66 protein-coding genes and 1 pseudogene (1 of these 67 cut by a window edge) are annotated in these 55828 nt (G+C 56.4%); 44 read left to right on the forward strand and 23 right to left on the reverse strand.

Annotated elements, in window-relative coordinates:
• The coding region (locus HX899_RS00980) for a hypothetical protein (RefSeq protein WP_181291453.1) at positions 1–891 on the reverse strand (891 nt) is incomplete at its 3' end.
• Positions 888–2297, reverse strand: a complete 1410-nt coding sequence (locus HX899_RS00985) for a hypothetical protein (RefSeq protein ID WP_181291454.1) — start codon at positions 2295–2297, stop codon at positions 888–890. The genes HX899_RS00980 and HX899_RS00985, both read right to left, overlap by 4 nt.
• Before the next feature lie 327 nt (positions 2298–2624).
• Here HX899_RS00985 and HX899_RS00990 point away from each other — a divergent pair, with 327 nt between their 5' ends.
• The 3 genes from HX899_RS00990 to HX899_RS01000 are packed head-to-tail and all read left to right on the forward strand — an operon-like array spanning position 2625 to position 3540.
• A complete protein-coding gene (locus tag HX899_RS00990) occupies positions 2625–2825 on the forward strand; it encodes a hypothetical protein (protein ID WP_181291455.1) in 201 nt (66 codons plus the stop codon).
• 2 nt (positions 2826–2827) lie between these two features.
• Positions 2828–3262, forward strand: a complete 435-nt coding sequence (locus HX899_RS00995; protein ID WP_181291456.1) for a hypothetical protein — start codon at positions 2828–2830, stop codon at positions 3260–3262.
• Entirely contained in the window at positions 3259–3540 is a 282-nt protein-coding gene (locus HX899_RS01000) for a hypothetical protein (RefSeq protein ID WP_181291457.1), read from the forward strand. The genes HX899_RS00995 and HX899_RS01000 overlap by 4 nt, the downstream gene beginning before the upstream one ends.
• Positions 3541–4134: 594 nt before the next feature.
• Here the strand turns inward: HX899_RS01000 and ligD are convergent.
• Positions 4135–5213, reverse strand: a pseudogene (gene ligD, locus HX899_RS01005) (non-homologous end-joining DNA ligase).
• Positions 5214–5363: 150 nt separating this feature from the next.
• Between ligD and HX899_RS01010 the strand changes: the two are divergent.
• Together HX899_RS01010 and HX899_RS01015 are read left to right on the forward strand one after the other, a co-directional pair.
• Entirely contained in the window at positions 5364–5675 is a 312-nt protein-coding gene (locus tag HX899_RS01010) for a hypothetical protein (protein ID WP_181291458.1), read from the forward strand.
• Complete coding sequence (locus HX899_RS01015) at positions 5672–6076, forward strand: type II toxin-antitoxin system death-on-curing family toxin (protein WP_181291459.1); 405 nt, start codon at positions 5672–5674, stop codon at positions 6074–6076. Before HX899_RS01010 ends, HX899_RS01015 begins: the two co-directional genes overlap by 4 nt.
• A 101-nt stretch (positions 6077–6177) precedes the next feature.
• Here HX899_RS01015 and HX899_RS01020 read toward each other — a convergent pair whose 3' ends face one another.
• From HX899_RS01020 to HX899_RS01030, 3 genes are read right to left on the reverse strand one after another with little or no spacing between them, the layout of a single operon-like run.
• Positions 6178–6414, reverse strand: a complete 237-nt coding sequence (locus HX899_RS01020; RefSeq protein WP_181291460.1) for a hypothetical protein — start codon at positions 6412–6414, stop codon at positions 6178–6180.
• Positions 6407–6607, reverse strand: coding sequence for a hypothetical protein (locus HX899_RS01025; protein ID WP_181291461.1), 201 nt, complete (start codon positions 6605–6607; stop codon positions 6407–6409). The genes HX899_RS01020 and HX899_RS01025 overlap by 8 nt, the downstream gene beginning before the upstream one ends.
• Positions 6608–6633: 26 nt before the next feature.
• Entirely contained in the window at positions 6634–6849 is a 216-nt protein-coding gene (locus HX899_RS01030; protein ID WP_210273683.1) for a hypothetical protein, read from the reverse strand.
• Positions 6850–7134: 285 nt separating this feature from the next.
• On the opposite strand from HX899_RS01030, the gene HX899_RS01035 reads away from it, so the two are divergent.
• The 22 genes from HX899_RS01035 to HX899_RS01140 all read left to right on the forward strand — a co-directional run bounded on the left by HX899_RS01035 (position 7135) and on the right by HX899_RS01140 (position 20254).
• Positions 7135–7440, forward strand: a complete 306-nt coding sequence (locus tag HX899_RS01035; RefSeq protein ID WP_181291463.1) for a hypothetical protein — start codon at positions 7135–7137, stop codon at positions 7438–7440.
• Between the two features lie 14 nt (positions 7441–7454).
• A complete protein-coding gene (locus HX899_RS01040) occupies positions 7455–7757 on the forward strand; it encodes a hypothetical protein (protein ID WP_130801416.1) in 303 nt (100 codons plus the stop codon).
• A gap of 11 nt (positions 7758–7768) precedes the next feature.
• Positions 7769–8152, forward strand: a complete 384-nt coding sequence (locus HX899_RS01045; protein WP_181291464.1) for a hypothetical protein — start codon at positions 7769–7771, stop codon at positions 8150–8152.
• The gene (locus HX899_RS01050; RefSeq protein ID WP_181291465.1) at positions 8152–8484 is read left to right on the forward strand and encodes a hypothetical protein; all 333 of its coding nucleotides are present in this window, start codon (positions 8152–8154) and stop codon (positions 8482–8484) included. The genes HX899_RS01045 and HX899_RS01050 overlap by 1 nt, the downstream gene beginning before the upstream one ends.
• A 681-nt stretch (positions 8485–9165) precedes the next feature.
• Positions 9166–9579, forward strand: coding sequence for a hypothetical protein (locus HX899_RS01055; protein ID WP_181291466.1), 414 nt, complete (start codon positions 9166–9168; stop codon positions 9577–9579).
• Positions 9580–9657: 78 nt separating this feature from the next.
• A complete protein-coding gene (locus tag HX899_RS01060) occupies positions 9658–9879 on the forward strand; it encodes a hypothetical protein (RefSeq protein WP_181291467.1) in 222 nt (73 codons plus the stop codon).
• Between the two features lie 47 nt (positions 9880–9926).
• Positions 9927–10433, forward strand: coding sequence for a hypothetical protein (locus HX899_RS01065; protein WP_181291468.1), 507 nt, complete (start codon positions 9927–9929; stop codon positions 10431–10433).
• A gap of 257 nt (positions 10434–10690) precedes the next feature.
• Complete coding sequence (locus HX899_RS01070; RefSeq protein WP_181291469.1) at positions 10691–11488, forward strand: hypothetical protein; 798 nt, start codon at positions 10691–10693, stop codon at positions 11486–11488.
• A 74-nt stretch (positions 11489–11562) separates the two neighbouring features.
• Positions 11563–11958: a hypothetical protein gene (locus HX899_RS01075; protein ID WP_181291470.1), complete on the forward strand. Its 396-nt coding sequence runs from the start codon at positions 11563–11565 to the stop codon at positions 11956–11958.
• A 342-nt stretch (positions 11959–12300) separates the two neighbouring features.
• Positions 12301–12915 (forward strand): hypothetical protein, encoded by a 615-nt coding sequence (locus HX899_RS01080; RefSeq protein WP_181291471.1) that lies wholly within the window; start codon positions 12301–12303, stop codon positions 12913–12915.
• 56 nt (positions 12916–12971) lie between these two features.
• A complete protein-coding gene (locus tag HX899_RS01085; RefSeq protein WP_181291472.1) occupies positions 12972–13427 on the forward strand; it encodes a hypothetical protein in 456 nt (151 codons plus the stop codon).
• 163 nt (positions 13428–13590) lie between these two features.
• Positions 13591–13983: a helix-turn-helix domain-containing protein gene (locus tag HX899_RS01090; RefSeq protein ID WP_181291473.1), complete on the forward strand. Its 393-nt coding sequence runs from the start codon at positions 13591–13593 to the stop codon at positions 13981–13983.
• Between the two features lie 125 nt (positions 13984–14108).
• Positions 14109–14843, forward strand: coding sequence for a hypothetical protein (locus tag HX899_RS01095; RefSeq protein ID WP_181291474.1), 735 nt, complete (start codon positions 14109–14111; stop codon positions 14841–14843).
• Between the two features lie 37 nt (positions 14844–14880).
• Positions 14881–15102, forward strand: coding sequence for a hypothetical protein (locus tag HX899_RS01100; RefSeq protein WP_181291475.1), 222 nt, complete (start codon positions 14881–14883; stop codon positions 15100–15102).
• Positions 15103–15330: 228 nt separating this feature from the next.
• Positions 15331–15720, forward strand: a complete 390-nt coding sequence (locus HX899_RS01105) for a hypothetical protein (RefSeq protein WP_181291476.1) — start codon at positions 15331–15333, stop codon at positions 15718–15720.
• A 10-nt stretch (positions 15721–15730) separates the two neighbouring features.
• Entirely contained in the window at positions 15731–16180 is a 450-nt protein-coding gene (locus HX899_RS01110) for a hypothetical protein (RefSeq protein ID WP_181291477.1), read from the forward strand.
• Between the two features lie 57 nt (positions 16181–16237).
• A complete protein-coding gene (locus tag HX899_RS01115; RefSeq protein WP_181291478.1) occupies positions 16238–16831 on the forward strand; it encodes a hypothetical protein in 594 nt (197 codons plus the stop codon).
• A 234-nt stretch (positions 16832–17065) separates the two neighbouring features.
• A complete protein-coding gene (locus HX899_RS01120; protein WP_181291479.1) occupies positions 17066–17593 on the forward strand; it encodes a hypothetical protein in 528 nt (175 codons plus the stop codon).
• A 73-nt stretch (positions 17594–17666) separates the two neighbouring features.
• Complete coding sequence (locus tag HX899_RS01125) at positions 17667–18137, forward strand: hypothetical protein (protein WP_181291480.1); 471 nt, start codon at positions 17667–17669, stop codon at positions 18135–18137.
• On the forward strand, positions 18137–18568 hold the full coding sequence (locus HX899_RS01130) for a hypothetical protein (RefSeq protein ID WP_181291481.1): 432 nt from the start codon (positions 18137–18139) through the stop codon (positions 18566–18568). The genes HX899_RS01125 and HX899_RS01130 overlap by 1 nt, the downstream gene beginning before the upstream one ends.
• A gap of 28 nt (positions 18569–18596) precedes the next feature.
• Positions 18597–19445 carry a hypothetical protein gene (locus HX899_RS01135; protein ID WP_181291482.1) on the forward strand — a complete coding sequence of 283 codons (849 nt, stop codon included), beginning with the start codon at positions 18597–18599 and terminating at the stop codon, positions 19443–19445.
• 239 nt (positions 19446–19684) lie between these two features.
• Positions 19685–20254 carry a recombinase family protein gene (locus HX899_RS01140; protein WP_130801438.1) on the forward strand — a complete coding sequence of 190 codons (570 nt, stop codon included), beginning with the start codon at positions 19685–19687 and terminating at the stop codon, positions 20252–20254.
• A 22-nt stretch (positions 20255–20276) separates the two neighbouring features.
• On the opposite strand, the gene HX899_RS01145 is transcribed toward HX899_RS01140, so the two are convergent.
• Entirely contained in the window at positions 20277–20756 is a 480-nt protein-coding gene (locus HX899_RS01145; RefSeq protein ID WP_130801439.1) for a hypothetical protein, read from the reverse strand.
• Positions 20757–21073: 317 nt separating this feature from the next.
• Here HX899_RS01145 and repA point away from each other — a divergent pair, with 317 nt between their 5' ends.
• The 3 genes from repA (at position 21074) to repC (ending at position 24759) form a co-directional block, all read left to right on the forward strand.
• Entirely contained in the window at positions 21074–22261 is a 1188-nt protein-coding gene (gene repA, locus HX899_RS01150; RefSeq protein WP_181291483.1) for a plasmid partitioning protein RepA, read from the forward strand.
• A 63-nt stretch (positions 22262–22324) separates the two neighbouring features.
• Entirely contained in the window at positions 22325–23311 is a 987-nt protein-coding gene (gene repB / locus HX899_RS01155; protein ID WP_130801441.1) for a plasmid partitioning protein RepB, read from the forward strand.
• A gap of 155 nt (positions 23312–23466) precedes the next feature.
• Complete coding sequence (gene repC, locus HX899_RS01160) at positions 23467–24759, forward strand: plasmid replication protein RepC (protein ID WP_181291484.1); 1293 nt, start codon at positions 23467–23469, stop codon at positions 24757–24759.
• A 102-nt stretch (positions 24760–24861) separates the two neighbouring features.
• Here the strand turns inward: repC and HX899_RS01165 are convergent, their stop codons facing one another.
• Complete coding sequence (locus HX899_RS01165; RefSeq protein ID WP_181291485.1) at positions 24862–26802, reverse strand: hypothetical protein; 1941 nt, start codon at positions 26800–26802, stop codon at positions 24862–24864.
• Between the two features lie 75 nt (positions 26803–26877).
• Between HX899_RS01165 and HX899_RS01170 the strand changes: the two genes are divergently transcribed.
• Complete coding sequence (locus HX899_RS01170) at positions 26878–27270, forward strand: hypothetical protein (RefSeq protein WP_181291486.1); 393 nt, start codon at positions 26878–26880, stop codon at positions 27268–27270.
• A 151-nt stretch (positions 27271–27421) separates the two neighbouring features.
• Positions 27422–28435, forward strand: a complete 1014-nt coding sequence (locus tag HX899_RS01175) for a hypothetical protein (protein WP_181291487.1) — start codon at positions 27422–27424, stop codon at positions 28433–28435.
• Here the strand turns inward: HX899_RS01175 and HX899_RS01180 are convergent.
• Positions 28413–28691 (reverse strand): nucleotidyltransferase domain-containing protein, encoded by a 279-nt coding sequence (locus tag HX899_RS01180; RefSeq protein WP_181291488.1) that lies wholly within the window; start codon positions 28689–28691, stop codon positions 28413–28415. The two genes, HX899_RS01175 and HX899_RS01180, sit on opposite strands and share 23 nt — an antisense overlap.
• Before the next feature lie 230 nt (positions 28692–28921).
• Between HX899_RS01180 and HX899_RS01185 the strand changes: the two genes are divergently transcribed.
• On the forward strand, positions 28922–29542 hold the full coding sequence (locus HX899_RS01185; protein ID WP_181291489.1) for a hypothetical protein: 621 nt from the start codon (positions 28922–28924) through the stop codon (positions 29540–29542).
• 76 nt (positions 29543–29618) lie between these two features.
• Positions 29619–29840, forward strand: coding sequence for a DNA-binding transcriptional regulator (locus HX899_RS01190; protein WP_181291490.1), 222 nt, complete (start codon positions 29619–29621; stop codon positions 29838–29840).
• A gap of 139 nt (positions 29841–29979) precedes the next feature.
• Here HX899_RS01190 and HX899_RS01195 read toward each other — a convergent pair whose 3' ends face one another.
• A complete protein-coding gene (locus HX899_RS01195) occupies positions 29980–31017 on the reverse strand; it encodes a hypothetical protein (protein ID WP_181291491.1) in 1038 nt (345 codons plus the stop codon).
• 658 nt (positions 31018–31675) lie between these two features.
• Here HX899_RS01195 and aspS point away from each other — a divergent pair.
• The 3 genes from aspS to HX899_RS01215 all read left to right on the forward strand — a co-directional run bounded on the left by aspS (position 31676) and on the right by HX899_RS01215 (position 34415).
• Positions 31676–33073, forward strand: a complete 1398-nt coding sequence (aspS, locus tag HX899_RS01205; protein WP_246697046.1) for an aspartate--tRNA(Asn) ligase — start codon at positions 31676–31678, stop codon at positions 33071–33073.
• Between the two features lie 379 nt (positions 33074–33452).
• Positions 33453–33821 (forward strand): hypothetical protein, encoded by a 369-nt coding sequence (locus HX899_RS01210; RefSeq protein ID WP_181291493.1) that lies wholly within the window; start codon positions 33453–33455, stop codon positions 33819–33821.
• Positions 33822–33914: 93 nt separating this feature from the next.
• The gene (locus HX899_RS01215; RefSeq protein WP_181291494.1) at positions 33915–34415 is read left to right on the forward strand and encodes a hypothetical protein; all 501 of its coding nucleotides are present in this window, start codon (positions 33915–33917) and stop codon (positions 34413–34415) included.
• Between the two features lie 158 nt (positions 34416–34573).
• Here HX899_RS01215 and HX899_RS01220 read toward each other — a convergent pair whose 3' ends face one another.
• The gene (locus HX899_RS01220) at positions 34574–35506 is read right to left on the reverse strand and encodes a hypothetical protein (RefSeq protein WP_181291495.1); all 933 of its coding nucleotides are present in this window, start codon (positions 35504–35506) and stop codon (positions 34574–34576) included.
• A 185-nt stretch (positions 35507–35691) separates the two neighbouring features.
• On the opposite strand from HX899_RS01220, the gene HX899_RS01225 reads away from it, so the two are divergent.
• Positions 35692–36123 (forward strand): hypothetical protein, encoded by a 432-nt coding sequence (locus tag HX899_RS01225; protein WP_130801460.1) that lies wholly within the window; start codon positions 35692–35694, stop codon positions 36121–36123.
• Between the two features lie 55 nt (positions 36124–36178).
• On the opposite strand, the gene HX899_RS01230 is transcribed toward HX899_RS01225, so the two are convergent.
• From HX899_RS01230 to HX899_RS01240, 3 genes are all read right to left on the reverse strand, one after another.
• Positions 36179–36850, reverse strand: coding sequence for a hypothetical protein (locus HX899_RS01230; RefSeq protein WP_181291496.1), 672 nt, complete (start codon positions 36848–36850; stop codon positions 36179–36181).
• 103 nt (positions 36851–36953) lie between these two features.
• On the reverse strand, positions 36954–37328 hold the full coding sequence (locus HX899_RS01235; RefSeq protein WP_181291497.1) for a hypothetical protein: 375 nt from the start codon (positions 37326–37328) through the stop codon (positions 36954–36956).
• A gap of 242 nt (positions 37329–37570) precedes the next feature.
• Positions 37571–37735, reverse strand: coding sequence for a hypothetical protein (locus tag HX899_RS01240; RefSeq protein WP_181291498.1), 165 nt, complete (start codon positions 37733–37735; stop codon positions 37571–37573).
• Positions 37736–38059: 324 nt separating this feature from the next.
• Here HX899_RS01240 and HX899_RS01245 point away from each other — a divergent pair, with 324 nt between their 5' ends.
• Complete coding sequence (locus HX899_RS01245; protein ID WP_181291499.1) at positions 38060–38722, forward strand: hypothetical protein; 663 nt, start codon at positions 38060–38062, stop codon at positions 38720–38722.
• 152 nt (positions 38723–38874) lie between these two features.
• Positions 38875–40125: a hypothetical protein gene (locus HX899_RS01250; RefSeq protein ID WP_181291500.1), complete on the forward strand. Its 1251-nt coding sequence runs from the start codon at positions 38875–38877 to the stop codon at positions 40123–40125.
• Here HX899_RS01250 and HX899_RS01255 read toward each other — a convergent pair.
• Complete coding sequence (locus HX899_RS01255) at positions 40122–40421, reverse strand: hypothetical protein (protein ID WP_130722927.1); 300 nt, start codon at positions 40419–40421, stop codon at positions 40122–40124. The two genes, HX899_RS01250 and HX899_RS01255, sit on opposite strands and share 4 nt — an antisense overlap.
• Before the next feature lie 125 nt (positions 40422–40546).
• Here HX899_RS01255 and HX899_RS01260 point away from each other — a divergent pair, with 125 nt between their 5' ends.
• Positions 40547–41011, forward strand: coding sequence for a hypothetical protein (locus HX899_RS01260; protein ID WP_181291501.1), 465 nt, complete (start codon positions 40547–40549; stop codon positions 41009–41011).
• A 113-nt stretch (positions 41012–41124) separates the two neighbouring features.
• Here HX899_RS01260 and HX899_RS01265 read toward each other — a convergent pair whose 3' ends face one another.
• From HX899_RS01265 to HX899_RS01275, 3 genes are read right to left on the reverse strand one after another with little or no spacing between them, the layout of a single operon-like run.
• The gene (locus HX899_RS01265; RefSeq protein WP_181291502.1) at positions 41125–41910 is read right to left on the reverse strand and encodes a hypothetical protein; all 786 of its coding nucleotides are present in this window, start codon (positions 41908–41910) and stop codon (positions 41125–41127) included.
• Between the two features lie 28 nt (positions 41911–41938).
• Complete coding sequence (locus HX899_RS01270) at positions 41939–42787, reverse strand: hypothetical protein (protein WP_181291503.1); 849 nt, start codon at positions 42785–42787, stop codon at positions 41939–41941.
• Positions 42788–42813: 26 nt separating this feature from the next.
• Complete coding sequence (locus HX899_RS01275; protein WP_181291504.1) at positions 42814–43263, reverse strand: hypothetical protein; 450 nt, start codon at positions 43261–43263, stop codon at positions 42814–42816.
• A 472-nt stretch (positions 43264–43735) separates the two neighbouring features.
• On the opposite strand from HX899_RS01275, the gene HX899_RS01280 reads away from it, so the two are divergent.
• The 3 genes from HX899_RS01280 (at position 43736) to HX899_RS01290 (ending at position 49801) form a co-directional block, all read left to right on the forward strand.
• Positions 43736–44155: a hypothetical protein gene (locus tag HX899_RS01280; protein ID WP_181291505.1), complete on the forward strand. Its 420-nt coding sequence runs from the start codon at positions 43736–43738 to the stop codon at positions 44153–44155.
• Positions 44155–48444 carry a MobF family relaxase gene (gene mobF / locus HX899_RS01285; protein ID WP_181291506.1) on the forward strand — a complete coding sequence of 1430 codons (4290 nt, stop codon included), beginning with the start codon at positions 44155–44157 and terminating at the stop codon, positions 48442–48444. Before HX899_RS01280 ends, mobF begins: the two co-directional genes overlap by 1 nt.
• A gap of 814 nt (positions 48445–49258) precedes the next feature.
• Entirely contained in the window at positions 49259–49801 is a 543-nt protein-coding gene (locus HX899_RS01290) for a hypothetical protein (RefSeq protein ID WP_130824657.1), read from the forward strand.
• A 472-nt stretch (positions 49802–50273) separates the two neighbouring features.
• Here the strand turns inward: HX899_RS01290 and HX899_RS01295 are convergent, their stop codons facing one another.
• The 5 genes from HX899_RS01295 to HX899_RS01310 all read right to left on the reverse strand — a co-directional run.
• Positions 50274–51950 (reverse strand): hypothetical protein, encoded by a 1677-nt coding sequence (locus tag HX899_RS01295; RefSeq protein ID WP_246697047.1) that lies wholly within the window; start codon positions 51948–51950, stop codon positions 50274–50276.
• Between the two features lie 68 nt (positions 51951–52018).
• Positions 52019–52645 carry a hypothetical protein gene (locus HX899_RS34905; protein ID WP_246697048.1) on the reverse strand — a complete coding sequence of 209 codons (627 nt, stop codon included), beginning with the start codon at positions 52643–52645 and terminating at the stop codon, positions 52019–52021.
• A gap of 248 nt (positions 52646–52893) precedes the next feature.
• Positions 52894–53658 (reverse strand): competence protein CoiA, encoded by a 765-nt coding sequence (locus HX899_RS01300; RefSeq protein ID WP_181291507.1) that lies wholly within the window; start codon positions 53656–53658, stop codon positions 52894–52896.
• Positions 53659–53891: 233 nt separating this feature from the next.
• Entirely contained in the window at positions 53892–54398 is a 507-nt protein-coding gene (locus HX899_RS01305) for a hypothetical protein (protein WP_181291508.1), read from the reverse strand.
• Positions 54399–54507: 109 nt separating this feature from the next.
• Positions 54508–55828, reverse strand: partial view of a DEAD/DEAH box helicase family protein gene (locus tag HX899_RS01310; protein WP_181291509.1) — the 3' portion only. The gene runs 1238 nt beyond the window's last position; only the last 1321 of its 2559 coding nucleotides appear in the window; its start codon lies off the right edge, out of view; the stop codon is at positions 54508–54510.

Consider the following 55828-nt stretch of genomic DNA (forward strand, 5'->3'; position numbering starts at 1 on the left):
CAATGATTGTCCGGTTGTCCGCCCCTGAACCACTTCGTCTTCCCTGTCTGCATAGAACGGGAACAACAGTCGATGGAACCGTCGGCCGCAAGCCACGCCTCCCATTCCGACGCCGTCCTCGCTTCCGCACACCTCGTGGTAGGAAAGAGAGGACAACGGAAGGATTTGCGACGCTGTCGTGTCGACCGAAAGGAGGATTTTCGCCACCGAGTCGAGTATGTCGAGGCTCTCGACTTGCGCTCCGACATTGGCCACCGTGTTTTCGAGGAAGCTGCCGAGGCTCGCATCCTTGCACGCTTCGGGGCGTTCAAGATAGATGATGATCGAGCGCTCGTCCGGCCATGGGCGAGCATCTTGGACTTCCGACGCCAGCAGGAGAGCGTGAGCCGCTGCGCCCAGCTCTCCTATCGCCTCCTCGACCGTGACAAGGCGTGCGACCTGCCCTTTTAAGGTGGACAAATGGTTGAAGGTCTTCGCACTCCAATCCCCGCTGGGCGACAAAAGTCTGCGAACAGCCTCGTAATCGTCGCCGCTGCTTGGATGCTGAGGAGTTGGAGGCGCTTCCGCCCTTTCTGAAGGCACCGCGCGTCCGATCGAAGCCGTCGCTGTATTCAACATCTCGAGGAGATCGGGGTCAGGCAGGCCAATGGTTATGTGTATGACCCGGCCGTTGGAGAAGGCCAGAACCCTGTTGGTCGCCTCAAGACACCTGAGTGTCGCCCTTTCCGCAGGGGACATGATAATAGTGTCCATCGCCGCTCGCTGGATAACCTGAACTCGAACTTCCGGGAGCGTGGCTGGTCGGTCGCGCACTGCGTCGATCGCCAGAGCGCTTGTCGCTGCGTCGGCTATGGTGAAAAATACGGCTACAAACAGGGGCAACTTATTCATGCCCCGGCCCTCCGCATCAACTCGTCCATGCGGCTGGAGTCGTCCTTGTTTGCCCGATCATGAACCAGCGCGCGGGAAGTCCATGACTGCTTCAGCCAATCATGCAGTTCGAGGTTGAGTTGGTCGCGGTCTGCCGCAAATCGCGCGCTGTCCATGTCGACAAGCGCGCTCAACTCATCGCGCTGGTTGGTTTTTGCCGCCAGCTGGCTTTGGAGCACGCGGAGCCGATCCGGGATTCCCCAAAACTCGCGCCCTGCATCCGCGATGGCGCGCTGCCGATTGCCTATGGTCTCGGTGGCCGCACCGATTCTGTTCCTGATATCGCTCACAAAACCGGGGTGCTGGGTGCAGGTCCGATATGTGGCACCAAGAGGGCATTTCTCCGCTGAAAGCCTCGCGATCTCGCGTTCCTGTTCGCGGATTGTGCCGTTCCACGATGACATGTCGCTCTCGAGGCGCGCCTTGCGCTCCTGCAGGCTTACGATTTGACCATCCAATTCGTTGATGTCCAGATCAAGCGCGTCTAGGTCGACCCTCATTCTCCTAATCCGATCATCCTCTGCGTCGAGTTCCGTTTGACGCTGATCGAGCTCTTCCTTGAGAAGTCGCAGGCGGTCCGCTTCCGCCTGAATCTTGAACGCTTCTTCGGCAAGCGCGTTCCGCAGTCCGGCAGCCGCGGAGCGGAGTTCTCCGCGTCGCTGGCCCATCGAGCGATTGAGATCGTCCAGCCGGAGGCCGACCGTTGCCGAAGCGGAGCTTATTACCGGAGCATAGTACAACTCGATGCTGATCTGGGGGAACGCCCATGCCTTCGCCCATTCATAGTTGGGCACCATAGTGGATACCTCGCCAAACAACCGCGCAACATCTGAGAGCAGCCTCAGGAGCTGGGAAAGCTGGGCGAGTTGCGTGGTCAGCAGAGAGAGAGCCTCCTTTCTCTCGATCAGTTCGACACAAGCATCGGTGAACGCCTGCACCTGAGCTGAATTCTGATTTCTTGCCCCATCCCAGTCTGCAGAGAGGGGCTGCATCACGGGAAGAGGGCTCTCATAGGGCGGTATCTCGATGGCATTCGAAGCCGCTCGGATGGCTTCGGCTCTAGCGATCAGATCGTCGTCATCGGCTCCTCCCGGAACTGGGCTCGCGGCGACCCCGGTATTCACAATATAGGGAAGTTCCAGTGCCCAAAAGCCCCAGTCGATCATATCCGACGTCTTGTCGAACAGATCGTGGATGCGCTCAAGTAGTTGCAGGAACTTTATTGTTCTGTTCGGAGGTGCTTCCGCGGCCGCGGCACCCGACAGCATGCCGCCCAAAGCAAACTCAGCAAACGCTGTAAACCCCCTCGGATACCCGGCAAGTAGACTGTGCGCCGAGACGGAGGTCAGAAAGGAACGACGGTTCAAATGCGGCCCTCCCCGAGAAAGCTTACTTGGCGGCAAGAGAATGCCACTACTTTCCATCCGCTAAGCGGCGATCGCAATTCAAGATGAGACTATATCAGTTTCATCGTGTCATGGTAGAGTAGATGTGCGCCCAGCCTCCCACAGCGCATTGAAGATCGTAGCCACCCCGCAGCCCTTGCCCTTGCGCCGTCGGCCACCCTCGCGGATCAGGATCGCAAGGACGATGCCTTTGACGGCTCTTGGACTACGAGTTGTCCGGGGCCGTACCAGTGCAGCCTCGAAATCTTCGACAGGCCGCGGATCGGGAAGCGGTTCGCTGCGTTCATCGTGGCAACGAACGACCCCGACGCCGACCCGGTTTGCTCGTATGTGTTTCCCGTCACCACCAAGGACGGCCAGCTCATCACGGCGACCCGCGATTTCGTCTTGAAGATTGCTCTTGTCGATAGCGGCCTCTACGTCGATGGTATCCCCGACAGGCTTTGTGGGGTGAGGCTTGACGGCCATTATCGGGAGCTTGGAGACTGACGATGAAACCCATCTATCTGGATTGGTCGGATGCTGAAGGCGTTTCCTTCAATCTGCGCACGAGCGGCTTGTGGCCGTTCGAAGTGCAGGAGATCAGTGCGGCTTTCGTGTCGGCGGGATATGTCGTCCATGGGGTTTCCCACTTCGTGAGCACGACGCAGCCGAATCCGGGCGGGCCGCATACAATCACCGACGCGCTCGAGGCAATCGGGTACAAGGTCGAGCATCAGGGGGAGGCGGCCGAGGCCGTCGCCCGCGAGCGCCGTCGGCAGGTATTTGAAGCCGTCGATAAGATCGAGCCATTCGCAGCGATCCAACCCACGGAGGAAGTTGCCGCAATCCGCGCCAAGTGGATCGCGGGTGAGATCAGCGACGAGGAAGCCATTGCGTCAGTCCAAGCCATGCTGGACGAATTCGATGGGAGGAAGTCCCATTGAACGTCGTAGAAATGTCATGGAGACAACTCGGAAGCAGCTACGGCCTCACGATTTCATGGCCCGTCGAGATCGAACCGTCAAAGCAGGCCGAAATCGAGCAGGCTGTCCATGCCCATGGCTTCGTCTCCGAGGGCGACGATCGATGGATGGCTCCGCTCGATCCCAATGCGCCCCTCGCCATGTGGGAAGCCGTCGGGCAACTCTATGCAGTCAGCACCACCACAGCCAGAGTGCCGCCGTCGCTTCTCATGATCGCGGCCGACCTGCAATTTGTCTGACGAAAAAAATATCGATTGCCGCCGGCAGGGCCGATGAGCACACTTTGGAGGTGGGTAGGGTTTTCGGTTTCTCCCAGACCCACATTTTCCGTCTCGCGCCCCCATCTGCGCGAAGGCGACGAAAGCCCGCTCTGTCTTGATCTCCGGAGCGGGCTTTATTGTGCGCTCTCTCAACGTTTGAATGCTCGGTAAGCGAACTTGGCGATCCCGCTTAAAACCCACCAAAGGAGTCGGAAGGCCAAACCAACCGTCCAAACAATGAGGGACAACAGAAGATCGCTTTGGTCGTTGGCCCTCTGTTTCCTTGGACCTCGCGACCGGCTATCGTTGACTTCGGACCATCCCTGACCGGAGTTAAACGTCTGGCGAGTGCTGCCATCAGAACGGGAGGTAATGGTGGTATTCCCCTGCTTCACGGTCGTGGACTGGATTGATCCATCGCGCCGCAAATTTTGATAGACGCCGTCCCCAACCCTTTGACGTTTGCGGTGGTAGACCTTCACCATCTGCGTTGCCCCTGCCGTTGATGGCGCGAATATCGCTAAGATTCTTGTGCGCTGCAAGGGGTTACGACTACCAGGATATCCCAAATTCTTATGATCGTTCGGGCAACTTCGTTAGCTCGAAGCTGTCCAAATCAAAGATGATCGCATCGTCTTGCTGTTCCCGCAGCCTCTTATAGCTGGACTGCCTTAGCTTGCCGTCACCAGTCCATCCACGATAGGCGATCTCGGCAATGAGTGTCGGCTGCTGCCATACCACCTGGCGCTTGCCAGAGTAGGGGACGGGTGGCGATTTCCTCTTCCACGGAATCTTCTCCATCATCTTGCGCAGCGCGCTCGCCTCGCGCTCATTGAAGCCCGTACCGACACTGCCGACATACACGAGCTGCCCGGCCTTGCGAGCAGCGAGCAGGAGCGACCCAAAGCCGCCGAATGCACCGGCCGATGGCTCGTAGCCGACGATGACAAAGGCATCCGACGCCACGCATTTGATTTTCAGCCAGTCCCCGAGGCGGCCGGATCGGTAAGTCGAATTCCGGTCTTTGGCGATTATACCTTCCAGACCGTGAGCGCAGGCGGCTTCGAAGAACTCGTCCGGATCGCCGTCAAAATCTTCCGAAAATCGAATGATCGGATCGCCCACGGGGATCAGAGCCTCGAGCAGATGGCGACGTGTGGACAGCTCGGTATTCCGGAGGTCATGGCCGTCCAGGTAGAGCAGGTCAAAGGCGACAAAGGCGGCTTCGCCGGCAACCCGTTTTCCCCGTGGTCCCCCAAGCGATTTCTGGAGCAAGTTGAAGTCGGATCGCCCTTGATCGTCGAAGCACACGACTTCCCCGTCGAGGATTGCGGACCCGACATTCAGGCGACGGACGCCCTCTCGACGGTCGGGAAACGCCGGGTCCAGTCGTGCCCGTTCCTCGTCAGGATACCAATGCCGGATTGATCAATGTGGATCGCGCCGCGCCATCCATCCCACTTGATCTCGTAGCTCCACTTGGGACCCTTTGGCGGTTTGGCCGTCAGAAGAGCGAGACAGGGTTCCACGCGGGAGGGCATAGGATCGAGCAGTAGACGCGGCTGCGCCGGATCGCGCGGCTTTCTCGGCCGGGATCGCGCAGGCGTTGCGATGTCAGACAGGAGGGGCTTGGGAGTCGTGGGTCGGGCCATGGCACTGCGCTACTCGATACAAGCTTCGCCGAATATAAGCCGGGAGTGGACGGATTCCGAATCCGGTATTAGTAGCGAGCGTCGATCAAGCCGCCCTGTTGGCAATCAGTGCGATCCTAGCCTATATTCAGGGTATCCATGGAGTAGACGATGGCGAAGAAGAAGCCCGACGAAAAGACTGGTCGCTTTGAAATCCCCGGCGGGAGAGATTCCCATACCGGACGGTTCGTCACGCTTCAAGTCGAGCGCGTTCCGAAGGGCATCGTCAAGGAGACCATTGACACCAAGAGAGAAGGCGTCGCCTTCAGCTACGCAGGAGCGCTCGCTGAAACGCCTACCGGGCTGACCAAAATTCGGGAGCCTAAGATATCTCAGCCTGTTCAGAGCGAGTTCGATATCGACAAGTTTGCCGACGAGCTCCTCGAAACGGACAGCGTAATCTTGGACATCCTCGCTAAGTGACGATTGAGCCTGTCTGGGTGACCGCCGACGAGGTGATCCGGCTTAACGAGCGAATGGTCGCAGCTACGGGCGAAAATCACCTTCTTCGGGACCAGGCGGCTCTCGAAGGTGCCCTCAACCGCCCACAAGCCTACTTTCATTATGACGATGTCTTCGAGGTCCACATCCTCGCGGCATATCTCGTGCTCGCCATAGGGAAGGCCCATGCTTTCGAGCAGGGCAACAAGAGAACAGCGTGGGCCGCTGCTCGCGCATTCCTCCGCAAGAACGGCTACCGCTACGTAGAGGCGGATGTCTCCCAACAGGTCATCGGTCACGCGATCTACGACTTGATTGCCGATGAGAAGACGATCGACGACTTCATCGTCCTGCTCGACAAGTGCATCGAGACCTTAGGCTAAGTGATCCGCTATGTGCGGATCGTCGTCGGCCATGACGTCCGCCAAATGAGAAACCCGCCGTCGTTGGGCGGGCTTTCGTATCGTGGGGTTCTTCGTTTCCCTTACATCCGGGCCAGATAGTCGTCGCACCAACTGTCCTGCCAGCCCAGCGGGGTCGACCAACGTTCCCACGTCGTCATGCCCCTGTAGGTCTTGCAGGACGTCTTGAAGGTGCGATCCTGCACTTCCACGACGGCCCGCTGCTGCAAGTCGTGCATGAAGTAGCCGCCCGCGAGGACAGGAGTTGCGAAGACAGCGAAGAAGCCGAGAACGACGGCACTGGATGCATTGTCAGACATTGCTTTCTCCTTCAGCGTAGGCATCGAGAAGGGCCAAGGCCTCTTCCGCAGGCAAGTCGTGGGTGACGGTGGCATTGGCAAGGCGATCTGCGAACGCAGCAGCCGCCAACGCTTCCATGCGGGCGTCCTGCGCCTCGAAACGAGGGCGGAAGCGCTCTTGGATCGCCTTGATGTTGTCAGGCAGTTCGGACATTCGACGGCTCCTTGAATTTGGCCGCCTTAGATGCGGTCCAGGTAGTCTTTGCACCAGCTGATGCTGCTGACGCGATCATCGGTCCAACGCTCCCAGGTCGACGCCTGCTTGTAGACAGGGCATTCCTCCCGGAAGTTTCGCTCGGCGTATGCGTTGCGCATCGACTTGTTGTAGTTCAGCTGCCACAGGACACCGCCTGCAACCGACGCGGAGATCGGATTGCAAATCAGGAAGGCTACCATCACTAGCGCTCTCATCGTTCTTCCTTCCTTTCGCTCCGCAATCCATCGGGATTAGGGAGGGCAAATGCCTATAAAATGGCGTTCACCATGCCGGGCTCGATTCAACCGAGCAAGCAATTTCCTCAAAGACAGATTCAATTTTATCGAGTATTTGCGATTTCGGTTAACGGAAAGCTTATTTGTGTTTTTTACCAGCCACTTAGCAGGTCTGGCTACGTAAAAACACGTTGACAAAGTAACCCCTTGGGTCCTATTTTATAGGGAGTTGAGAAGCGGGGTTTTAGTATGCAGTCGACCGTTCTTGAGATCATCATGTATCGCACTCGGGAAGGCTCTTTCGAGTTCCGTGCGATCATTGACGGGAAGCAGCTTGAGAACGTCACGGAAAACCCGGATGCTAACGCCATTGTGATGACTGCAAAGCAGTTCGGTGGCTTCAACTACAACAAAGATCGCAGGGCATTTGAAACGCAGTCTGAAACGACTGGCGCAGAGCCTTTGCAATTGCTTCGTGCATTCGAACGACAGGGATATGCCATCATCATGAAAGGCAGCCTTGAACACATCGACGACATCCAGAGCGCAGCTTGAGAGAGGCCAATCACATGGACAACGTAATCAACCTGGCAGACCAGCCAGAGGCACAAGAGGTTCTGCCAATGGACGACCGCACGAAATACGCGGCATTGATGAAAGACTGCCGCGATGCTCGATACAAGCTCGCCATGGCGTTCTCCGCCTTCGCCCTTTTCCTTGATGAATACCAAGGTGGAGTGCTCGAAGAAGACGTCCCCCTATATCGCGCTGCCAGTGGCTTCTGTGATGCGATCGAAATCATCAGTGCAAGCGTCAAAGCGTTCGACGCAGCCGAAGACCGCATCTTCGCGTCCACCGCTTCCGAAGCCTGACAGGAGACGACATGAGCAACGTCATCAACTTCGCAGATCGTAAGGCAGCCCGGACGGAGAGCGCACCGAGCCATAAGAACATCAACGTGGCGACGGAGATCGAGTGCGTGCTGAACAGTCTCCGTAGCTCGATGCAAGACGTTCTCCTCCTTGCTAACGAGCTCCATGGCTTCACGGTCATGCAGGGCGGCAATATGCATCCCGAGACCTTCCGCCTTCTGATGCGTGCCAACGAGCGCCTGATGAAGGCGAGCGGACATCTTCAAGGCACTGCCAGTGAGCTTGATAACGCGAGCTTCAACGAGAACGGCGAGATGTTCGACAGCTTCGTCGTGGAGCTGCCCATCGATACTTCCGAGTGGTATTCCGACATCCCTACGCCGGAGCCTGCATGATGACCGAGAACATCATCGACATGGAAAACTGGAAGCGTGGAGAGAAGGAGCTTGCCCGACTAGATCGAGGCGAGCTTTCTGCGTTGCTTACCCAACAGGCCGATCGGCTGACGCAGCTCCTAGACAAGGCCAAGGAGGCGCATGGACGCTTGGAGGCTATCAGAGCCGCATTGGATGCCAGACACGCTCTGACGGCCGAGCAGGGGCATGTTTTCGGCCTATTTGCTGCTCCCCTACATACTCACCTTGTCGGCGCTCATGACTACGCCTGGAATCTTATGATGTTCGGGCGTGAACTCTCCAAAAAACAGGTCGACGGTTCGAGTGACTAGCCTTGGTTCGGACGCAGGTTCCCATTCTGAGAACTTTGTGTCCCTATTACCATCCACCTGCACTAGGTCCGCTCGTCGGGGCCTTTCTAATTAGGTTAGACCAATAAGGGGTCTCTCATTGGCGAGGCCTAGTCCGGAGCAGGGCCCTACAGATCGCCCTTCGGGCTTATCTTTCGTGTCCTGTCTCCGGTTGCGGTAGCATTGGGTCGCTCCGTCAGCATCAAGGGATCGCTTCGCTCCGTCCTCGCCATGCTCGCCATGCTCGGCGCTTCGCACCTGTGCGTGGCTCTGGGCGGCCCTTGACCCTGCCTCCACTCGGCGCGGCCCATGCTCGGGATTTTGGTGTCCTGGAGTTTCCTTCGTTCGGCTGAAGCCTCACAATTTCGGAGCCAGACCCGAAAGCTCGGCTCGTTCCGTATTGTCAACACTCAATCGGAGGGGCCGAGGTCGATCCGGCGTTGCCCACGTCTGGATTTCCTCGATCGACGACCGCCTGGGCGACCGAAAGAAAAGTTTGTTTACAGACTTAGATTTGGCGCGGGAAATTCCTTTAAGTCTTTGATTACACAAGTTTGTTGACCATTTTTTTATTGCCGCCGACAAGTCCCCGTGAGAAGATAAAACAGTTAAGGAGATCAACGACTTAACTGCCCAGAAAACAAAATAACCGGGGAAGAAATCATGACCAAGAAGCTAACCATCTCCATCTGCAAGCAGATCGCCAAGCTGTCCTTCAAGATCGAAGAACTCAAGGACGACGGCGTTGCCAATGAGATCAGCGCACTGGAGGACAAGATCGGTGACATCGAGTCCGACCTGGAGTCCGCGATCGACGAACTCAACGACAGCCGAGACGAAGCGCTCGACGAGGACGGGCTGACCGAGGCCGCCAAGGAGAAGATCATGAAGGCGTTCGATACCAAGATCGAGAAAGCCAAGGAGGCAGCCGATCGGAAGATCGAGAAAATCCGGGACGAGATCGACAAGGCCGAAGAGCTCCAGTCCTACCTTGACGACACCATGGCCGCCCTGATGTCCACAGCCGAGGAACTAGCGGGCAACATGGAATACGAGTTCGACGCCTACGCCGCGTGAGCCGACCAACACCGGGGAGGACAACAAGCCCTCCCCAACTACTGCCGACAATCAAAAAATCCGGAGAGGAACCACCCGATGAAAACCCACGAAGAGAAGATAAACGAGATAGTCGCCGCCCTTGAGGGCTTCCCCGTGAACACGATCAAAGGGCTCATTCGCAGCGCCCGCGCCGATAAAGGCACCCGAGCTGCCTACGAGTTGGCAGCAGCATGGCGAGTGCTGGACACATTGGTGACCGAGGACGAAGCCGAAGCGTTCTTGGGAAAACTGGAGGCCGAGAGCCGGCGAGCCGCCTAATTGTCAACACTCAATCTGAAAACCACAACACCAGAGAGGAATTCCCCATGACAACCGAAGCCCGCATCATCATTCGCTCGACAGCCGATGGCACCATTTCCCAAAGCTACGAGTTCTCCGCCATCAATCTCTGCGAGGCATCGATCCGCGCGGCCCTGCTCAACTTCTCGGAAGTCCTGGTATGGATCGACGGCAAACCGGTCCGGACGATCTCCTTTACCGAGCGGGCCGCCCTCGCGCTCAAAGACCGCGCTACCGCCTATGAAATCCGCGACGAGATCAACGCCTTCGTTTCCAAACTTGTTGACGGCAAGGAATATCTGGAATCCCGTTGGCAGACGATGACCGCTACACAGCGCGAGGGCGCAAAGGCCGAATGGATTATTCCAGGCATTCGCGGCGGAAGCATCTTTGCAATCCTTAGCCGCCTTAGCGGAACATGGCGGCTCGTTTCGATAGTACAGCTTGCCAACATTTTTGAAGGCAACGAACTTCCTTCCCTTGGAATGCGCCCATGGGGCCTGCCCTCCACGAAGGAGGCTAGGGTAGCTTGAGGGTACTAGAAGGGAAATCAGTTGACAGACCCCGCCACCGAGCGGGGTTTTTCTTTGTCGGCCGACCGCCAGGACGACCCCAAACAAAAGTTTGTTTACATCTCTCGAACTGGTGCGGGATATTCCTTTAAGTATCTGATTTGTCAATATATTTTAACATTTTTTTGTAGACGCCGATCAGGCCATATGGGACACTAAGAACAGTTAAGGAGATCAACGACTTAACTGCGAAACAAGAAAACATTGGGGATGAAACCATGGAAACTCAGATCAAGAACATCGACCTCGCAGCCCTCGCAGCCACGGCATTTGCCAAGCTAACGGGCATCCACAAGGACCTTGCCGAGCTTGCAGACATCTCTGCCGCAGTCTTTGAGAGCATCAACGACGAGTATCGCAATCACGAAAGCGGAAAGGGCCGTCCATACTGCGTCATCAGCGGTGACTACTGGCTCGCTCGGGCTATCGCTCGCGGAGTGAAGGACGTTCGCGATGAGATCGTCAATCCGAATTTCTCCGCCTCTGGCGCTGTCTATGAAATTGCCGATAGGACCGTGAAGCGGGAAGAGGAATACAAACGCGCCGAGGAAGAAACTATCCGCGAGGCTCGGATCGCCGCGATCCACGCCGCAGCTGCGGCGCGGAATGAAAACGCCGAGATTGCCGAAACCGCTGATCGAATTGTGTCCGACTTCCTCAAGATCAGCAGCCACACCGAGGCATGCGGAAAGGGCAAGCGCAAAGAGTTCTTCGCAACCCTGGTCTTCCTTTTCGACGGAAACGTCTACGAGGTGGAATCCAAGTTCGACAAGGACACCCACGAATTCACGGGCCGTGATTTCACTAACGGCCGTCAGGGGTATGAGGTCAAGGATCGCCGCGTAATGGAAAACAGCTTCCTCTTCAAAGCGGAGATGACCGTCGAGGAAATCGGCAAGGCAGCCCACGCGCTCGACTGCATCCGCGCCGCCCTGCGCGAACAAGCTGGCCCGATTGTCGTCGCAGCGATCGAGGACGCTTCCGAGGAACCCGCCGCTCTCGAAGAAGCCGCCTAAGTCGCCAACTCCGGGAAGGGCATTGTCTCCCTCCCCTACTCCACAAAGAAATCAGAAGGGAACAGGTATCCAAAATGAAAATCAGCCTCACCGACAACAACCGGGATAAAGTCGAAACGGCATTCACCCAAGCGAACGGCAAAGCCCAGGCGAACACGCTGCGAGCTTTCGCAGCATACGAGGTCGCCAAGGAGGCCGAGCAGATGCTTGAGGCCCGCGGCATTCCAAAGAGCAGGCGAAAGGGAGCCGCGGCATTCTACTCGCCAAGCGGTCCCGCCCGCGCCTACAAATACACGATGACCACAACGTGTCTTCGCATCGAGCGAGGAGCCGAAGGTTGGCACCTTGTTGACGTGACCCGCGTCGGTATTCGTGCCGGACACAACGGAGGTACTCGTCTGATCGTGACCAAGCCGCAGGCCGAGATCATCACCAAGCGGGCTTTGGACGGACTAATCATCGCCGCATAAGGCCGGACGGCTTCGCCGCCGGCACATGCCCGGCGGCCCTTTCCTGCGGCGGTTGACGGCCGGGATCATTCCGAATTGTCAACACTCATTTTGCCGACCAGACCCCCCCGATGACGCGGGGTTTTTCTTTGCTTCCCTATCGGCCGACCGCCAGGGCGATCCTAAAGAAAAGTTTGTTTACAAAGCTCGATTGGGTGCGGCGGATTACTTCAAGTATCTGATGTTACAGGAGTTTCGGCAATTTTCTTGTTGCCGCCGATCGGCCCGCGTGAGATTCTAACAATAGGCAAGGGAGATCAAGAGCTTACCTGCCGCTAACAAGAAAACACGGGGAATAAAATCATGCAGCAGCATATCTCTATCGAAACCGCAAAATTCTGCGATGTCCACGGCTTCCACTATGTCACCTTCAGCCGCTTTCCTTCGACGCCGAAGGGCCTCGCCCTGGCTGTCGTCGCATCTGACCGGATGATGTCGATCGACGCCTACCAGCAGGCCCATTCCGACATTAACGTGATGTTCTACCTCGACGAGTTCGACGATGGAAAGAAGCTAGATGACGACAAGCTCTTCGAACTGATCGGCCGCCACAAGGCCGGGTTCTCGATCATCACCGACTGCAAGCGTGTTTTCGAGGACCGTGCGCAGCGCCGGGAGGACAAGATTCAGAGCATAATCCGCGCTGCTGTCGAAGACCTCATCAATGCGGGTTTCGCGCTCTCCGTCGACGATGGCCGCGCCGAAGGCAAGCGATCCCGTGAAGTTGAAGCAGTCCTGGAGCAGCTTGGACCTAATCTCTTCAACAGCGTGGATTGCCATGTCACGGCCTATCGCGACGACTTGGAGCCCGCAGTGTTCACGGTCGAAGACGACGGGACCGATAATCCGATCGGGGCCGCCTCGGTGTCGCTCTCTCCGTTCTTGAAGCGAGCCCATCAGATCGCCGTCGCCGCCTAAGCCGCCAACACCGGGGAGCGGCGCGAAGCCCTCCCCACCTCCACGGGAGCCGATCGATGACCGAACTCAACCTCGCCCAGCAGATGCTCATGGCCAAGAAGGGCGTGTCGACGTCGGACAGGGCAAAGATCAATGCCTACCTTAGCACCCTTCGGGGGCGCTCGCCTTACGACACATTCCCGAAGGCTGCCGATCACCTGGCTGTCATCGATCGAGACGGGGAAGGCGCAATGGAGCGAATGGGCATTCCGACCGCGTTGCGTGTCGGGGCAATCCTCGAAACGCGTTGCGGCGGCGGTGGCTACATGGGGTCTTTCGGTGTCCTTGCCATCTGGCGACGGACGGAAATCGACTGGCAGCTCGTGTCGGCCGAGCGTCAGAGATTCTTCGGCCGCCGGAATGGGGAAACGGGCTTCCTCACCCTCACTCCGGAACAGCTCGAATTTCGAAATGATCGGGCAGCCCGCAAGGCTTACGCCGACCACGTCCGCCGCTTCGGAGAAAACGACTGATACGAATTCCGAACTACCGATTGGATTCCACACGCGGCCCGCCTTCGGCGGGCTTTTGCATGCCCTCCGGGACTAGGGCAGCAGATGAAATGCCTGGCAGGCGCAGGCAATGTTATGTATCATATCTGAAACGTTAAGCGTCCTTTTGTATCAGGTATGATCCATGACCACTAAAGTGAAGACGACCAAGGGCGGCGCTGTGGTCCATCTGCAGGTCGAACGGGTTCTCCAGAAGATCGGTGCTGACATCTCCCTCGCCCGTCGCGCTCGGCGCATGGCTGTCGATGACTTCGCAGGGCGGATCGGGGTATCTCGTACAACACTGCACCGACTGGAAAGCGGCGATCCGGGGATTTCCCTCAATACCTTCGTGATGGCCCTTCATGCCCTCGGCCGCCTGGACGCTCTCGCGCAGATCGCCGACCCCATCCATGATGCCGTTACCCTGTCGCAGATGATGCAGGAAGTCCCCAAGAGGATCGCCAAGCGGAAGGTAGCAAAAGCGGACTCGAGCGGCAGCACACAGGAGCCAAAGACCAAGTTCGTGGGCTTCTGAAAATTCTTTTGCTGACAGCTCCCCGCCCCGCCTTGCGATGTCAACTAAGTGTCTGAATAGGCCTGATTTTTTCCTTTGTTTCAAGTTCCGCCAACAAGCAGAATCTTGAAAACGGGAGATCAATCATGACAGCAGCAATGACAGCAAACAGCTACCAGCCGAAGAACAGATACTACGATCAGGCGGCGGAACGCATCCGCGCCAAGATGGCCGAACTGCAGAAGGCAGGGCCAAGCGCTTGGCTCGCCGGCGAAACTCGTGAGGCTCACCTAGCGAGGGTGGCGGCCGAGGCGAAAGCTGCGGCGACAGTACGTGAGTACCTGGCTCCGCAAACCGTCGGCAATAAGGTCGAAAAATACATGGAGGCCGTTGGCCGGAAGGCCTTCGCAGAAGTCGCCAATGCCCTCCCGAGGCATGTCCAATTGAAGTCAGTGGAGCCTAACGGCCAAAGCCTCGTCAAACATCCTCATCTCGGTTTTACGAAGTTCGGCACCTTTGATGTCACGAACAAGGATGGCTCGGTGACGACCTTCAATCTCTTTGCTGCCAATTTCAGAGCTGACCCGATCCAGAAGGACGGCCTCCAGATGTTCGACAGAATTCCCAAGCAGTTCGACGGCGTTAAGAACGAGGCGATGCTTTACGCCCATGCCATCAACAAGGCCACGGGCCTTCCTGACCAACGCTTCGCTGCCAACCCCGATCTTCCAAGTGTCGCCTTCCGTCTGGGAGACGTCAAAAAGGTAGCCGAGGCTTGCTGCCGTCTTGCTGGACCAGCTCCGGAACAACGGAATGCCATGTCGATGCAGCAGTCGGCCCCTCGTCCGAACCTGCAACAGAGAGGGCTGCGTTTTGGCTAACCCTTCGTCCCTACTCCAAGATGATCGTGTCCGCGCCTTGATTGAGGCCGCCCATGTTGAAGTCGCGAAGGCCAAGGGCAGCGCAGCCGCCCACTTTTTCACGGGCTACCTGGACGGCCTTGAGGCGGGAGCTGCCACCTTCGGATCGCCTGCTTTCGACCTGCTCGACAGTGACGCCGAGGATACCGTCGGAAGCTACAGCAAGGGCTTCCAGACGGGCCTCTGGAATATCGAATTCGCATCGGCCCCTAGCTTCTGATCACGCCATCGGCGGATGCGTTTAGACCCCCGGCATCTCGCCCTGCCGGGGGCTTCTTTTTGCCGACCACAAAAATTCGTTTACATCCCCTGATGTGGTGGCCGGAATTCGTTTTGATCTCTTAGCATACTGTTTTCGCTGTCATTTTTTAGTTGTCGCCGACAATGTGCCGTGGGAATCTCTTCATAGGCGGCGAGATCAAGTGCGCTGCCACAGAAGGGAACCGAAATGATAGAAATCAATCCACCCATGGATCACGTGGAGATTGCCGTCAGTGCAGTCGCCAGCAAGCTCGAAACCGTGATCCTTGAGCTCCGTGGCCTCATGCAGGCCGAGGACATCGCAAGGTGCGACGCGTTCAACCGAGCAGCAACCGTCCACGAACCCGACAAAGCCGACGACGCCCAAGGGGAAAAATTCATCCGGATTGGCCAGGAATACCAGCTTCACCGCACAGCCTTCCAGAAACTGGAGAACGTCGTCCAGGCGGCCGGGATCGCCTACGACGCCGTTCAGCTCGCCCGCGAGAGATACAGGTCATCACTCCGGAAGGGCGAGCTGATGAAGCTGCTCGCCGTCTTCGATGACGAAGAAACCAAAGTCAAAACCAAGGAATAGGGAGAAGACCATGTTCACCCTAACACCGGAGGCAGTGATCCGCATTGCAGGCAATGGCAGCGTCGAGACGATCGAGGCTTTCGGGCTTATGCGCAGCGACCTTGAGTACAAACTAGAAAACCGGGAAGCGCAGCCCACAGAGAATGACTATCAGCGAGCCTCCGAATTCCTGACCGGGGAGACGGGTATCGTTCTCGACATCGACGCGGTGAAGGCGCTGCTTAGCCTGTATCCGGCGGCCCGCATCTCGCTTGCCAACGACGATCTTGATGACGACTTCGTCAGGGATCGCCTCAAGGACGCGGTCGCCGACGCCTTCGTCAATTGCAGATGGCCCAGGCATGATGACGAGGTTGACCTCGATGCCTTCGCTTCGGTGCTGCACGCCCAGGCCGAGGAATTGGGCTACGGGGTCCTCTTTGGGCCACCAGAACCCCAGACCACCTTCCACTTCGACTAACGCATTCCACGAGGCCGCAGACGGCCCGCTACAACAAAATCAGAGAGGAACTATCCCATGCCACATTACTTCGACGGCCTTGACCGCAACCACTTCGCAATCAAGCACATGACCGCAGCCAATATCGGTGACCAGATAGACACCGCCGAGGAACGCCTGATTGGCTGCGGTGTGCCATCCTGCCGCCGTGTCGGCGCTCTCGCATTCTGGACGGCTCCGGTCCTTCCCGAGCAAGGCCAGGGACACGCTGTCGTCTTCACGATCCGGCGCTTCGAAGACAGCCCTGAATCCATGGTGGCGGGCGAGAACTGGAAGGTTGTCAGCTTCCAGCCCAAGATCGGTTTCCATGACCCGGATGGCGAGCGCCTTGTCATCAACCTGCCCTTTGTCGACCTCAAGGCAATGCGTCAGGCGGGCGGCAGCTGCGAGGGCTACGAGCCTTACGAAGAGGTCATTCGCTACGACGCCCACAACGAGAAATACCGCCACAATGGTTGCGAACGAAACCTCGTCGGCCTAGTCGAGATCAATGATCTCGTAGACACTTGGGAGCCGTATTACCCCGAGGAAATTATGGAACTCGCGACGGCGCAGCACGCATGGGATGGCGATCTCAGACGGTATCCGAAGCCCATTCTTGTTCACGGGTAATAGGGCCAGCAACAAGGCTCAGACACCCTCGAAACCCCGCCGATGACGTGGGGTTTTTCTTTGACCGCTCTCCCAGAAAAATTCGTTTACATCTTTCGATCTGGAGCGGTGAATTCCTTTAAGTCTCTGATCATACTCGATTTTCTCCATTTCGGCCTATTGAAGCCGACGAATCCTCATGGGACAATTAAAACAGTTGAAGAGATTCAACGACTTACCAGAGGGAAAACCAAAATGAGCACCAAAGAATACGCAATCAGCACCGCCAACATTGCAGTCCTGCAGGCGATGCTCGACGCAGCCACCAAAACAGGAAAGATCAGCGCCTATCAGCTTGGTGAGATGTCGGAAACTATCTACCGCGAACTCCGGATGCATGAGCTTGTTGCCTACCTCGCAACCAAGGACATCCTGCCGATCGAGCAGGCCGTGGCCGATGGCCTGATGAAGACCATGCTGCGCGCCGACGCGCGGGCATTGGAGAACCTGGTTGGCCCCTACAGGCATGGAGATGTCGAGCAGATGGCGGATGCAATCCGGGATCAGCCTCTCACGAAGGCGCAGCTCGGTTGGCTCGATACCGCCGACAATCTCCAGGAATACATGAGGGACGGCGCTGACGTTCATTCGACATGGCGGAAGCTCCGCTCTGTCGTCGAGGCCTTAGGGTTGGATGTCGCGCTCGAAACACGACGGATCGAGCCGAAGTACAAGCGGACCCCGGGAACCACCCATGAGGAAGCCCTAGCTCGGCTGTCCTAAGCGAACGACGAGGGAGGCCAACATCCTCCCTCCCCTACTCCCAAGCAGACAAAAGACCACACGGGGAAACCAGATGACAATGCTTTCAATCACCACGACCAACATCGAAGCGATCGAGGGGATCATTGATGGTGCTAAGGCCACCGGCCAGATCGACTACGACGGCCTCAAGTCGGCGGCCGAGACCGTCCACCGTCACGACTGGATGCGGACTGCCGCGGCCTACCTCGCGACCAAGAACATCACACTTGCCGAACAGGATCGGCTCGATGCCTGCATGGCCTCGATGGAACGGGCTGACGAGCGCATGCTGTCTCCCCTAGTCAACAGCTACAGGCGCGGCGACATCATGCAGATGATCGATGCTCTGGACGACGTGCCGCTCTCCAAGGTGGAGCGCAAGGTCGTCAAAGGGATGGCGAAGGATTTCAGCGGTGGCTCCCTTCCAGTGGATCAAGACCGCATGAGGCGGCTAGAGGCCATGATCGAGCGCCATGACGTTCAGATCGAGCTTGGCTCCCTCAAGCTCGGAGGTTTCATCTGATGACCAGCTACTGCACGAATTCCGAGATCGACCTGAAACAAGCCTGCCGCATGGCGCTGAACGAGGGCTTCTTGTCCGGCGTGGAGCTGCCCGAGCAGGAACAGGCAGAGGTAGCCAAGCTCATGGCCCGCCAGACCGACAATGCGGAGATCGCCTTGGCACGGATCGCGGACCCCTACTACAGGGGCCGCCTGGTGCAGCTGCTCGATATCCTGAAGGACGTGCAGAGCCTGCCCGGGGACGAGACCGGGGTCTACGACCTCAGGGCCGCCAGAGAGCGCGGGCAGCTGCGGGATGCCGAGCGACATGTGAAGCGCCTGACGGCTCTCTGTCATCGTCACGGGGTCGCCATGCCACCATTCGGCGGCCGGCGGATCGAGCGGCCGACACTGAAAATCGTGAAGACACCGCGGGCCGCTGCGCGGCCGTAATGAATGCCGACCTTGGGAGGGGATCACAATGGACATGACTATGCTGACAAACGGACTCGAGGTGACGAAACCAAAGCAGCCCGACGACATCTACGCCTACTACATGCGCGGCCAGCCCGACGCGGATCGTCCGGTTTCCATGGAGACGGAGATCATCGAGCTGCCCAAGCTGATGAAGCGCTACCATGTGCTGCCGGGAGACGGCCACCCAGAGGCGGCATCATTCGTCAGGGATTACGCAGAGATCGTCCGATCGATGGCCCCGCCCTGCGAGTTGATCGCAGGGCCGAGGATCATGGTCCACAAAGAGGGTAAGACATTTTCCTCGAAGCCGTCGTGGCTGCACTTCGCGAAGGGAAAGAAGCCCGGTTCGCACTACACGTTCCGCACTCCCCAAATCCTGATCTCGACGAGGCTCACGCCAAAGAGGCCGCCGCAGGAGTGCATGCCACCCTCGGGCATCCCCGTCGACATTCATGGCAGGAGGATCACCAACCTGATCGGGCGCGAACAAGTGCTGCTCCGGGTCATCCACTGGATCATGATCGAGGCCGACCGTATTTGGCCGGGAGACGACGAGACGCCCAAGTGGACCCTTCGTGTGTGGCAGTCGCTACGGGAGGATCAGGACGTCTCCATGCTCGAAGACGCTGACAGTCGAGGAGCAGATTTCGAATGCCTTCCTGACGTTCGCCCTCGGCTATCTCCAGAACTCCCACTTCGGCCGCTTCGCCGCCATGGAGGACATTCCACACGAAGGAATTCGCCAGGATCGTGGTCGGCCTTCTCGGCCGCGAGATCGCGGAGCATGGGGATCAACTGTGGGACGATAGGTAAGAGAGCTACCCAAATTCGCCCTACCGCTATCGTGCTGTAAGCATGGTAAATGAGCGATGAACTGGAAGTGATAGTGATCTACGCTTCCGTCACATGTTTGCTTGTGGATGGCCCATTATAGTTGCTCGGGGCCCCTTGTGGGCTGCTGCCCTTAGCATCACATTTGGGTACACCTCAAAGCGACATCGAATGTGACAGCTACCTTTTGTCACAAAAGGGTATCTTTCCGGTAAATGTGACGTTACATTAGCGAGGCCACCCTAATGTTACGGATTCGCGATGACACGCATTGGCTACGCCCGCGTCAGCACTACCGACCAGAGCTTGGAAATCCAGACCGCCCAATTGAAGGCGGCGGGTTGCGAGATTGTGCGTTCGGAAACGGCATCGGGGAAATCGCGATCCGGCAGAACCGAGCTTGAAACCATCATGCAGTTTTTGCGCTCCGGCGACGAGTTGGTGGTGTTGCGCCTTGACCGGCTCGGCCGATCTACCCGCGACGTTCTCAACCTCGTTCACGAGCTTGACGAAAAGGGCGCTTCCCTTCGCGTCTTGGAACCAGAGGTGACGACGGCCGGAAGCATGGGCCGCATGGTGATTACGATTTTGGGAATGGTCGCGGATATGGAGCTGCAGTTTATCCGAGACCGACAGCGTGCCGGAATAGAGGCCGCAAAAGCCGAAGGTGTTTACAAAGGCCGACGAAAGAACGTTGATGACAAGGAAATCCGTCGCAGGATTGCAGCCGGGGAAAGCAAGGCGGACGTTGCCCGCGAGCTGAGGATTTCGCGAATGACGGTTTATCGCGCCTTGGCTGGTGAAGGTGGACAAGAAACGGGACTAGTTTAGACACGGCCACCAGCAAGCCGCCTCAACTCCGAAGACTTCTTGCGACCTCATCCCATCTGTCTGCAATGGCATTATGCCCGTCTCGACGGAAATTCTCACGAAAATGCTCAGCAAAAACCCGCCGCGTGTCTTGGATGTAGGCCACGTAATGAATGCAGTATTGCGAGTAGGCGTGGGCGATAGTGAGATTCACCAAGTCCGCGTCAAACGTCTCCAACAGCGACGGCACCACCTGCTTATTTATATAGTCTAGCCCTGGATTGCCGCGAACTTCGAAAACAAACGGCTCTATTTTGCCCCAACGATATTCGATTTCGAACAGCTTAAATGGAAACACTTGGAGCCAATTTTTCTCCGGAATTTGCGTGAGCAGTTGGTCATACATGTTTGTGATGAAATACCATTGCTCACTCTGGTTCGTAATCGCTTTGGCGAGCACATTGGCAACATTCATTCCGAGATTGCTTAGTGCCTCTTGGATAGGAACTGCGTCGTTTTGCATGAATCGTCACTCTGCCATTCGGTTTCGAAAGAGATTAATCGAACGCCCCTCGCATAAGCAAGGTATGAAGGAGCCCTATTCTTCCGTGCTTTAGTCAGGGCGACTTTGCCCCCGACTCGAACCGCCTCTGAACTGTGGAGGCCATCCCCTCCCCGTTTCCTCTATTCCCTTTCCGCAAGAATCTTGTTCAGCTAAGGCGCGGAACCCGTTAACCTTCTGTTAACCCTCTTTTCCTTGCCAGGAACAAGGAATCGGGGCATTGTCCCGATAATTGGTGCGGTTTCGCCAAAATATCGTGACTGAGCGGATTTCAAAAAATGAACGTGAAAATGGCCACTTCTGAGAAAGTGCCGGGTTTTGCCGATACCATCCTTGAACAGGGTGGCGATATTTCGTCGAAGCTCGATATGCTGCGGCAGGAGAAATTTCCGCCGAACGCACAGAAGGGTCTACGTCAGTTTTCGCTGGCCGAGGTTGCCGATTTCGTGGGCGTGTCGCAGTCCTATCTGAAAAAGCTCCATCTCCAAGGCAAGGGCGTTGAGCCTACGACCACTTCGACAGGGCGGCGATACTACACTGCCGACCAAATGAATGATTTACGCGCCCTCCTCGACCGAGTTCCACACCGCAAGGAAAATGAAGGTCTGCAGGTTATCGCAGTCGTCAATTTCAAGGGCGGGTCCGGCAAGACGACCACGGCGGCGCACCTGGCACAGTATCTGGCATTGCGAGGCTATCGTGTCCTGGCCGTCGATCTCGACCCCCAGGCGTCGTTGACGGCACTGTATGGTATCCAACCGGAGCTGGACGAGAAGCTGTCACTTTACGAAGCGCTGCGTTACGACGACGAGCGCAAGTCAATTGCAGACGTGATCCAGCCGACCAACTTTCCGAATCTTGATGTCGTCCCGGCAAACCTTGAGCTGCAGGAATACGAATACGAGACGCCGATTGCCATGCAACGGAAAGATTCGAACGCAGGCAAGATGTTCTACACGCGGATTGGAGACGCGCTCGCAGAAGTCGATGATCGCTACGATGTCATCGTTATCGACTGCCCTCCCCAGCTCGGCTACCTCACGCTTACTGCGTTGACGGCGGCCACGTCGGTTCTGATCACCGTGCACCCGCAAATGCTCGACATAATGTCGATGAGCCAGTTCTTGTTGATGCTCGGCAACATCCTCAAGTCTGTCGAGGCCGTGGGCGTGAATGTTTCCCTGGACTGGTTTCGCTACCTCGTCACGCGCTACGAGCCAACGGACATTCCGCAGCAGCAGATGGTGGGCTTCATGGCGTCTATGTTCGCTCAGCAGATGATGCGAAATCATATGGTGAAATCGACCGCCATTTCCGACGCCGGATTGACCAAACAGAGCCTCTACGAAGTGGAGCGCTCGCAGTTCACGCCGACCACCTATGACCGCGCCCGCGAGTCCATGGATGCAGTCAACGCCGAAGTGATCGAGTTGCTGCACAAAGCATGGGGGCGTCGCAGTGCTTGAAAAATTGTCAGCCGTACAAACGGCTATTTTCCGCAATGAAATCAATAAACGGGGAAAAGCGTGATGGCTCGAAGGGATGTTTTCGCAAATATCACCGGACCTCAAGGCGAAACCTCGGAGCGTAAAGCCAATCCGAGCTACGCGGCTAAGGGCGCTTCCCGCTCGATGATCAGTTCTTTGAACGAGTTGGCTGAGAAAGCCGCCCTCGCCGACCAGAACCTTTCAGGGGAACTCGTTGTTGAGTTGGATACCGCCGATCTCGACGGATCGTTCGTGACGGATCGCATGAGCGAGGACGACGCCGCCTACGCGGAGCTGGTCGAGGCCATCCGAGATCGCGGTCAGGACTCGCCAATTCTGGTGCGCCCTCACCCGTCGGACAACGGCCGATACCAGATCGTTTTCGGTCATCGCCGTGCCAGGGCAGCTAAAGACCTTGGACGGAAAGTCCGTGCAGTCGTCAAGGGAATCTCCGACGCAGACCATGTTATCGCGCAGGGACAGGAAAACTCGGCTCGGCAGAACCTGTCGTTCATCGAGCGATCCATGTTCGCTAAGCGCTTGCTCGATCTCGGCTACGACAAACCGACGATCCAGTCTGCACTTGCAATTGACGCGCCCATGTTGACCCGGATGCTGTCGGTTTCCGGTCGCGTGCCGGAATCGGTCGCGGTGAAGATCGGTCCCGCTAAGTCCATCGGCCGGGATCGTTGGATCGACTTCGCTCAGAAGGTCGAGAAGCCATCGACGAAGGCGCTTGTCGGCAAACTCGTCGATGAGGACAAGTTCAGCGCTCTTGAATCCGACGCCCGTTTTGAGTTTTTGGTAGCGGAGATCAAGAGGGCGGATCAGTCGCCAAAGCGGACCACCGACAAGGGCGAGTGGCGAGCAGGCGATGCCTCAGTCCGCGCCGAGTTCAAAGGCAGCGGGAAGGCCTATTCAATCGCACTCAAGTCGGACGAGGCCGCCACATTCGGCCGCTTCATCGCGGACAATTTGGAGCGATTGCACCAAGAGTTTCTGTCATCAACCAAAACTGACGAAAGGTAGACAGCAAAAGAAAAAGGCCCCCAAACGGTTGCCCGTGGAAGCCCTTCTCGAAGTTCTAGCAGACTGAGAATCGCATTTCCCCGAATCAACGTCAAGAGTCTTTGGCACCCGTTATGGTGAGCGGACTTCTTTTGCCTTCTTGAGAGGTGAAGAATATGGACGGTGGAAGTGTGACGACGCCTTTCGGGCGGCGGCCGATGACGCTTGGCATGTTGGCAAGCCAGCAACTGGCCGAAGAGATCGAACCTGGAATTACCCGGAACAAATGGAAATTGTTTCGTGCCATTTGTGAAGCACGGCCTGCGCTTGGCGTGACGGATCGCGCCTTAACCGTTCTTGACGCCTTGCTGACGTTCTATCCGGACAACGAGCTGTCTGAGGAACGCGGTTTGATCGTGTTTCCGAGTAATGCGCAGCTGTCGATCCGCGCTCGCGGGATGACCGCAGCGACGCTACGTCGGCACTTGGCTGTCCTTGTCGACGCCGGATTGATCCTGCGTAAGGACAGCGCCAATGGCAAGCGCTACGCACGTCGAGACAGGGCAGGGGACGTCCAAGATGCCTTCGGCTTCTCGCTTGCTCCGCTGTTAGCGAGGGCGGTCGAGATCGAGACGGTCGCCGCCCAGCTCATTGCCGACCGTGAGCTTCTGCGCGCCGCGAAAGAGAGGCTGACGATCTGCCGTCGCGATATCGCAAAGCTGATCGAGGTCGCATTGGAGGAGGGTGTGGGAGGCGATTGGGATATGATTTCGGGCCTCTTTCGAGAGATAGTCGGCCGCCTTCCGCGCGCCGCCCGGGTGGATGACCTCACCAACGTGCTCGACGAGCTCTCGGTGCTGCGGGAAGAAATCCTCAACCTTCTGAATACAAACAATAATTTTAATAAAATGAGCGCCAATGAGTCTCAAGTTGAGCGCCACATACAGAATTCAAACTCCGAATCCATTCATGAACTTGAACCAGCTCTCGATGACGAGCAGGGCGCAAACTTCTCGCTTCACGTTGGGGAGTCGAGCGCGGCGTTGGCCGACCGTGAGATTACACCGGATGTTCGGAGTAGGGGAGGGAAGCAGTTCGAGGGGTCTGGTGGGCAGGGGCCGCTGAAGTCGTTTCCCCTTGGACTGGTCATGCAGGCCTGCCCCGAGATTTCAGCATACGGTCCAGGTGGGCAGGTAGGCAGTTGGCGGGACTTGATGAGCGCCGCGATCGTCGTCCGCTCGATGCTCGGCGTCAGCCCGTCGGCATACCAAGAGGCTTGCTCGACAATGGGCCCCGAAAACGCAGCGACAGTGATTGCCTGCATCCTCGAGCGCGGTGGCCACATCAATTCGGCGGGCGGCTACCTGCGCGATCTGACACGGCGCACCGAGGCCGGGGAATTCGCGATTGGTCCGATGCTGATGGCGCTGCTTCGCGCAAATAGTCTGGTTGGGCGGAAGGCGGGCTAAGTATCGCTTGACAACAAAATGTGAGAATACGGCTGTTTCGACTCAATTGCATTTCCGGCCTATTAGGGAGCGGCGAGCCTCACGTCGGGATCGCTTCACCTCTTACCACCGAAAGGGCAGAAAATGCCTGATTGGGCTGTTTCGAAGCACTTCGCCAACAGTCGGCGGTCTTATCTGTAGCCTATCAATAATTTCGGTTGTTCCAGGTGGGAGACCCATGGTCTTGGGTACAATGGTGAGGATCGGGTTTGTGACGCTGATATCGCCGATTTTGATATCAATTTGTGGTTCACCGCATTGCGTCCCGTCGGTTTGCACAGTGCTAAGTTTTTCCCTTAGCTTCTTCTCCTGCTCTTCGCGCTCGTTGGTCGAGGGAACATTCGCCAGGTATCCAACTTCCAATGTCGAGCCAACCGACATTCCCTCACTGCTCGCCAGCGACACCGCAGGGACAACTGCTATCGTGGATGCGTTCCACCGTGGTTTAAATTGCAGGTGCTTCCCATCGGCTACGATTTTTAGTGAAGTTCCATCGTCGTTTTGACCTTTAAATAGATAAGGCAAATCCGAAATTATCAGCTGTTGACTAAGGGCCGCTCCACCGAATTTGCCTGAGATCGTCGCACTGACGCCCGCGACAGAAAAAATTCCGAGGCTTCCCAACCCGCCGAGCGCCGCAACGTCAAATCGATAGGGTTTGCAGTCAAACTCCGGGGCGACGATCAATGCTTTGTGGTTGTCAACAGTGACGACACGCGGCGAGAGCACTCCATCCAAATTTAACCCGCCCCCGCCAATCATTGCTACGGTGTCGTCGACGACGGTTCCTAACCCTTTTCCGCTATTAGAAACGGGGACGACACGGACACGAATAAAGGCAACAGCATTCCCATCCACTCTGCCGCTGACTTTCAAGCCTTTGTTTGCAATCCACTGGGCCTCGACTTCGCTTATTTCGGCGTTACCCTGAGCCGGATTGTCTCCCGTCAGCTCTGCGTAGGCCCGTGCCCACAAAAATCCGCTTCCACCCTCTTTGGTCGTCAATACTCCGTTGAATCTGATAGTACGAGCTTTGACCGTACGATTTTCCTTCGGAAGACTCCTTATTCCTTTAACCAGGTCCTGGAGCGTTTCGCCGCGGAGCCAAATCGACATGTCCTCGGTGGGAGTGGGAATTTTGGCCACCTGTTGACGTAAAATTTCGATCCTCGTGGAAAGATCAGCTCCGGGCTTACTTTCCTTGGCTGGGAGGGTAATAGGTGTCTCACCATCGTCAGGCTGGGCAAGAAGCCATACGCCTCCTTTCAAAAAAACAGGGTTCATAAAAAGGAACTTCTTCCGGATGACCTTGGTGGGTACAGAAAGATTGACGTCGACGAAATTATCTTTCTTCGGCTCCACTGTCGGTAGGTGAAGGTCCTTCGCCTGCGCGAGATCGAAGGCTACCTCATTAGTCAGGGGTACTCTGACGACCAACTGTTCTGCCAGGTAAACCATGGTTCCCGAGGTGAGCAGCTCCTTTGCGTAGCCCCTAAACCCGATTCCGATGGAGTACCAACCAATTTGGGGCTCAAGGTCGAGCAGGTGGATCGCGAACACTGCCTCTGCTCGACCATTTAGGACGGCAATTTCCCTGAAAGAGATCGATGCTTGGCCCTTGAAATCGACGGAAAGCTTCTGTCTCTCCGAATGAGCCGAAAGTGAGATATTTCCTACAGCGAACCCGGGTTCGAAAGACATCGAAACCGATTTGAGCGTGACAATGGTATCATCAGAGCTGAACGCCGGATCATAGGATATCTTCGCCCCATGAAGCGCAGCCAGGAGCTTGGCAAATCCCGCTTCTGATACGAAGATGCCCGCGGACCATTCTTCGGGCACCTTCCTCGTTTGAGCTATGGCTGCCGAACTAGATAAAGATGCCCACTCGAGTTCAGCTCGCTCCCTCGCAAAGCGGGCACCTTGCCACATCAGGTAAATGGCACCCACCGCCAGAACAGCCACAACTACCAACGCAACAATTCCCACATGCCTCCTGGTCATTGGTGCCTCACGTTCTAATTGGAGAGTTGTGTCCTGACTGCTATTAATACTACCAGTTTATTAGGAGGCGGTCATATGCTTTGTGCAGGCTTTCTTCGTCCCGCGCTGGGGATATTTGGTCTGTTTTTCGCGAGCGTTGCCGTAGCCGACGCCCGTGACATCCGGATTGTGGACATCGCTGCTGGCGATACCGCCGACATCCATTTTCAGTTCAATCTCGGTGGCCGACTTTTCCTCAATGTGGCTGACAGGAACGGCCCTGCCTGTGTAACACTTTGGTGGATCATTTGGCCGACTTCAGAAATCCATGACGTCGGCCGCAAGTGCGGTCAGTTTGAAGTGCAAATCCCGAGTATTTTTTACCAATCTTTGTGGAGCAAATTGAGGGGGCGGGCTGGGGCCGAACCACTCAAAATCGGTTACAGCGCTGAAGAGCACGTCGTCGGCACGATCAAATTCGACTTCTAGGGCCTGATGGCGCTGCTTCGCGCAAACAGTTCCGTCGGACGGAAGGCGGGTTAATGCTGAATGACAGGGGAGGGGAGTTTCCGGGGGCTTGTTAAAGCACGGTATTCGGGCCAATCCTCGTCACCAACGAGAGATCACTTGCAGGACGAACTTGACGCACACGCATTCAGACGGAGAGAACGCCAGGGCATTCCTCGACAGCTTGAGACGCGGCGACCTATCGGCGCTGCTTCTGCATGTGAGTGTGGATATAGGGATCACCAAGGACGATTGGGCAGGCTCGCAAATGGTCGTTGTCGCGCGCGCACCGCAACCTTTTGCAGACGCACTTTCGCAACTGCCGGGCTATGATCGCAAGCGGATTGCCGAGGCCGCCCTGAGCAAGAGGACATACGACGCAGACCCGGCCACCGACATTACCATCAAAGTGGCTGGTGATCCGATGGACGGGCCTGCGACGCTACTGCCCGACCTCATTCTGCACCGGGAGATGATGGTTGCCGTCGCCACAGGCCAGCAGCAAATCCAAGAGGTCGATGACTACTACAACGCTCGCCAAGTTCGCCTGACCGAAGGCTGCGCCGCCGCAGGGATCAAATACGAGAACCCTCACGCCTCGCTGTGGGATTGGTATAATTTCTGGAAGGCGCAGGGCATGGATACCTATGCCGACCGACGGAACTATGTCCGGCAGCTTTTCAATGGTCCCGTGGCGTCCGCAGTTGGCCGCGTCCACAATCCAAGCCCGGTTGCCGAACGCGAGCCGACTGGATGGGAGCGCGTAGACCGATCACTCGGTAAGGCCAAGGCGCTGCTCCTTACAGCTTCGACAGAGGAGGAGTGGCAGACTATCGGATTGCTGGGCCGCGAGGTCCTGATTAGCCTCGGACAGGCGGTATATGATCCGGACGTCCACGGTGACACGGACCAAGAAGGCAAAAAGATCGGATCGACGGACGCTCGTAGACAGCTCTTCGCTTGGCTTCATCACCAGATGCCGGGAGGCGACAACAAGGAAATCCGAGCTCACATCAAGGCGTCGATCGATCTCGCTGTGCATCTTCAGCACCGCAGGACGGCGACGCGTCAGCTGGCCGAGCTGTGCCTAGAGGCAACATCGTCGGCGGTGAGCGTCGTCGCGATCATCGCAAGAAGTCCTGCTTAGTTACAGAACCGAGATCAAGGACTATGCCCTCGTCAACGAGATGGCTGGCCGCCGAATTCGCAACATTTAGATCGGAGACGAATTCAGACAGGCGGACGCAGGAGACATCGCCATAGACACCGGAGCCTTCCTGCAGGTGCCAACCGGACATCAGGGAGAGAACAGGATCGGACGCGTCGTCGGAGACGATCACTTTGAGGTCCCAATCGCTGGACGCAGTCGCATCGCCCCGCGCTCGGCTGCCGTAAAGGATCACGCCAAGCGGAGCATAGGGTCGCTAATCCGGCCGAGCAGCTGCGCCAACTCGGGGAACCGATCGAGCGCGGCGATCCGGCCGCCGAAAAATTTGCTCACTTCTCTCGCCGTCATGGGCTGCGATCTTACCAGACTTGAAGCAGCGGGCCAGCGTCCTCCAAATCCAGTTGTTCCAGTTTCCGCCGGCAGCAAGAATTGGCCTCGAAACCAAGTTGCCGAGGAGGACGCAAAATGAAAAACCTTTTGAAGACCATGGCGAAGGTCGTCAGGAAATCGGTATTCGTGGAGGAGGAGAGGCACGACCAGGTGGCCGTCGAGTTTGTGCCGACGTCGGACGATCGGATCAATGACATCCTTGCGCGCGTGAAGGCATTCAACCGCGTTCCGCTTTATCAGCCGACCGTCGAGGAACGGAAGGCCGAGGCTGACACCATGCGCGATCTCAAGTCGTGGATGCGAAAGCTGTCCGACAATGACCGAGCAATCGTCGCCGGACGCAAGCCGTGGGAAATCCTAAACCACATGATGGGGATCGTACCGATCGAGGGCGTCGTGGCCGTCGGCCGTGGAACCAGCTATGACTTCGCGCCGACCAAGGGATCGCGGAACGACTTCTCGGATGGTTTCGGCCCTAAAGCCGCCAACGAAAACACAATGCGAACTCAGGTTGTCCAGGTGCCGATCGCCAACACGGCACTCCAGGCACGTGGCCTCGCAGCTGTCGTACAAGAGCTGCGCTCGAAGGAGGCCAATGCCATCCAGCAAGAATTGCAGGCTACACCTACTCAGGAACCGAAGTACGCCTACGAGCCGCCGCGGCCCCCGGCCAGCTTCATGGCGAAGTTCGCATAGCTAACGACAACGAAACCGTTTTCGGGTATCAGGGGCGGTTAAACACCGTCCCTTTTTATTTTGGAATGATCGCCGCATGACGCTGACGATGGACATCGAATATTTCATTGCGTGGAGAAAGCGTCAGGGGCTCACGCAGGAGCAACTCGCGGAGAAAATACTGGTCAGCCTGCCGACAGTGAAGAAGTGGGAACGGAAAGCCCGAAAGCTGCCGCCTTATATCGGGTTTCTGATGGCGTGCGTTGAGAAGGGCATCGAGCCCGTCGGCAAGGATGCCATGATCCGGGTGGATGACTAGGACTTGCGGACCGCGATCTCGGAAAACCCGGTTTGGTGGATTGGCTGCGGAACACGGGTTTCAAAAAAGCCCCCGATGTCAATCGGGGGCGGTATCAGGATAAAAATGTAGTTGGTAGAATGTGCCTGGTTGCCGTCAGTTACCACGCCGCCATTGTGATCAAGCTAACGATGTCGCCCTCTTGAAGTGGGAAGAAGAGGCCGCCCTCGATCATCACTTCCTTTGATTCTTTCTCTATATCGTCCCAATACAGCACTCTCGCCGTGGTGTTTGGTGCCAAATTCCAGAGAGCTCTTCCTTTAGATGTCGGGTCGCGCACTGCAATAACGGCTTCAAACCCATCCCAGACATCTCGCGGAAAATAGTTGGTATCGCCATAGGCCCAAGCAATGCGCCTACCGACCGGGAGACCCGCGCTGTCCTTCGTAGGACCGAGAACATGCACTCCCGGCTGTGCCGTGAGTCTTGTGTAGTGCTGGCTGTCGGTCTCAAGGGTATAGATGATAAGGTTCACTGCTTCAGGCGTATTGACGGACAATACGTGTTCTTTCTCGGACGGGCCGTCAACCTCTCGAATTTCAATCCGGTCGGCTACAGCAACGGTCTTCTCAGTTGCAATCTCTATAAGCTCTTTTCGTCTTGGGGAAGCGGTAGCGTGCTCCACCACTGCGGCGTTCCATCCTACATACGCCACCGTTTCGCCAGGGTTCAGCGCAATGCCCTGCACCCCGCTGTCTCCAAGGATGTATTGATAGTATTTCCCGTTTTCACGAAGGACGGATATCGTGGCATTCCTTGCATGCAGGTTGTAAACGAACCTGTTTCCGGTCGCAGGGTTGAAGACGATGACGACGGAATCATAAGGATCGTCGACATTTGCCGGAAAGTAGTTTGTGTCGCCATAAGCCCAGTTGACCTGCCGGCTAATTCCCTCTCCGTTCGGGAGCAACGAACAACCTACAACGGTTTCGCCCTTTTGATAGGTCTGACTAATTAGGTTGCGCTTCCCGGTTCTAACATTGACCTCGCCAATGATTACATTGGCGGGATGGACCACGCCCGATCTGAGCTGAATAAGCCTACCGGCCCCATTACATGACGATCCTTGCTCCTCAATATGAATGTTCTGCATTACTAATGGTTCATTTCTTGTCGAAATCTCTTTGATATGTGGCATGTGGCTCCCTCTGTTGTAATATCACCAGTTGTACTTGATGCGCTGGGAATTTCAACTCTCCAACGACTGGAATTTACGCAGCAAACGCCATGGGAGTAATGTCGGTTGTGCCCGCAGACTTGCGAAGACCAGTTATATCGATCGCTGCCTCATGCAGGCGATGATGCCTATTGCGATTGGCTGCGGCCCCTACAACATCGAGCTTTACGAAGGCAGACGAAGGGGGTTGAGTAGCGACGGAGCAGAAAACCTACATAAGGAATTCACGGCTCCTCAGGATCGACGTTCTGCGGATCGCGAAGCGGCCTGAGTTCGCCGCGTGCGACGAATTCCGGCAGGGTAGGGTATATCGGCTATAGATTTCTGCACGGGTATTTATGAAAATTGTCGGCCTTTCCGGATTGTTGGCGATCAGTTCCGCTGCGTCACATCAAACCGGGGTTTGTTGGAGAGGCCGGGACGACAGGAACCGACCCCCATTTCGGCCGTTCGGGCCCCCGAGGATGCGCTCGAAAGCAGACCTCAACAGCGTTGACCGTTTACACTGCTCCATCCTTGTGTATAAACTTCAGCCATGAGCATGCAACGTAACATTGCCGTCAATAATAATGGCCCCTTCGGGGTCGTGGATGGCGTGCGCGCGTTATAGCGTAGCTCGTTGATCACCACAGCCCTGCCGGTTTCGGAAGGGCTGAAGGTGTTGGCTTCTCCGATCCGGCTTTCATCCCCGGAGAAAGTCATGTCCCCTTTTTCATCCTTGAGCCGATCTCTTGTTGCCGAGCTGTCCCAGTGCATCGGGCATCGCGTAAAGCTGCAGGGGTTTGTCGAAGCCATTCGCGATCAGAAGCGTATGCGCTTCATCGTCCTGCGTGACCCGACCGGCAAGGTTCAGCTCACTCAAAGCAAAGACAATACAGCCCTCACCGGCGCTCTCGACGCACTGACGCCTGAAAGCGCGGTGATCGTCATCGGCACTGTCGTGGCTGCTCCCTCCGTCAAGCTAGGCGGTCTCGAAATCTTGATCGAAAGCGTCGAGATCTGCGGATTGGCCGATCCCCAACTACCCATCGCGTATGATTCCGGCCCGGACAAATGGATGGACCACCGCCAGGTCAGCCTGCGCTATCCTGGACAACAATTGGTCTTTGCCGTGCAGACGACGCTGGAAGCGGCAATGCGGGCCTTTTGGCAGCAGAACGGCTTTTGCGAAATTCATTCGCCCAAACTTATGGGAACAGCCAGCGAATCCGGCGCTGAAGTGTTTGCTGTCAAATATTTTGACACCAAAGCTTTCCTGGCTCAGTCGCCACAATTTTACAAGCAGATGGCAATCGCCGGCGGCATGGAAAGGGTGTTCGAGATCGGCCCGGTGTTTCGCGCTGAGCCGTCGTTCACCTCGCGGCACGAAACCGAGTTCACCTCCATCGACATGGAGATGGGCTGGATCGAAGACCATCACGAATTGATGGCGTTTGAAGAACGCTGGCTTGCCCATGCCATCGGCACCGTGGTCGAGGTTCATGGCCCCCAGATCGAGGCACTTTACGGCGTCAGCATCGCTCCGCCGTCGTTGCCGTTTCCCAAGGTTACCTTTTCCGAAGCACTCGCCATTCTTGCTCGGCTCGGCCATGTCCCAGCCCGCCACGATGATCTCGATGCCGAAGGCGAGCGCCTGCTATGCGAACACATAGCTGCCGAAACAGACCATGAGTTCGTCTTCATTACTGACTATCCCGCCAGTGGTCGCGCCTTCTACCATATGCGCCACGAGGATCGTCCCGACCTTACCAAAGGTTTCGACCTGCTCTGGCGCGGGCTGGAGATCACGACTGGGGCGCAACGCGAGCACCGCCATAATCGTCTGGTGGCTCAGGCGCAGGAACGCGGAATGCGGTTCGACAGCCTGTCCGACTACCTCGATTTCTTCCGCTTCGGCTGCCCCCCGCATGGTGGCATGGGCGTAGGACTTGGCCGCATCCTGATGCGCCTGCTCAACGCTGCGAGTATCAGGGAGGTTACGCTGTTGAGCCGCACACCCAAGCGACTGCGCCCTTAACAGAGTAAATGCAGTGGTCGGCGTGCCTCGATCAGCACGCCGACTTTGGTTTTCGAATGGCCGTCAGCTGAAACCGGACGTCTGTTTAGCTCGCATGCGCCATGAAAGCCGCCATTCCGCTTTCCATCACCCCAATGCGGTCTGCCGTCTCGGCGGCCCCGCCCGTCTTGCCGCGGGCGGCTTGTGTAGGTTTTCTGCTCCGCTGCTACTCAACCCCCGAAAACAAGAATTACTGTTCCTAGACCGCGCTACAGTCGTAAGCCCAGGATTTAGCTGTTGACGCACGGTAGTGCGTTGGTGTAGGGAGTGCATGTACTGCACAAACCGTAGTGCGATCATCAACGTCGTGGACTATAACCCCATAGCAGGAGCTTCTCGTATGACCACTGCTTTCAATGTCTCTGCTGCCGTTTCAGCACTTGAGAGCCACCGCACGGAACTTATCGACTACATCAACCGCACCACGGATGCCTTGATTGGCAAAATTGCTGGAGCGGACGCACGTCCGGTCACCGGCGTCAAAATTCCGACGCTGGAACAGGCTCAAGACCCCCGCAACAAGGTAGGGGCAAACCTCACAGCCCGGGGAACAGAAATCCTCTATCGTCTGTTCGATGACGGAGCCGGGTACAACCGAGCGTCCAAGGCACTGGGGATCACCCAGACCGCGGCTCGAAACCGAAAAGGTCTCTGGGAAAAACTTGGTGGCCTGAATCGCAAGCGCGAGACACTCGACATCGACGAATAATGCTATCCCCCCGTCACTGATGTGGTGAGAGCCGACGAGGAGAACCTTGGGGCCGGCCCTTGTCGATATCCCCTGATTAGCAAGGTACCTGAAATGACTGAACCCGAGAAGAAAGCCCTTTCGCATATCGCAACGGCGACCGACCCAACTGCGCTTTTGCAGATGGCTCGAAATGCCCGAGGTAAGTCGCCGACCGTGGAGAGGGCCGCGCTCCGACGCCTAACGGAGGTTTCAGCCGCGTTCACACCGGGGACGGTTGAGCATGCGTGCTGGCAGATGGTGCATGCCGTGGAGGCGCTGCGTCGCTTAAACGGGCGCAAAGTGGCGCGTATGAACCGTATGCGCTCGAAGATCGAAAAAGACGGCGAGATCGGTGCGCTTGAGTATTGCGCCTTGAAAAAGACCGCCGGCTTCGACGAAGTGATGGACTACGGTATGCCCGAACTCACCGCCGAGGCAATTGTGCTGCGGCACCCGGGCAACTTCAGCTCGGATGCCCTTGCGACCGCACAGGCACGGCTCGAACAGAGGGGCGTGCAAATCGACCACGAGCACCTTGGTTTAAAGGAAAGCGGAAGCTCGTCATCCTTCTGACGATGACAGGGCAATCGTCACGGCGCGCAAAGCTGCCGCCCTATATCGGGTTGCTGAGGGCATGTTTAGAGAAGGACATCGAACCCGTCGGCAAGGGTGCAATGCTCCAGGTGGACGACTGAAGCCACTCTGGATGCAAGGGCGGTTAAGGCGTGGGGTTATGGCTTGTTGTTAAGGGTTCTCAATCGCGCCTCGACCCCAGCTAGCTCCTTTTCCACCGCGGCCTTTTCTTCTCCAGTGAGACTTGCCAACCGCTCTATCAGCCGCTTTCGATCATTCTCAAGGTTAGGCCGCAGTTTATTCTGTTCGTAACGCTCTATGATTTCTTCAGGACCATTCCCAATGCTATACGGCATCACTTTCCTCCTTCCTAGAATCCTACCTTCGAACCCTCCCTTGAGGTATCGCTTGTAATGCTTGACCACGGGACCGAAGACTTCCAAATGCACCTGAATGGCAACCGGGCCAGCTCTGATCTTCCAATCTCGAGCGCCCTTGGGCGGGTCCGCTTCCCACAGACCCACAGATACCATTTGAACGATCTTTGCCCGCACTGCCTCCTGCTGGGACTTTGGTTCATACAGGTATAAGCCCATAAGGTCGTCCATCTTGAGGCTTCCGATCTCGTTCGGGTTGTTTTCTACCGATGCCTTGGCCTTGAGATACGATCTCATCAGCCGCTCGTGCAAAGCCCACTCGACAAGATTAGTCGACCTGTCACTGTAGCTAATCGCATTCTTCGGGAGCGCATCGGCGTCCAGGATACCGATCAAGCGGCACGCCCCAACGGCGAAGGTTTTCAGCCGAAGTTGAGAAAGCCGTAGGTCCAAGCGGATTTCGTCGTCCGTTTTCTGAAGATGTTCAACTGGGACATCTTCTATCTTAGCCCACGGCTCCGTGAGAGTGCCTCCATCGGGAAGGGGAAGGCGATCATGATTGCCAATCAGGAAGTCGCGCGTTTCTTTGGCTTTGGCTTTGACTAAGTCGATGATTTCCTTATGGCCAAACCACGCCTTGAATTCGGTTACCAGCTTGATGGCCTCCTCAGACATCACAGTGGTAAGGCGGAGCGGTATCACCGGACGAGCCATTATTATTGGTCCCCTTTTCAGTTCCCGACAATAGTAGATGTTTTACCTACGATTTAAAATCCACAATAAAACAACCTAAAAAAGATAAATGAAATCAATGCTTTACGATGTATTAGCGGTGTCGTATGTTGCCTCCATCGAAACGACGACGGGGTGTCGTCGGAGCTTAAACGAAGGAGACTAACATGGTACTCAAGGCTGTCATTGGAACGGTCGCGGGCATCGCCGGGCTGATCGGGATTCTCTCGGCGGTGCCCGCCGACATGTCCCAGCTTCGCTATATCGACCGCTGCGTTACGCAGATGATGATGCCCATGCCCATGGGCTGCGGTCCCTACCACATCGACATCACGAAGGCCGATGACGTCGCTAAGACCGACGATCAGAAGTCCTATGAGGAAGCGCTCATTCTGCTCTTCCTCGGCGGGTCCTCCCGTGGGGCTCAGTGGACGTCCCTCGAAACTCCGATCGACGACATCGATCGGAGGGAGGTGGCCTTCCCCGCCGACAAGATCGGCGGCACTCTGGAGCTGGTTTCTGCCGCTCCGAGCAAATCTACCGACGAGGTGGAGGTCGCTGGCATCCTGAAGTGGCTCATCGGGATCGGCATCCTCTAAGGTGCCCTAAGTCCCAAAACGAAAGGGGAGGTTACCGCCCCCCCTTTTTTGTTGTCTATTTGCAGACCGAGGAGGCATGAGCGACTTCATCGCGCAGCGCGTCGTTCGTGCTCCCGATTGCAACGGAGATAGCACGGGAGTTCGTCGGGAAGGTCAGCTTACTACCGTCATAGAGATCGCGAAGAAGGCTGCCGCCGCCGTCGGCGAAATCATAGTCGATCGATACCCGATCCCCATCATCAAGGGCGGTCCTTAACACGGAGTAGGTGGCTTTAACTTCGGTCGCGCCGACCTTCACGACGCCATGCCTCTCCAGGGTGTTTTCCAGACCTTCAGGCGCGAAGAGGCCAAGGGAAATCGAGATGGACAAGCTTTCACCTGGTCGGCATTTGATGTCGAATGTTTCCGATCCGATTTCGTATCCGTTGGAGGACACCCGGCATGCATGGTATTCCATGGAGGCCATCGACGGGTCATCTTTCAGACCGTAGCAGATGCCGAACTTCCGGAGGTTCACGCGGTCATTTCTCGAATACTTGTCCACCAGCTCGTCTTGCTCGACCGTCAGGGGCCGCTCGATATCCAGAGGGGTAATCGTGAACGACGCGCTGCCCTCGACCCCATTGAATTTGAACCTCTGAAGGACGGGCTCATGGATGAAGAATTTCGCGTCTTCGCTCGCGATGGCAGAGGTGGCGAGAACGGTCGGCAAAAGGAATACAGCCAAGTATCGCACTAATCAAAACTCCGGAATCAAAAATCGAGAGGGCAGGATCACCAACTGTGCCTGCCCTAATCCCATTCATGCGCAGGCCGCAGGCCCAAATTTTTCACACGGCTGACCGAACCTTGGGATCAAGCGGGACGTATTCGTGGATGGAATTCTTGAGGTCCGTAGGCAGCTTGTTGTTTATCCAATCGACCCAACCTCTGCCGCGGCCCTCGGGATCGCCAAACTTCTGGTCTATAGCTAGTGGCTTAGTCCACCAGTATGTCACCCACACATCTTCAAATCCGGGGCGGCCGACATTTCCACGCTCCCAAAGCCAGACGGCGGTAAACTTGGCCACCTGGACCTCCGCGAACTCTTTGGCGTCGCCGATGTTGTCGAAAAAGGTGTCCGCTCTGCTATCCTCGGGATCGGTCGAAGTTGAGACGCAATGGAAATGGATTTCTTTATCGTACTGCGACGTTCCCGGTTTCATCGAGCGGTCCTCCTACGACCACGAATCAAATAGCCCACCAAACACCCTAGCGCGGCCATCAGGCCATATCCAAGCCACCCTAGCTTCACAGCATACTCAGCCGCTGAAAGACGCACGTAATCGGCCCCCTTGGACGTGGCGACAGGTTGCGAGGTGAAGAGTTCCAGTGAGCAGGCCTTGCTGCCCGAAATAACCCGGCCGTCAGATGGGCCACAAGACTGCGCCATCACCTTGTGCCCGCGCTACTTTATTTTTTTGGGATCAACGATCTCGTCGCCGGGATCGGGATCGTCGGTCGAACGCTTGGGTGTCATCCCCCACCTACGGAGGGCAGCGGCGATCTCCACTTCGACGGCTTCCTCATGGCGGCCTTCAATAGCGTCGCGCGCAATGCGCCGAGCTTCCACATTGAAGTCCTTTGTCCGTGTCGATGCCAAGAGGATCGTCGGGATGGCTATAGATAGGAGGTTTCGGTTTGTCGTCCTTTGTCATCTCGCGTTCCTGATCAGGTCCGCCGCGGGTGACCGTGGGTCCGCTTGTTCAGCAAGAAGTCTAAGCAATACCCCCATTAGTTTGAATGGCGGGTCAACACAACTATGGTTTATTGTCGAGACCTGCCGATCCGCTTTGACCGCCAGGTTTATTCGGAACTTTATTCCGAACGCAACTTCTTGGCGGCGTGACGATATTATGATAAACTACAAAGTGTCTTGGCGTGTATGGTGGCGCTTATGTCGAATCTTGTCGATCGAGATGGAAGGCAGCGCTCCGCAGACTCTGCAGAATATTTCTCCAGAGATCGCGGTTGGGAAATCGTGAAGGTCGCAGCCCTTTGCGGGTCGTCGGTTTCTGGACTAGCGACTGCTGGAACATTTGCCGGGCCGATCCCGCCAGTATCAGCGGTACTGCTCGGGGCATCAGCTATAGGGTTCGCTGGATGCGTGGCGTTTACCGTAGCAACGCTAGCAGCCCGTGACGATCGCGCTTTGAGTGAGATTTCCGATGCGGGTGTCTATATCGGTCCTGGCCTCTTTGTAGCACCCGTCGGCGCTTTGGTGTATGGGGAAGACGGAGCGCGCTTGTTTGCAAGTAGTGGAAACGTTTTGGTGGGATTAATTGGTGTAGCGGATTCAATTAATAGGGATGGACTTGACTTTATACTTGGAGCAAATCCCGACAAGGCCCTATTTTACCTTGATGTTGCTGAGGCTGTCGACAATTTTACCAACTTTCGTGAGCCGGATTTCGACAGAAACTACTATAATCCTGAATTAAACGCATTTGAGCCAGAGCAGGGATATGATTTGGACACAACGTCCCCTCCTGGCATGGGCGATATCCCGAATGACGCCCCTGTGGATGGTGAACCTCAGCCGCCAACGGCAGACGTGTAATGTCAACATACAAAACTTGGGAGCGGACAATGCAGCAGAGGAAATCTACAAGCTCTAAGATTGCGGCTCCGCCAAAAAAAAATTGGCGAACGGAAAAGGAGAGGCTCTCAAGCGCATACGGGTGGCTAAAGGACTTTAAGGACAGTCAATCGGTGGATGAGCTTGTCTTCAAGTTTACAAATTCCATATCCAAGGAGCCGTTAACATATGACCCCTATCAAATCGAAGCTCTATTATCATCGGCCAGCACTTTACTAGATAGATGCTTAGTGTATCGTCGAGAACTATTTGACTTGGAAGAACAGGCGGTAAAGCGGGCACTTGAATATGATCTATTTAGGCAGCAGCTCGACGCCCAGAAGAACATCGAGTTAGCTACTCATGTTGAATCGCAGCGCCAAAAAGAGAAGAGTGGGCAAGACAATGCAGCCAAAGCCTTTGCTGAGATTGGTGCGGGGGATTTGGGCAAAGGGTTTAGTCTAATATCAGAAGCAAGTTCTCAATCTTCGGGAATCGCGATTGGTGGCGAGCAAGACCGAAAGCGCCATGTCGAGGCAAAATGGACTGCCCTTGCCGATTACCAACAGACGCTGCAGGCGCGCCACGAAACGCCCGGTCACGCTCTAAACTATACAGAGCGTGCCAATCGAATAAGGAGCTACCTTGAGCAGGATATTTCGATTGCCTATCGTAAATCAAGAAGTATCGACTATGGTCAAGAAAGAATTTTCAACATAGTCGAGCGTTTGAAACCCCCGAAGCGAGAAAGATACTTGGATTATCTTGTTAGTTATATTCGGGAGGCAATTAACAAAATTGAACTGAAAGCGATGGATGAAATTGAATTTGAGCACGTGGTGTCCATACATCAGCCGCGTGCGCAGAACCCTGGGGGGACAGCAAAATTCGAACATATGGATGACAAAAATTGGAAGAAGGCCTTGAATGCAAAAACAGGGAACGGTGAAATAGGCTGCGATCTACAAATCGAATTTCCGTCTACGATAAAGCGACTGCGGGTCCGGGGCATCTCCGCCTCAATGCTTGTAGAGTCACCGGATGACCCAGTCGTCCGTCAACGGACGTGTGCAATTGTGGTATTCCCGCCAAGGCCCTCAGAATGGCCAACTGAGATTGAAGAGCATTTAAAAGACAGGACACCAGTCATAATCGAGCACATTGGTCCTGCAGACCAGCGACCAGCACCTACAAGATATGTGTCTATCAACAACCTTGATCCACGCGGAAGCTGGCGCATCCAAGTGAGTACCAATCTCCTTTGGGCCGATGGCAAGGTCCATGGCCGCTCGGAAACACATATAAAGGATATAAAACTCCATTTTAATCTCCTAGCCACGGTGGCAAGTCCGGATGACACCGCGTGGAAAGCGTTTTGGTTTTAGTCGCGGGCAAGCCCCCGCGCATCGGAATCAACGATCTCGTCGCCGGGATCGGGCTCGACGTTAGGGGCGCGATCGGGGATGGCCGCCGCATTGGCGACCAGATCGGCCGAGGGAAGCATCCCCCATCTTCGAAGGGCAGCTTGGAATTCCGCCTGGACGGCTTCCTGATGACGGCCTTCTAAGGCGTCGCGGGCTATACGCAGGACTTCCTCGTTGAAGTCCTTGTCGGGATCGATGCCAAGCGGATCATCCGAAGGGCGGTAAACAGTGGGTTTCGGTTTCTCGTCCTTGGACATCACGGCCTCTATCCGCGTTCATTCATCCATCTGCAGCCGCTTCGTCGTCCATTTTTGGACAGTTGCGGCGCTTCCATCTCATGCTATCGTTCATACCAGATCAACTGTTAAATACGGAACTCAGGTTGCCAATCGAAGACCTGCTCATTCTAGGCGGATACGCCTTGCTACTCATCAAGGTTTTCTTGTGGGTTTGCGGTCCGTATGAGGCTCTTTTCCCGCAGCGACAGACCTTTTGGTACGAAGACGTCCGGCAGATGCAGTGGGAAAGATGCACATTGACCATGCTGCCTCGGCTTGGAGTGCTTATTGTGATAATCGTCGTTCCACCGCTGGTCACACTTGAATATTTGGCATTCGATGGCACCAACTGGTTTTTCAAGGAAACGCCCCATGTGGCGTGGCTTTTGGTCTGGATAGCGCGAATTGTAGCAGTTCCCTTGCTGCTCGTTGCGGCAACCGCAGTTATCGGCTGGCTTTACTATCGTCTCTACCGCAGGGAAGATCATGAGCGGCGCTTCCAAAAGCTTCTCGACGAGACTCTGATCACCAACGCTGCGGTCCCTGGCATTCAGATCGACGAATCATGATGATCCGCCCCACGCCCGGTACGCTTTCAATTCGGCGGAGGACTGCCAAATTCGGCGAGAGGTAATGCAGCTCGTCAGTGCGTTGCCACATGGACGAGCTTTGGTTTGCTTCATCAAGCGGCCTTCTTGCGGCTCCTAACAAAATAACCCACCAGACCGCCTAGCGCGGCCACCAGACCATATCCGACCCATCCCAGCCGCACGGCATACTCGTTGAGCGACAAGCGCACGTAGTCGGTCCCTTTGGAGGTGGCAACGGGTGCGGTGGTCAGGAGGTCCAAGGTGCAGACCTTGCTTCCCGAGATAACCCGGCCGTTGGACGGGCCGCAGGACTGCGCCATCACCTTATCGATGTCATTCCATCGAGCGAGGGATAGCCAGGTCTTCCCCTGGGGGAGGGAGACGAGCGCAGACCAATTGGCGGCCTCGGAGGTGACGACGGTCTTGCCGACGGCATAGCCGCCGCCGACCGCCAGAATTGTCAACATTGCCGCCCCGACACCAAGGCTTGCGATCCGGAATGTCTGGCGGCGCTGCGCTTCCTTAGTGACGGCCAGATCGACGCTGGACACCAGATCGCGCAGAGCGGTTTCCAGCGTTCCTTCGATTTGCTTGGACAGACCTTGGGGAACCGAGGCGAGCTGTGCAGACAGTTCCTCGGCCACTACGGATTTCAGTTTGGCGATGAGAGCCTTGCCGTCGTTGATGAAGTTCGTGTGGAGCTTGTTGACCACGCTCTCCATCTTCACGATGGCAACGTAGTTTAGCGCGGTCGGATCATTGAGGTTAACCTCCGCCTTGCCAAGCAAGGCGAACGCAACTTCCTTCTCGCGATCCGTCAGTCCGAGGGCGGCGACCGCCGCAGAGAATTCAGTCAGGCTATTCAGTGTCGATGTCATCGCCGCACCTCCTTTCGTGTTCTTGGGATTAGATATCGTAGAGTTTCCGGAAGGGCTTGCAGTCGATGATCGTCTTCGTCATGTCCTGGTGCCAGCGCTTGACCTGCGCCCGCTGTGCGACCGTGAGACGACGATCTTCACCAGCCGCCTCGAAGGTCAGACTGTAGCGCTTGATGCGGGACGCAGCGCCCGAGGCGAGCTTGGGCATGATGATCTCGAAGCCGCCGGCGGCGAGCAGACGTTCACGGGTACGCCCACCGATCTTCTCGCCGTTCTCGTCGATATAGCCAAACCACATTTCGAAGTCGGCCTTGCTGTCCGCATCGCGCATGTTGAGGATCGCGCAGTGGATGACCGGGAGACCTTCGGTAGCATCCAGATAGCGGGCGACCGATTCTGTGCTTTCATCTTCATGGTGGATCACGTGATCGATTACAGCCGTCCGGCCTTCATCTATGACGGCCTGGAAGACGCCAAGCAGGCTTTCGCCGCCGCCGTCTGCGATCTCCGAAATCGCATCGAAGCCGCCGCCCGGAAGATCGAGCTGAACGATCGAAGCGGGGAGGGCAGCAGTGTTGAGGAATTCATCCCGGGTGCGCTGCTTCCGGATGTTGAAGGACTTCACGCCGATGAGGGGGTCCTGATCCTCGGGCGGTAGAAGCTCGCCGTTCTGATCACGCTGCCCAAGGATGCGGGCGAGGGAGCCAGTGCCGCCGTCCGTATCGTAAGCCGCGACTTCCTTGCCAAGCTTCCGCAGGAACTCGATCTTGAAGCGATCCCAAAATGACTTGCCGACGCCGCCCTTATCGGAAGCCGTCGTCGCGTGGATGAACGTGGAAGCCAATGCTTCCTTTTTTGCCGCATTCGTGTTTGCCATGTTTACTCTCTACTGATTGGCTCGTGTTAAAGGGACTTCCGGTCTCGGTATGCCGGGTTGACAGCGGACTTTGCCGCGGTCGGTGTTTCGCTTGTCTTTGCGGCCTTGCTGCCGGATGGTTTAGGCGATCCGCTTGCGTTTCCTTCCGGTGATCCCGAGGTAGTTGCAGCCGTATCCGCAGAGCCGGACACCTTGCGCTCCTTCTTAGGCTTCGGATCGCTTCCGCCTTTGCTCTTCCGAAGAATTCGCCCAAATGTTGAGTTGAAAGAAGAAGGGGTGGTCTCAATGCCAAGCGCCTTGAGGACGCCGACTATATCAACCGCAGTCATTCCCCTGCGACGCATGTTGATGACGGCTTCTTTCACTTCGGGGTTCTCAAGCTGCGCAGCGAGCGTCCCCTTACTCTTCGGCACGAAGTTCTCTGCGGCCTTGTTCAGGGCTTCCGCTAACTTCGATGCACTCAGTCCTTCTGTCATTTGATCCCACCTCCAATCTCGGGTTTCTTCACTAATTGGCATGGTGCCCCATTGGGTCCTTTAACGTCAATCCGCCGATGGAATAATTGGTTTCCAATTTCTATCTAAGGACTTCACACATGCCTGCTCCAAGCGTCTTACGATACCTTCCGCAGAGGCGACTTTTGGAAATCCCACCGCATGTAACAATCTGCTTCCCACAGAAGACCACAATAGAATTCGAAGACTGAAGGCATGATTGCAAGAGGGCTGTTGCATCATGCGTACATTGGGGAGTTAATCAGTTATCAAACATGGATTTACTCAGCGATCCAAGTTTCTTCCTCCCTATTGACGGCGAAAACGCCGATAGGCATCATCAACTTTTCTCGGGACACAATAAGCTCTCCGAGCGATATATTGTGTCGGTGATAAATTACGCGGATGCCTGATAAATATGGGTTTTGCGGTCGGAATAAATAAGGAAACCCAGGTGACAGGCGAGACGAAGAAGAAAGCAGGAAGACCTCCAAAAGCCAAACCCGCCGACACATCCGAACTGCGGATTACCATTCCAACTCACGAAGTCGAATATATCAAGCAGGTTGCAGCCGTAAAAGGTATGGAGCCGGGAACGCTAGTGAGGAAGGCTATCGAAACGCATGTCTCCCTTGGCGATCGCCTCGAGAAAATCGAAGCCGACATGAACGAAGTTCGAAGCCTTCATTCCTCGATTCTCACCAGCTTGGACCGCATCGGAGAGTTCATCGCCCGTCGTGAGCGGGACTATCGGATCGCGCTCGCAGGCGGCGATACCAATATTGCCAATGAGGTTTTCGCTGACGACGTTATGGACGTGCGCCGCGACCTTTCCGACTTCGAAGACCTGCCGTTTGAAGAGGGTGACCGATAATGTGGGATCAACGCCCTGTCCCGGTTACCAGCCTTCAGTATTACCGAGATCAGAACGCCGACAGTCGGCGTGAACTTGGTTACTACGGCGGGACCGACAACGAGACGCACAGCGCCGAGAGCTTCGGCCGCTACTTCATTCCTGCCCTTTGCTCTTCGACAATCCACCAGTCCGTCGTCCACGGCGAACGGGTAGATTTCAGTGTTGCCGAGAAGCTGTCGCAAGCTCGGAACCCGGAGACGGGCGACGAGTATTTCACGCGCAACAGCCTTAATGCCTACATCGCTTTCGATGCCACAAACAGCGCTCCTAAGCGCTTCTCGATGGCAAAGGGTTTCGCGATGGCCGAATATCACCGCACCGGAAACCCGCTTGCGCTGGCCGTGGCGAACGCCGTTACCGAGGCTCATCGGGAGGCGAACGACTACTCGCTCAATTGGCTTTGCGAGAAGGGCGGCTTCGAGACACGCAGCGGCACAGGCAGCAAGATTCGTGAAACTCCCGACAGCATGGCCTTCATGCAGTTCGAACACTTCACATCCCGCAAGGGCGACATGCAGGTCCATACGCACAACGTCCTGATCAACCTTTGCCGTCGCCAGGACGGCTCATATGGTGCGCTCGATAACCACGGTTACACGCTTTGGAGAGGGGCTGCGTCGGCACTCTACCGTGCGAAGTTGGCGAGCATCTTCTCCGCGAGGATGAAGGAGCTCGGGCTCAATGTTTCGATTTCCCGCGACGGTCGAAACATCACCATAGACGGTATTGGGGAGGAGATCACGGAGACCTTCTGCAAGCGCCGCAAGGAAGTCCTTGAGTGGATGAAAGAGCGCGGTGTTGAAGGCACCGCCAACCACAGGCAGATGGCCCAGGTGGCTGCATACGAAACTCGCGAGGACAAGGAATACTTGCCGTCGATCGAAACGCTATACCATCTTTGGGAAACAGAAGGTCGCGCACATGGGATTGACTTCAAGAGCCTGATCGAAGGCATCGACATGACCGCGAAAGTCAATGCTCGGGAGTTGGAGCGGGATTGGAAGACGCGACTCGATGAAGCCGAGCGCATGGGCTACGAAATCCCCGAAGAACGCCCGCGTTACGATTTCGAAGAAGTCAAAAGCGCAGCCTTGAGGAAGGTGCTTGAAACAGAAAGCGCATTCGAAGAGCGCAACTATATGATTGCCTTCTTGGAAGAAGTGCAGACGCACATGGACGCCGAAGATGCGTTGGAATTGTACGGCCGGGCGAAGGAGGAAAGCAGCCTCATTCAGATCGGCGCTGTCGGCCGCTCAAAGACCCCGGTATATTCCTCTCTCGACATCCTCAAGGAAGAGCATGAGAGCTTTCAGCTCACGCGCTCGATGCAGGGCAATAGGGAGGCAGACCTTCTCGTAGTGATTGCGGAGAGGATCGCGGAAGGTATCCCCAAAAACGACGGGTCGGGAGAGGCGTGGGAGTTCACGGACGAGCAGAAAGACCTCATCTACGCAATCTTCGGCGTCAACCAGATGACGATCGGCAAAGGGCTGGCCGGAACTGGCAAGACGACCGCCATGAAGGCTGTCAACGATATTGCAGAGCGCCTTGGCTATAAGGTCTGGATCGCAGCGCCGACAAACCGCGCCGTCGATGTTCTTCGTCAGGAGATCGGCATTGCTCTCGAGCGAGCCTTCTCCGTTCCAGGCATCAACTATGCCGACGCACAGGGCAAGATCGAGCTTGGCCCCAAAGACATCCTGATCGTGGATGAGGCCGGGATGGTCGCAAGCGGCGAATTCATCAAGGTGCAACAGCTGGCAAAAAAGTCGAATATGCGGACCCTTGTCTTTGTCGGGGACGATGGCCAGCTCCCCCCGGTGGGTGCGGGCGCACCCTTCAAGGCGAGCCTTGCGCTGATCGGTGGTGTCCGGTTGGAGAAGATCAATCGGCAGAACTACGACTGGATGCGGGAAGCGTCCTTGAACTTCGCGAACATGAAGATGGAGGAAGCCATCACGGCATACGACGAGCGCGGCTGCATCGACATTGTGGAAGACTTCGAGGCGGCCACCACGAAGGCCGTTCGGAGATATTTCGAGATACGCGCCAAGGACGGCGTTGCGCCCGTAATCGGGAACCCGCGAAACGCAGTCGTTCGCAAGATCAATAACATGATCATCGAAGCCATGAGGGCGAACAGTGAGATTAACGGTGAGATCACCGAAATCAAGGCTATCGAGCGCGGGCAGGAAGCCGCTGTGAAGCCGCTTGCGATCATGGAAGGGATGCGGATCATCACGGGCGAGAACGTGAAGTTCAAAGGCCAGAAGTACGCTAACAACTCGTTCGGGACGATCCTGAAAATCGAAGAGAGCTTCAACAAGGCGGAACCGTTCATCACCGTCAAATGGGATGACGGCCGGACTATCCGTTTCCAGCCTCATGAGTTCGTAGGTTTCCGCAAGGATGACGAGGACAAGGTTACGCTCAAGATCGCCGTTGCCTACTGCATGACCTACTACGCGACCCAAGGGATGACCTGCCGCAACTTCGTCAACCTGGCGACCCATGCAATGACGGCCGAAGAAACCTATGTCGCCGGAACCCGGCACAAGGAACACTTCGAGACGATCCTGGACGGATCACGCATTGGCAGCTCGCTGGGGGTGAAGAAGGGCATTGTCCTCGCGCTGACGAAGAGCGGCGCAACCAGTCAGGCGGACGCGGAACCGGAAGTCGTATCGACCCGTGAAGAGATCATGAAGCAATTCATTGCAGAATGCTCGAAGATCGGCGGCAAGAAGAATGCTTGTGACTTTCTTGGTGGTCCCAAAAAATTCCTTGAAAAGGTTGAGCAGGGGCTGCTCGCCAACGAGGGGAAGGAAATCATGGAATTTCAGGAGCGCGTTGCCGAGCAGGCAAAGAAGGAAGCCCAAGGCAAGGCAGCTAAGACACCCTATGCGAACCGTTCGGGACGCTACGGAGGCGGTGCGATGGACGCCCACGCCGATAAGCTCGATGCGAAGATGAATGACATCGTAAAGACCGATAACCGCGCTGCGGTGATGAACGACAAGAACGCTGTGAAGGCTGTCGTCAAGAAAGAACCGCCTCTCGACGATAACGAGAAGCACGTCATCATGACTAGCAACATGCTCGATTTCTTAGCGGATCACGGCTTTGAGGTGAACCGGAAGGGCGAGAAGAGCAACGACCCGAAAGGCGGGCGCTCAACGGCATACGACGCGAAGAGCGGATCGACCAAATTCAAGGTCTATGCGAAGGCCAATGGCGGTTGGGCTTATTGGACTGTCGGAGAGCCTACCAACAAGGGCGACATTCGCAACTTCGTTGACAAGAATATCACGAAGGGCAGTTTTCACGACGCCTGCGTTTACCTGCGCGAGCACTACGATACGGCAAAGTTGCGGTCGCAGTATAATGGCAAGCCTGCGCCTCGGAAGCAGGCCGAGCCGCGTATCGAAGAAACGGCGAAGCAGGTCTACGAACGGCTTTCTGCCTCGATCTATCTTTCCGACAAGTTCAAACCGCTGCGCGACATTTGGGACGGCGCGAAGGAAGCCGTCAGCGGCTACCTGCTGACGCGTCGCGGCATCACGAAGGAAACGCAGACCTACTTCCGAAACGGTTTCCGCTGCGAAGGAGAGAACACACGCGACGGTCAGAACAGAGGCGGCGTGATGTTCCAGATGGCCGACATTGCTGGCAACCTTTATGGCACCATCCGTCGTGGACCGACGACCATGATCGACAAGCATGGCGAAGTCGTTCCCTATAATAAGATGGCCTACGGATCGGAGCGCAGAGCCGTCATCATGGGTGACCCTATGACGGCCGAGCGTGTCTATGTCTGTGAAGCGCCGATCGATGGCATGAGCCTCGCACAGAAGGATGGCATCCCACAGGGCGTTCCGAAGTCTGCTATCGTTGCCCTCGGAGGCAGCGCAGCCGAAGGTCCGCTTTCGGTCATCTACGCGATCTCAAAGGCCCGCGGCGAAACGGTCGAATGGCACCATGTCCGGCAGAATGATCTCCCCAACAGCGTCGGCCAGGTCATGGACGAAATTCACGGTGTGAAAATCCGCGAAGCCATCGCCGAAGGTTGCGCCACTGCCAAGATTGAGGACCGCCGCCCCGCTCCGCAGTTCAAGGACTTCAACGACGAGATCAGAGCAGTTGCCCGCCCTATTCCCAAGACCAAACAGACCCGGGAACATTGGGAGGCACAGAAGATGAAGGGCATCGGAATCTCGCCGGAACCGAAAGGCCCGATCCTCGGGTAACGGAATTTCCGCCTCGAGCGGGTTTTCGGTTCACCAGAAGCGGCCAAGAAATTCGACCGCTTCCGACCAAAGACGGGGGCGGTAGATGCAGTACGGTTTGTCGGTTTCTTTGTGACTTCTCAGTAGGGAACACGTCATTTCGTTCTGTTCAGTCTGAATGGTCAAGTCTCAGCTCTAAGAACGGTGAACGCCCCGATGGACAGCTTCAAAAGAGTGGGTGAGGGCCCTGCGAACGATATAAGTCGGCATCTCCTTAGGCGGGTTGTAGACGTCACCTGTCAGTTTGAAAAGTATCTGCCTCACACCGACGTCCACGTTGTCGATGTTATCGGCCACCTCCCGGACCGTCTTCTTGTCGGAATCCTCTGGGTGCAGACCACAAACATATTAAATGGCGATTCATAGACGTTGGCGAGGTGATTCACGCTGGCCGCGACACGCGGTTTGCAGCGGGAACGCTTTCGTCGTGCTCCAGCGGGCGGTGTCTTGGGTTCCTCCAGCAGCGCCTCGGAGTACGGGTCGTTCTCCATCATGTCGTCGGCCATTTTGTTCAGCCGCTTGATTCCTGGGGAGGAGCCGCGCGTCCTGCTGAGACGGCGATGTGCGGCCGCAGAGGGGCTTCTTACCGAGCGACGCGGCAGCATGCCAAAATCTGACTGGCCATGATCGCCCAGCCACACGGTATGAGAGAATATAAGTATTTTACATTGTACTAATGTTCATTCCGGATGTAGTGTCTTCCCACTTAACGCATGGCGACTAGACCCGGAGGGGTACCTCCAACCGAATTTGTTTCAAACAACGGAGGAGCGAGATGTTCGCTGCCACACGCACGCTGCCGTTTGCCGTAGTCCTGGGTTTCTCCGCTTTCTCGGCTAGTGCCGAGGTACTAAGAATCGACACAAAATATGATGCAGCAAGTATTTCGTTCACGATCGACAACAGAAGCATTTTCACCGAGAATATCGCCGCCTATCAGGCCGGCGACTCTATTGCCGCCGGTGATATAATTAAAGGTGAGCATAGTGTTTTTGTCCGCTTAGGTCGGGACAATGATATGTTTATGATCGCCGCCTTTAAAAGGGACGGAAACAAAGTTTGCGCTAAACATCTAATGGTTCGACTACGTGATGGGCGGGATATTGGAACCACACGTCTCGGTTCATCGGGTGGGCGAGAACTTTACGGAATAACATTCGGTCGAAAAAACGATCTCTATAACGCCTACGGGATACGAGATAGCGACTTCGTATTTGTGTTCGATCCACGAGCCCCGAGAACGGGCAGAAACCGGAATCCGGATACTCCGATTGTGAGGGTCGGCAACCACGATGTTCTCGATAAAGGCTGCAAGTAGACCAAAACTGAGCGATTTTAATAGTCGCCTCAGCAACAGTGAGCACGCGCTTGAGTAACTTTAGTCGTTTAAAACGGTCCGTACCGCAGCCGTTTTTATTTAGATGTGCTCTGCCTTAAATCGGCAAACCTGAGGGACCCAAACCGTCACTCCCCTTCGATCACATATTATCACGCCGCATATTTTTATTTCACTCTCCAGGGGAACCCTGGCCCGGCGCGCTGGCATTGTCTCGAACAGGCTGGTTGTCAGCTTCCATTGATGGAAAGCTGGGGGCTTTTGCGTTAACCCGTGGGCGTATTTCTACGACGTGAACGCTTGTAAGGTTCCACCATCAGCAGACGGCGCAAATTTGCCTAGTCGGCCGAGGCAATATCGATCGAGGTACGGCGGGCGTTGTCCGCAGAATGGGTTTTCATAAAACAATTCTGCTCAATGGTAATGTCCACCGGGCGGTGCCATGCGCGATGACCTACGCTCCAAAGGGCAACTTCGATTTCATCGAGGCCCACGCCTGCACGGCCTTCTTACCAGCGGACCGGGTTTTCGAGGGCTCTGCGCCGCAAAGTTCCAGAAGTTCGGCCAATTCCGCCTCGACAGCGAGCGGGTGGACTTTCGCGGCATCCATGGCAGAAATGCATGCACGCGCCTGCCCGGGCTGAGAGAGGGTGGGAATCATGGCTTCGAGTTCGTATGCGACCTCTCCCAGGTAAACGATGTCGTCCGCGAACCTGGCATCGATCCAGTTCCCTAAGTCCTGAACGGTGCTGGGAACTTGGCCGCGCTTCTTCCGAAGCATTTCGATCTTTGAGCGAATTGCCGTCAGCATCGCCCTTCGAAACCGATCAGTGGCCATGCCAAGATCGGCAAGCCATTCCGAGGAGAGAAGACGAGAAGCCTGGTCTCGCGTCCACCCGGCCCCAGCCAAAGCGCCAACGCCACCGACGCCACCAAGTACAAGTGCTCCTGCGGGGCCGAATGCGAGAAGACCAAGAGCTTTTCCCGACAGAGCGCCTATGGCCGAAAGACCGCCTTTAACACTGGCATCCATCACCACGGAGAGCGGAAGGTCGGACAATGGAATCCGTCCCCGCCAAACGCGATATAGATTCCGCGCCGAGGAGGCAGCCATGGCGAAATAGGGGACATTCAAATCTCCGAGAGCCTGGCCCGCCTCCATCGACGTAGTCATGATGAGATCGGCGATTTCGCGATCGAACCCATCCACATAGAAGACCATCTTCGCCCACGACGCGCCACTGTCGACAACCGCCTCCGCCAATTCCGAGTTAGCATACACGGGCATATCGGGGTACTTCGCGAAGTGCTCCCGCAATCCGTCGAGGCTTTGCAGGCACTTCACCTGGAACGGCACTCCGTCAACCAGTAGGTCGAACCCTGGGTTGTTGGAGGTTGCGGGAAAGCTGACGACATAGCCGATCTCAGCGAGACGCGCCGCGACTAACTGCTCGGAAACATACCCTCGAAGGTTATTGCCCGCTCCCGCGGCGGCGGCGGCCGTCATCGATCCCACCCGTTCGGCGAACGCTCCGAACTGGAAGATGTCCCCGATATCTTGGGCCCGCGAGAAATCCGCAGCGGCGAGAACCATGGGGTCGATCGACACGGCGTTATAAATGATGTCCCCGACAGTGAGGCCGGCAACGGCGGCGACCTCCGCCGCATCTTCGCGCTTTCTCGATAGCACCCTTTCGAGCAGGGTCCCGAAACGGTTGGAAACGGGTGTCGCGGGCTTGAACTCGCCAGGGAGCCGCTGGAATAGCGAACCCGTTATTCTGTTGACTTCTGCGATGCGCGACAGCGTATCGGACTTGACGTTTACGGGGAGCGACGTGAAATCATCGTCAGTAGCGGACCGGAAGTCATTTACCGTTACTGCCAAACCGTCTCGCTCCGCTGAGAGGCCCCGCAACGCCAACTGGACTGCAACGATTGCCGCCAGCTTTGCGGCTTGCCCGCCGTTGACATGGCGATTTGCGAGATAGCCAATTCCAACGATAGCAGGAAGCGTGAACAGTGGGTTTGCGAGCATGAAAAGCGTCGACACCACCGCAGGTCCGCTCATGAACGGAATAAATGCCGACGCCTGGGCGGCAAGTATGTAGGCGCTGAAGCCCGCCAGGTTCACGCCGACCCCAATGGAGAAGGCCGTAGTACCTGTCGCCAGGACCGCAAGAGCGGCCCTGTCTCCGGAGTTCAGTGAGTCTCGCATTGCGTCATCGCGGAGTTCAGGCGGCAAGCTTCATGATCCCGGATACGTTCGCCGAGGGCGCTCTGGAGCTGTTCGGGCATCCCGCCTGAATCGGCCGCTTCGGCAACCGCCTTGGCTACGAGTTGAGCCTGGTTGGCGACGAGGAAGGCGAAATCCTCATGCGGCCGGCCCCGGATGGATTTTACGGTACGCCAAGCTTTTTGAAATCCGCTTCGCGGAATGCCGTCATCATCGTCTGCGACAGGCATGCCCATGATCGCTGCCGCTTTGAAGGCTGCACCTGCACCGGTCGAGTTGGCTCTTTTGGTAGACAGGGGGAGCGACGCATCGATGTCGAGAGCCTCGGCCATTCTCACCCACAGGCGAATTCGCAATGCGCGCTCAGACGCTCCCGACGCGAACAGGGTATCTGCGGCATCTTTCAAACGGCGTGCAAACGCGGTTGTTTCGGTTTCTCGGCCAACTTTTTGAAAGCGCGACTTGATATCGCTAACCCGATCCATGGACATCGAGAGTAAGGTCGTCGCTTCAAAGCTAGCAATGAGGTTGCTGAGATCGCGGCGGTCAAGCGCCCCGAGGCCCGCGAAAATCGTCCATGGCGGTACGTACAAATCTTCCCCCGTCAAGCGCTCTAACTTTCATGCTTTCGATGCTCGCGCCAGCCTTGCTGGCCTTACCCTGGCTCGCGGCATCATGCCCCCAGCAATGCCCCCGCATAAGAAAGTGGGAACATTCGCGATCGATGCTACACTCATCGAGATGAGCCGTCTCACGCCGAGAGAAAAGGAGGATCGATAAGTGGGTGAGGGAGCATCCTGGGAATGACATCGAGCCTCGTTTCCAAGTCGGTATCAGCCCGTCACATCCTCCATCGCCCACCCCCCGCCCGTGGTGTTCGAATTTGCCGATATGCTGTTCTTAACGGCACGCTACGCGTCACGGCAAGGTGTCGCAATTCGCCGCCGCTGAGGCAAAAATCAAGGAAACTTCCGCGCGTGACTGCCGCGATGACGATGGTCTTGTTTTCGGGATGCAAAAGGAACTGCCAGAGAACTGGTTCAGGCAGCGGACAGCCCGCGACATTGAACTGCTCGTTCCCAAAGTCGATGAAAACGTGAGTTCGCAAAGGAGCCCAGCGCCGGAAGATTCCGGTCTCCTTATGTGGGTCCACGTAAAGGGGGTCGTCTCGCAAGATGGTGCCGTAAGCCACCGCCGATCTGAAAGATTCGAGATCGAGCTTGTATCGCAGGCCGTCCACGACCCAGACCATCGCCTTGTAGAAATTCTCGCGCGAAAGGCGCTCCTCGGGAGAAATCGGAGAGTGCTGAAGTTCGACGACAAGGCCTCTGTCGGTCTTCACGTCGGCGATGTGACGTTCGCCATCATCGGCGACATGGATGACTTCCTGCCAGGTGTCGGGAAACAAGGCTTTCCACTTCCGATGCCATTCGGTTTCAGGCTCCCACCAGTGATCGCATTCCAGCTTCTGCTTATGCGACCAGTGCCATATCCGCAGCTGCCCGCACTTGGAGACTACATCGCAACCGCAGTTCGGGCAGCTCCCTCGAAGCTTCGGCTGCGCTTCCTGCCGTTCCCCGTTCACCAACGCGTATCTCAATTTCATGACCTGTCCCCTGTCGATGGCTATGCATGGGAGAGGGTCGCGACGAGCATTCTCGAAGTAAAGATGCCCGAGCCAAAAAAACTGCTTTGGTGTCAGTAAATGCATATGTGTTTCGTCACATTTTCGCGGGCCGATTGTTGCCTTTTTGCAACGAAAAATCGGAGGGAAATGGAGCACCTCTGTCGAATGAATCAGCGTCTCGAATCAGTTCGGCCTGATTCGAGCGAATGCGCTCAGAGTTCGCAGGAGGCGGTATTGTTGCCATTGCTGTAAGGTGATGTGATCCGCAGCGTCCAGCCGGGCTCAAACCTCCCGCCGGCCTTTTGCATCTCTGAGGCTGCTCCCAGGCAGAACTTCTTGGCTTCGACTGGGTTCATCGGCATGACGACAACCACATCCCGGCCAGACACGCGACAGGGTTCCGCTGCGTCCCCCATGCCGTCAATGGCTCGGCAAAGGTTGAAAGCGTTGGTGTTGCTTTGCTCCCTCGGATCGACGGGCTTAGTCTCAGTCGTTGTGCCCGTGCCGTACACCAGGTTGTATGCGACCTCGTGGCAGTGCCCCACTTGCTCGTCTTGTGGCATGGCCCGGGTGGCCGGATATGACATGCAGAGTTCGTAGGAAGTGTCGTAAGGTGACTTCGGCTTATCGTCACCGCAGGCAGAAAGTACAATTGGCAGGGTCATCAGTCCCAATAAACGCGCGCTGAGCCGACACGCCATCTTCAACCGCATCAGCATTCTATGAACTTCCCCACAATCCCGTGCGGAACGTGTACCGCTGAGGGTGTCCAGCCTGACGAGAAGATAGTCTTGCGCTGAGCGGGCGCTCTACAAGATAAAACGCGAATTACGAAGGCTCCTTGGCGACAACGGTGTCGTAGAGCCCGTAATGGGTCAGTCCTGCGTGGCTTTCGAGGCCCGTGTAGCGCAGGGAGGCATCCTCATAACGACGAAAGGCAAAAACGGCCTCGTTCATCCGTTCGGTATTGAAAACTTTGAGTCGCACCAGAAGGTGAAAATCGGCCACGGTCAAACCCGTGACGGTTAGGAACAAGTCGGGCTCCAGTTTGGTGATCACGTCCTGTAGCGTGTTCTCGCGGAAATCCGTGAGATACATAAAGGCCGGAATACGGGTGGCGAATTTGATGAGCTTTTCCTGCACGAGCTTGCGCTTGGACTTGTATTCCTTCTCCTGGTCGCTCAGCTCTTTCTTTTCCTTTGCGGTCAGTTCGCCGTGTTTCGCCTTGTTCTTGAGTTCCTTGACCTTATCGCTCTTGTTGATGATGGTTTCGATGATGTTGTCGCCCAGCGCCCGCCAGCCCTCGATCCGTTCGACGGCGGCCATCGCCTCTGGATTATCGAAGACGCGACGCAACGTGTCATTGTCTACGTTCACGAGCATTGCCGATTCCCATTTGCGGGCGAGCAGCGTGGCAGAGGTTCCAGCCATCGCGATATCGAGGATGCCGCCCGCGTCGATCTGCGTCATGTTCGCGCCGTCGTAGGCCAGAACGGGCAGGAAGGAGACAAGTTCCCGCACTGCATTCTCGGGGTTTGGCTCCCCCGGAGAAAGACCGATACCGTATTCCGACAATTGTCGCAGCGCTCGCGTCGGCGCGAAATCGAACACGAAGCATACGGGCTTGAGTATTTCTTCCTCGTTCGGATTATCGCCGTTGGGATTCTTGATTGACCACGGCGATTGCACCCTGAACGCGGCCTGAAAGTAAGTCTCCGGTGATTTCAGATTGCGGAGCATCAGGATCGAGGACCATTGCGCTACCGTCACGCCCGTGGTCAGCTTGCCACAGGAAAGCGTGATCGTCTTCGTGTCGAAACCGCTGCCGACAGCCTGCCGGACGGGCGGCAATGCCTCGAGCCCGATCCCTGCCGAACTTCCCGCCGCCACGACCACATCGTATTCATGCCAGAAGACATTCTGCCGCTCTGCGAGCAAGTTCGCCATCGCATGACAGGCAGCAACGTTGGGCAGGAACCAGAATGAGTGCTGTAAGTAGGGGAGCAACCGCACGTCTGAATAGGGGAACGGCGGCCGCGTGCCGGATTTTAGGCCTTCAACCGTCTGCGGCGCATATCCGCCCCGAACGATGTCGAGCCACTTCTGGACGTCGGTTTTGTGTTTGAACGCCGCCCTGTCACCTGTCCCC

Source organism: Rhizobium sp. WYCCWR 11146 (assembly GCF_013591995.1).
In the GTDB taxonomy this organism is placed as follows: Bacteria; Pseudomonadota; Alphaproteobacteria; order Rhizobiales; family Rhizobiaceae; genus Rhizobium; species Rhizobium indicum.

Bases quoted from the DNA above. Each gene is read 5' to 3' on its own strand.
- HX899_RS00995 (WP_181291456.1), top strand. From the start codon at position 2,828: ATGAAACCCATCTATCTGGATTGGTCGGATGCTGAAGGCGTTTCCTTC.
- HX899_RS01010 (WP_181291458.1), top strand. From the start codon at position 5,364: ATGGCGAAGAAGAAGCCCGACGAAAAGACTGGTCGCTTTGAAATCCCC.
- HX899_RS01020 (WP_181291460.1), bottom strand. From the start codon at position 6,414: ATGTCTGACAATGCATCCAGTGCCGTCGTTCTCGGCTTCTTCGCTGTC.
- HX899_RS01025 (WP_181291461.1), bottom strand. From the start codon at position 6,607: ATGTCCGAACTGCCTGACAACATCAAGGCGATCCAAGAGCGCTTCCGC.
- HX899_RS01030 (WP_210273683.1), bottom strand. From the start codon at position 6,849: ATGGTAGCCTTCCTGATTTGCAATCCGATCTCCGCGTCGGTTGCAGGC.
- HX899_RS01035 (WP_181291463.1), top strand. From the start codon at position 7,135: ATGCAGTCGACCGTTCTTGAGATCATCATGTATCGCACTCGGGAAGGC.
- HX899_RS01040 (WP_130801416.1), top strand. From the start codon at position 7,455: ATGGACAACGTAATCAACCTGGCAGACCAGCCAGAGGCACAAGAGGTT.
- HX899_RS01045 (WP_181291464.1), top strand. From the start codon at position 7,769: ATGAGCAACGTCATCAACTTCGCAGATCGTAAGGCAGCCCGGACGGAG.
- HX899_RS01050 (WP_181291465.1), top strand. From the start codon at position 8,152: ATGACCGAGAACATCATCGACATGGAAAACTGGAAGCGTGGAGAGAAG.
- HX899_RS01055 (WP_181291466.1), top strand. From the start codon at position 9,166: ATGACCAAGAAGCTAACCATCTCCATCTGCAAGCAGATCGCCAAGCTG.
- HX899_RS01060 (WP_181291467.1), top strand. From the start codon at position 9,658: ATGAAAACCCACGAAGAGAAGATAAACGAGATAGTCGCCGCCCTTGAG.
- HX899_RS01065 (WP_181291468.1), top strand. From the start codon at position 9,927: ATGACAACCGAAGCCCGCATCATCATTCGCTCGACAGCCGATGGCACC.
- HX899_RS01070 (WP_181291469.1), top strand. From the start codon at position 10,691: ATGGAAACTCAGATCAAGAACATCGACCTCGCAGCCCTCGCAGCCACG.
- HX899_RS01075 (WP_181291470.1), top strand. From the start codon at position 11,563: ATGAAAATCAGCCTCACCGACAACAACCGGGATAAAGTCGAAACGGCA.
- HX899_RS01080 (WP_181291471.1), top strand. From the start codon at position 12,301: ATGCAGCAGCATATCTCTATCGAAACCGCAAAATTCTGCGATGTCCAC.
- HX899_RS01085 (WP_181291472.1), top strand. From the start codon at position 12,972: ATGACCGAACTCAACCTCGCCCAGCAGATGCTCATGGCCAAGAAGGGC.
- HX899_RS01090 (WP_181291473.1), top strand. From the start codon at position 13,591: ATGACCACTAAAGTGAAGACGACCAAGGGCGGCGCTGTGGTCCATCTG.
- HX899_RS01095 (WP_181291474.1), top strand. From the start codon at position 14,109: ATGACAGCAGCAATGACAGCAAACAGCTACCAGCCGAAGAACAGATAC.
- HX899_RS01105 (WP_181291476.1), top strand. From the start codon at position 15,331: ATGATAGAAATCAATCCACCCATGGATCACGTGGAGATTGCCGTCAGT.
- HX899_RS01110 (WP_181291477.1), top strand. From the start codon at position 15,731: ATGTTCACCCTAACACCGGAGGCAGTGATCCGCATTGCAGGCAATGGC.
- HX899_RS01115 (WP_181291478.1), top strand. From the start codon at position 16,238: ATGCCACATTACTTCGACGGCCTTGACCGCAACCACTTCGCAATCAAG.
- HX899_RS01120 (WP_181291479.1), top strand. From the start codon at position 17,066: ATGAGCACCAAAGAATACGCAATCAGCACCGCCAACATTGCAGTCCTG.
- HX899_RS01125 (WP_181291480.1), top strand. From the start codon at position 17,667: ATGACAATGCTTTCAATCACCACGACCAACATCGAAGCGATCGAGGGG.
- HX899_RS01130 (WP_181291481.1), top strand. From the start codon at position 18,137: ATGACCAGCTACTGCACGAATTCCGAGATCGACCTGAAACAAGCCTGC.
- HX899_RS01135 (WP_181291482.1), top strand. From the start codon at position 18,597: ATGGACATGACTATGCTGACAAACGGACTCGAGGTGACGAAACCAAAG.
- HX899_RS01140 (WP_130801438.1), top strand. From the start codon at position 19,685: ATGACACGCATTGGCTACGCCCGCGTCAGCACTACCGACCAGAGCTTG.
- HX899_RS01145 (WP_130801439.1), bottom strand. From the start codon at position 20,756: ATGCAAAACGACGCAGTTCCTATCCAAGAGGCACTAAGCAATCTCGGA.
- repA (WP_181291483.1), top strand. From the start codon at position 21,074: ATGAACGTGAAAATGGCCACTTCTGAGAAAGTGCCGGGTTTTGCCGAT.
- repB (WP_130801441.1), top strand. From the start codon at position 22,325: ATGGCTCGAAGGGATGTTTTCGCAAATATCACCGGACCTCAAGGCGAA.
- repC (WP_181291484.1), top strand. From the start codon at position 23,467: ATGGACGGTGGAAGTGTGACGACGCCTTTCGGGCGGCGGCCGATGACG.
- HX899_RS01165 (WP_181291485.1), bottom strand. From the start codon at position 26,802: ATGACCAGGAGGCATGTGGGAATTGTTGCGTTGGTAGTTGTGGCTGTT.
- HX899_RS01170 (WP_181291486.1), top strand. From the start codon at position 26,878: ATGCTTTGTGCAGGCTTTCTTCGTCCCGCGCTGGGGATATTTGGTCTG.
- HX899_RS01185 (WP_181291489.1), top strand. From the start codon at position 28,922: ATGAAAAACCTTTTGAAGACCATGGCGAAGGTCGTCAGGAAATCGGTA.
- HX899_RS01190 (WP_181291490.1), top strand. From the start codon at position 29,619: ATGACGCTGACGATGGACATCGAATATTTCATTGCGTGGAGAAAGCGT.
- HX899_RS01195 (WP_181291491.1), bottom strand. From the start codon at position 31,017: ATGCCACATATCAAAGAGATTTCGACAAGAAATGAACCATTAGTAATG.
- HX899_RS01210 (WP_181291493.1), top strand. From the start codon at position 33,453: ATGACCACTGCTTTCAATGTCTCTGCTGCCGTTTCAGCACTTGAGAGC.
- HX899_RS01215 (WP_181291494.1), top strand. From the start codon at position 33,915: ATGACTGAACCCGAGAAGAAAGCCCTTTCGCATATCGCAACGGCGACC.
- HX899_RS01220 (WP_181291495.1), bottom strand. From the start codon at position 35,506: ATGGCTCGTCCGGTGATACCGCTCCGCCTTACCACTGTGATGTCTGAG.
- HX899_RS01225 (WP_130801460.1), top strand. From the start codon at position 35,692: ATGGTACTCAAGGCTGTCATTGGAACGGTCGCGGGCATCGCCGGGCTG.
- HX899_RS01235 (WP_181291497.1), bottom strand. From the start codon at position 37,328: ATGAAACCGGGAACGTCGCAGTACGATAAAGAAATCCATTTCCATTGC.
- HX899_RS01245 (WP_181291499.1), top strand. From the start codon at position 38,060: ATGTCGAATCTTGTCGATCGAGATGGAAGGCAGCGCTCCGCAGACTCT.
- HX899_RS01255 (WP_130722927.1), bottom strand. From the start codon at position 40,421: ATGTCCAAGGACGAGAAACCGAAACCCACTGTTTACCGCCCTTCGGAT.
- HX899_RS01265 (WP_181291502.1), bottom strand. From the start codon at position 41,910: ATGACATCGACACTGAATAGCCTGACTGAATTCTCTGCGGCGGTCGCC.
- HX899_RS01270 (WP_181291503.1), bottom strand. From the start codon at position 42,787: ATGGCAAACACGAATGCGGCAAAAAAGGAAGCATTGGCTTCCACGTTC.
- HX899_RS01275 (WP_181291504.1), bottom strand. From the start codon at position 43,263: ATGACAGAAGGACTGAGTGCATCGAAGTTAGCGGAAGCCCTGAACAAG.
- mobF (WP_181291506.1), top strand. From the start codon at position 44,155: ATGTGGGATCAACGCCCTGTCCCGGTTACCAGCCTTCAGTATTACCGA.
- HX899_RS01290 (WP_130824657.1), top strand. From the start codon at position 49,259: ATGTTCGCTGCCACACGCACGCTGCCGTTTGCCGTAGTCCTGGGTTTC.
- HX899_RS01300 (WP_181291507.1), bottom strand. From the start codon at position 53,658: ATGAAATTGAGATACGCGTTGGTGAACGGGGAACGGCAGGAAGCGCAG.
- HX899_RS01305 (WP_181291508.1), bottom strand. From the start codon at position 54,398: ATGCTGATGCGGTTGAAGATGGCGTGTCGGCTCAGCGCGCGTTTATTG.